This window comes from Mesorhizobium sp. GW821-FHT07A06, from assembly GCF_059419085.1.
This window is the reverse complement of record NZ_JBWKRC010000013.1, coordinates 36,355-93,433: the sequence shown is the minus strand read 5'-3', so window position 1 is coordinate 93,433 and position 57,079 is coordinate 36,355. Positions and strand designations below refer to the sequence as shown.

General features: G+C 62.6%; 51 protein-coding genes and 1 pseudogene (1 of these 52 cut by a window edge). 30 read left to right on the top strand and 22 right to left on the bottom strand.

What is annotated here, in order from left to right:
* Positions 1-1,365, top strand: partial view of a phosphogluconate dehydratase gene (gene edd, locus AC07SZ_RS29720; protein WP_494917054.1) — the 3' portion only. It extends 459 nt beyond the left edge of the window; only the last 1,365 of its 1,824 coding nucleotides appear in the window; the start codon falls outside the window, past its left edge; it ends in the stop codon at positions 1,363-1,365.
* 67 nt (positions 1,366-1,432) lie between these two features.
* Here the strand turns inward: edd and AC07SZ_RS29715 are convergent, their stop codons facing one another.
* The 4 genes from AC07SZ_RS29715 to AC07SZ_RS29700 all read right to left on the bottom strand — a co-directional run bounded on the left by AC07SZ_RS29715 (position 1,433) and on the right by AC07SZ_RS29700 (position 8,191).
* Positions 1,433-3,100, bottom strand: coding sequence for a vWA domain-containing protein (locus AC07SZ_RS29715; RefSeq protein WP_494917052.1), 1,668 nt, complete (start codon positions 3,098-3,100; stop codon positions 1,433-1,435).
* A gap of 389 nt (positions 3,101-3,489) precedes the next feature.
* A complete protein-coding gene (locus AC07SZ_RS29710) occupies positions 3,490-4,488 on the bottom strand; it encodes a GlxA family transcriptional regulator (protein WP_056566346.1) in 999 nt (332 codons plus the stop codon).
* A gap of 28 nt (positions 4,489-4,516) precedes the next feature.
* On the bottom strand, positions 4,517-5,416 hold the full coding sequence (gene folD, locus AC07SZ_RS29705; protein ID WP_140774826.1) for a bifunctional methylenetetrahydrofolate dehydrogenase/methenyltetrahydrofolate cyclohydrolase FolD: 900 nt from the start codon (positions 5,414-5,416) through the stop codon (positions 4,517-4,519).
* Between the two features lie 183 nt (positions 5,417-5,599).
* Positions 5,600-8,191, bottom strand: coding sequence for a GumC family protein (locus AC07SZ_RS29700; protein ID WP_494917050.1), 2,592 nt, complete (start codon positions 8,189-8,191; stop codon positions 5,600-5,602).
* A gap of 199 nt (positions 8,192-8,390) precedes the next feature.
* Between AC07SZ_RS29700 and AC07SZ_RS29695 the strand changes: the two genes are divergently transcribed.
* Positions 8,391-9,686, top strand: coding sequence for a lipopolysaccharide biosynthesis protein (locus tag AC07SZ_RS29695; RefSeq protein WP_494917049.1), 1,296 nt, complete (start codon positions 8,391-8,393; stop codon positions 9,684-9,686).
* 12 nt (positions 9,687-9,698) lie between these two features.
* Here AC07SZ_RS29695 and AC07SZ_RS29690 read toward each other — a convergent pair whose 3' ends face one another.
* From AC07SZ_RS29690 to AC07SZ_RS29680, 3 genes are read right to left on the bottom strand one after another with little or no spacing between them, the layout of a single operon-like run.
* A complete protein-coding gene (locus AC07SZ_RS29690; protein WP_494917048.1) occupies positions 9,699-10,622 on the bottom strand; it encodes a DUF6492 family protein in 924 nt (307 codons plus the stop codon).
* The gene (locus tag AC07SZ_RS29685) at positions 10,619-11,413 is read right to left on the bottom strand and encodes a WecB/TagA/CpsF family glycosyltransferase (protein WP_056566050.1); all 795 of its coding nucleotides are present in this window, start codon (positions 11,411-11,413) and stop codon (positions 10,619-10,621) included. The genes AC07SZ_RS29690 and AC07SZ_RS29685 overlap by 4 nt, the downstream gene beginning before the upstream one ends.
* Positions 11,410-12,582: a glycosyltransferase gene (locus AC07SZ_RS29680; protein ID WP_494917047.1), complete on the bottom strand. Its 1,173-nt coding sequence runs from the start codon at positions 12,580-12,582 to the stop codon at positions 11,410-11,412. The genes AC07SZ_RS29685 and AC07SZ_RS29680 overlap by 4 nt, the downstream gene beginning before the upstream one ends.
* Positions 12,583-12,753: 171 nt before the next feature.
* Between AC07SZ_RS29680 and AC07SZ_RS29675 the strand changes: the two genes are divergently transcribed.
* The 3 genes from AC07SZ_RS29675 to proC are packed head-to-tail and all read left to right on the top strand — an operon-like array spanning position 12,754 to position 15,925.
* Complete coding sequence (locus tag AC07SZ_RS29675) at positions 12,754-13,752, top strand: glycosyltransferase family 2 protein (RefSeq protein WP_056566045.1); 999 nt, start codon at positions 12,754-12,756, stop codon at positions 13,750-13,752.
* Complete coding sequence (locus AC07SZ_RS29670; RefSeq protein WP_056566042.1) at positions 13,721-15,049, top strand: O-antigen ligase family protein; 1,329 nt, start codon at positions 13,721-13,723, stop codon at positions 15,047-15,049. Before AC07SZ_RS29675 ends, AC07SZ_RS29670 begins: the two co-directional genes overlap by 32 nt.
* A 60-nt stretch (positions 15,050-15,109) precedes the next feature.
* The gene (gene proC, locus AC07SZ_RS29665; RefSeq protein WP_494917046.1) at positions 15,110-15,925 is read left to right on the top strand and encodes a pyrroline-5-carboxylate reductase; all 816 of its coding nucleotides are present in this window, start codon (positions 15,110-15,112) and stop codon (positions 15,923-15,925) included.
* Between the two features lie 2 nt (positions 15,926-15,927).
* On the opposite strand, the gene AC07SZ_RS29660 is transcribed toward proC, so the two are convergent.
* Entirely contained in the window at positions 15,928-17,244 is a 1,317-nt protein-coding gene (locus tag AC07SZ_RS29660) for an NAD(P)H-dependent oxidoreductase (protein WP_494917045.1), read from the bottom strand.
* A gap of 339 nt (positions 17,245-17,583) precedes the next feature.
* On the opposite strand from AC07SZ_RS29660, the gene AC07SZ_RS29655 reads away from it, so the two are divergent.
* The 3 genes from AC07SZ_RS29655 to AC07SZ_RS29645 all read left to right on the top strand — a co-directional run bounded on the left by AC07SZ_RS29655 (position 17,584) and on the right by AC07SZ_RS29645 (position 19,834).
* The gene (locus tag AC07SZ_RS29655) at positions 17,584-18,990 is read left to right on the top strand and encodes a PTS galactitol transporter subunit IIC (protein WP_056566034.1); all 1,407 of its coding nucleotides are present in this window, start codon (positions 17,584-17,586) and stop codon (positions 18,988-18,990) included.
* Positions 18,991-19,064: 74 nt separating this feature from the next.
* Complete coding sequence (locus tag AC07SZ_RS29650) at positions 19,065-19,526, top strand: PTS sugar transporter subunit IIA (protein WP_140774815.1); 462 nt, start codon at positions 19,065-19,067, stop codon at positions 19,524-19,526.
* Between the two features lie 20 nt (positions 19,527-19,546).
* Entirely contained in the window at positions 19,547-19,834 is a 288-nt protein-coding gene (locus AC07SZ_RS29645) for a PTS sugar transporter subunit IIB (RefSeq protein WP_140513359.1), read from the top strand.
* Positions 19,835-19,871: 37 nt separating this feature from the next.
* Here the strand turns inward: AC07SZ_RS29645 and AC07SZ_RS29640 are convergent, their stop codons facing one another.
* Together AC07SZ_RS29640 and AC07SZ_RS29635 are read right to left on the bottom strand one after the other, a co-directional pair.
* Positions 19,872-21,266, bottom strand: coding sequence for a multicopper oxidase family protein (locus AC07SZ_RS29640; protein WP_494917044.1), 1,395 nt, complete (start codon positions 21,264-21,266; stop codon positions 19,872-19,874).
* A gap of 231 nt (positions 21,267-21,497) precedes the next feature.
* Positions 21,498-22,316, bottom strand: coding sequence for an alpha/beta fold hydrolase (locus AC07SZ_RS29635; RefSeq protein ID WP_494917043.1), 819 nt, complete (start codon positions 22,314-22,316; stop codon positions 21,498-21,500).
* A 191-nt stretch (positions 22,317-22,507) separates the two neighbouring features.
* On the opposite strand from AC07SZ_RS29635, the gene AC07SZ_RS29630 reads away from it, so the two are divergent.
* Genes AC07SZ_RS29630 through AC07SZ_RS29610 form a run of 5 tightly spaced genes read left to right on the top strand, consistent with a single transcriptional unit; the run spans position 22,508 to position 27,129 of the window.
* Positions 22,508-23,761, top strand: coding sequence for an ABC transporter substrate-binding protein (locus AC07SZ_RS29630; RefSeq protein ID WP_056566019.1), 1,254 nt, complete (start codon positions 22,508-22,510; stop codon positions 23,759-23,761).
* 3 nt (positions 23,762-23,764) lie between these two features.
* Positions 23,765-24,502 carry an ABC transporter ATP-binding protein gene (locus AC07SZ_RS29625; protein ID WP_494917041.1) on the top strand — a complete coding sequence of 246 codons (738 nt, stop codon included), beginning with the start codon at positions 23,765-23,767 and terminating at the stop codon, positions 24,500-24,502.
* Positions 24,499-25,212, top strand: a complete 714-nt coding sequence (locus AC07SZ_RS29620; protein ID WP_056566014.1) for an ABC transporter ATP-binding protein — start codon at positions 24,499-24,501, stop codon at positions 25,210-25,212. The genes AC07SZ_RS29625 and AC07SZ_RS29620 overlap by 4 nt, the downstream gene beginning before the upstream one ends.
* Before the next feature lie 10 nt (positions 25,213-25,222).
* Positions 25,223-26,098 (top strand): branched-chain amino acid ABC transporter permease, encoded by an 876-nt coding sequence (locus tag AC07SZ_RS29615; protein ID WP_056566011.1) that lies wholly within the window; start codon positions 25,223-25,225, stop codon positions 26,096-26,098.
* Positions 26,095-27,129, top strand: coding sequence for a branched-chain amino acid ABC transporter permease (locus AC07SZ_RS29610; protein WP_056566008.1), 1,035 nt, complete (start codon positions 26,095-26,097; stop codon positions 27,127-27,129). Before AC07SZ_RS29615 ends, AC07SZ_RS29610 begins: the two co-directional genes overlap by 4 nt.
* 22 nt (positions 27,130-27,151) lie before the next feature.
* On the opposite strand, the gene AC07SZ_RS29605 is transcribed toward AC07SZ_RS29610, so the two are convergent.
* The 10 genes from AC07SZ_RS29605 to AC07SZ_RS29560 form a co-directional block, all read right to left on the bottom strand.
* Positions 27,152-28,468, bottom strand: coding sequence for a M20 family metallopeptidase (locus tag AC07SZ_RS29605; protein WP_494917039.1), 1,317 nt, complete (start codon positions 28,466-28,468; stop codon positions 27,152-27,154).
* A 40-nt stretch (positions 28,469-28,508) separates the two neighbouring features.
* Positions 28,509-29,414, bottom strand: a complete 906-nt coding sequence (locus AC07SZ_RS29600) for a MurR/RpiR family transcriptional regulator (protein WP_494917037.1) — start codon at positions 29,412-29,414, stop codon at positions 28,509-28,511.
* A 170-nt stretch (positions 29,415-29,584) separates the two neighbouring features.
* Entirely contained in the window at positions 29,585-31,234 is a 1,650-nt protein-coding gene (locus AC07SZ_RS29595) for a peptidoglycan L,D-endopeptidase MepK (protein WP_494917036.1), read from the bottom strand.
* 223 nt (positions 31,235-31,457) lie between these two features.
* Complete coding sequence (locus AC07SZ_RS29590; RefSeq protein WP_056565999.1) at positions 31,458-32,600, bottom strand: hypothetical protein; 1,143 nt, start codon at positions 32,598-32,600, stop codon at positions 31,458-31,460.
* A 221-nt stretch (positions 32,601-32,821) separates the two neighbouring features.
* On the bottom strand, positions 32,822-33,487 hold the full coding sequence (locus tag AC07SZ_RS29585; protein ID WP_056565997.1) for a methyltransferase family protein: 666 nt from the start codon (positions 33,485-33,487) through the stop codon (positions 32,822-32,824).
* Between the two features lie 292 nt (positions 33,488-33,779).
* Positions 33,780-34,307 (bottom strand): prepilin peptidase, encoded by a 528-nt coding sequence (locus AC07SZ_RS29580; protein ID WP_056565994.1) that lies wholly within the window; start codon positions 34,305-34,307, stop codon positions 33,780-33,782.
* 1 nt (position 34,308) lies between these two features.
* Positions 34,309-34,863 (bottom strand): tetratricopeptide repeat protein, encoded by a 555-nt coding sequence (locus AC07SZ_RS29575; RefSeq protein WP_056565991.1) that lies wholly within the window; start codon positions 34,861-34,863, stop codon positions 34,309-34,311.
* 52 nt (positions 34,864-34,915) lie between these two features.
* On the bottom strand, positions 34,916-35,863 hold the full coding sequence (locus tag AC07SZ_RS29570; protein WP_081295157.1) for a type II secretion system F family protein: 948 nt from the start codon (positions 35,861-35,863) through the stop codon (positions 34,916-34,918).
* Between the two features lie 19 nt (positions 35,864-35,882).
* Positions 35,883-36,854, bottom strand: a complete 972-nt coding sequence (locus AC07SZ_RS29565) for a type II secretion system F family protein (protein ID WP_494917034.1) — start codon at positions 36,852-36,854, stop codon at positions 35,883-35,885.
* Positions 36,854-38,242, bottom strand: a complete 1,389-nt coding sequence (locus AC07SZ_RS29560; RefSeq protein ID WP_056565985.1) for a TadA family conjugal transfer-associated ATPase — start codon at positions 38,240-38,242, stop codon at positions 36,854-36,856. The genes AC07SZ_RS29565 and AC07SZ_RS29560 overlap by 1 nt, the downstream gene beginning before the upstream one ends.
* A 530-nt stretch (positions 38,243-38,772) precedes the next feature.
* Here AC07SZ_RS29560 and AC07SZ_RS29555 point away from each other — a divergent pair.
* The 12 genes from AC07SZ_RS29555 to AC07SZ_RS29500 all read left to right on the top strand — a co-directional run bounded on the left by AC07SZ_RS29555 (position 38,773) and on the right by AC07SZ_RS29500 (position 47,677).
* Positions 38,773-38,955, top strand: coding sequence for a Flp family type IVb pilin (locus AC07SZ_RS29555; RefSeq protein WP_056565982.1), 183 nt, complete (start codon positions 38,773-38,775; stop codon positions 38,953-38,955).
* A gap of 120 nt (positions 38,956-39,075) precedes the next feature.
* Complete coding sequence (locus tag AC07SZ_RS29550) at positions 39,076-39,255, top strand: Flp family type IVb pilin (protein WP_244493938.1); 180 nt, start codon at positions 39,076-39,078, stop codon at positions 39,253-39,255.
* A gap of 183 nt (positions 39,256-39,438) precedes the next feature.
* Positions 39,439-39,618, top strand: coding sequence for a Flp family type IVb pilin (locus tag AC07SZ_RS29545; protein WP_056565978.1), 180 nt, complete (start codon positions 39,439-39,441; stop codon positions 39,616-39,618).
* 101 nt (positions 39,619-39,719) lie between these two features.
* The gene (gene cpaB / locus AC07SZ_RS29540) at positions 39,720-40,775 is read left to right on the top strand and encodes a Flp pilus assembly protein CpaB (protein ID WP_494917033.1); all 1,056 of its coding nucleotides are present in this window, start codon (positions 39,720-39,722) and stop codon (positions 40,773-40,775) included.
* A gap of 52 nt (positions 40,776-40,827) precedes the next feature.
* Complete coding sequence (locus AC07SZ_RS29535; protein WP_494917031.1) at positions 40,828-42,273, top strand: type II and III secretion system protein family protein; 1,446 nt, start codon at positions 40,828-40,830, stop codon at positions 42,271-42,273.
* Between the two features lie 4 nt (positions 42,274-42,277).
* Positions 42,278-42,556, top strand: coding sequence for a hypothetical protein (locus AC07SZ_RS29530; RefSeq protein ID WP_244493937.1), 279 nt, complete (start codon positions 42,278-42,280; stop codon positions 42,554-42,556).
* A gap of 73 nt (positions 42,557-42,629) precedes the next feature.
* A complete protein-coding gene (locus tag AC07SZ_RS29525; RefSeq protein WP_494917029.1) occupies positions 42,630-44,183 on the top strand; it encodes a TadE/TadG family type IV pilus assembly protein in 1,554 nt (517 codons plus the stop codon).
* Entirely contained in the window at positions 44,183-44,734 is a 552-nt protein-coding gene (locus tag AC07SZ_RS29520; RefSeq protein ID WP_494917027.1) for a TadE/TadG family type IV pilus assembly protein, read from the top strand. The genes AC07SZ_RS29525 and AC07SZ_RS29520 overlap by 1 nt, the downstream gene beginning before the upstream one ends.
* Position 44,735: 1 nt before the next feature.
* On the top strand, positions 44,736-45,374 hold the full coding sequence (locus AC07SZ_RS29515; RefSeq protein ID WP_494917025.1) for a TadE/TadG family type IV pilus assembly protein: 639 nt from the start codon (positions 44,736-44,738) through the stop codon (positions 45,372-45,374).
* Positions 45,371-46,534: a CpaE/TadZ family protein gene (locus AC07SZ_RS29510; protein ID WP_494917023.1), complete on the top strand. Its 1,164-nt coding sequence runs from the start codon at positions 45,371-45,373 to the stop codon at positions 46,532-46,534. Before AC07SZ_RS29515 ends, AC07SZ_RS29510 begins: the two co-directional genes overlap by 4 nt.
* Positions 46,518-47,108, top strand: coding sequence for a L,D-transpeptidase (locus tag AC07SZ_RS29505; RefSeq protein ID WP_494917021.1), 591 nt, complete (start codon positions 46,518-46,520; stop codon positions 47,106-47,108). The genes AC07SZ_RS29510 and AC07SZ_RS29505 overlap by 17 nt, the downstream gene beginning before the upstream one ends.
* Positions 47,105-47,677 carry a hypothetical protein gene (locus AC07SZ_RS29500; RefSeq protein WP_172374499.1) on the top strand — a complete coding sequence of 191 codons (573 nt, stop codon included), beginning with the start codon at positions 47,105-47,107 and terminating at the stop codon, positions 47,675-47,677. The genes AC07SZ_RS29505 and AC07SZ_RS29500 overlap by 4 nt, the downstream gene beginning before the upstream one ends.
* Positions 47,678-47,767: 90 nt before the next feature.
* On the opposite strand, the gene AC07SZ_RS29495 is transcribed toward AC07SZ_RS29500, so the two are convergent.
* Positions 47,768-48,301 (bottom strand): hypothetical protein, encoded by a 534-nt coding sequence (locus tag AC07SZ_RS29495; RefSeq protein WP_056565949.1) that lies wholly within the window; start codon positions 48,299-48,301, stop codon positions 47,768-47,770.
* 442 nt (positions 48,302-48,743) lie between these two features.
* On the opposite strand from AC07SZ_RS29495, the gene AC07SZ_RS29490 reads away from it, so the two are divergent.
* Genes AC07SZ_RS29490 through AC07SZ_RS29475 form a run of 4 tightly spaced genes read left to right on the top strand, consistent with a single transcriptional unit; the run spans position 48,744 to position 54,331 of the window.
* On the top strand, positions 48,744-50,192 hold the full coding sequence (locus tag AC07SZ_RS29490; protein WP_081295156.1) for a TolC family protein: 1,449 nt from the start codon (positions 48,744-48,746) through the stop codon (positions 50,190-50,192).
* 40 nt (positions 50,193-50,232) lie between these two features.
* On the top strand, positions 50,233-52,365 hold the full coding sequence (locus AC07SZ_RS29485; protein ID WP_494917019.1) for a type I secretion system permease/ATPase: 2,133 nt from the start codon (positions 50,233-50,235) through the stop codon (positions 52,363-52,365).
* Positions 52,366-52,410: 45 nt separating this feature from the next.
* The gene (locus tag AC07SZ_RS29480) at positions 52,411-53,700 is read left to right on the top strand and encodes an HlyD family type I secretion periplasmic adaptor subunit (RefSeq protein ID WP_494917017.1); all 1,290 of its coding nucleotides are present in this window, start codon (positions 52,411-52,413) and stop codon (positions 53,698-53,700) included.
* Positions 53,690-54,331, top strand: a complete 642-nt coding sequence (locus AC07SZ_RS29475) for a ribbon-helix-helix domain-containing protein (protein ID WP_056565941.1) — start codon at positions 53,690-53,692, stop codon at positions 54,329-54,331. The genes AC07SZ_RS29480 and AC07SZ_RS29475 overlap by 11 nt, the downstream gene beginning before the upstream one ends.
* 144 nt (positions 54,332-54,475) lie before the next feature.
* Here the strand turns inward: AC07SZ_RS29475 and AC07SZ_RS29470 are convergent, their stop codons facing one another.
* Complete coding sequence (locus tag AC07SZ_RS29470; RefSeq protein WP_056565938.1) at positions 54,476-55,420, bottom strand: transglutaminase-like cysteine peptidase; 945 nt, start codon at positions 55,418-55,420, stop codon at positions 54,476-54,478.
* Between the two features lie 322 nt (positions 55,421-55,742).
* Here AC07SZ_RS29470 and AC07SZ_RS29465 point away from each other — a divergent pair.
* Positions 55,743-57,079: pseudogene (locus AC07SZ_RS29465) on the top strand (hypothetical protein); the annotation flags it as partial.

Genomic DNA, 57,079 nt, shown 5'->3' with positions numbered 1-57,079 from the left:
GGCGTCTGCGACAAGATCGTACCGGGCCTGGTGATCGCGGCGCTGACCTTCGGCCATCTGCCGGCTGTGTTCATCCCGGCCGGGCCGATGACGACAGGCCTGCCCAACGATGAAAAGGCCAAGGTCCGCCAGCTCTATGCCGAGGGCAAGGCGGGACGCGCCGAACTTCTGGCAGCCGAGTCCAAATCCTACCACGGGCCGGGCACCTGCACCTTCTATGGCACGGCCAATTCCAACCAGATGCTGATGGAGATCATGGGCCTGCACACGCCGGGCGCCTCCTTCGTCAATCCCGGCACGCCCTTGCGCGAGGCCCTGACCCGCGAGGCTACGAAGCGGGCATTGGCGATCACCGCGCTCGGCAATGCCTATACGCCGGTCGGGCGGATGATCGACGAGCGCTCGATCGTCAACGGCGTCGTCGGCCTGCACGCAACCGGCGGCTCGACCAACCACACGATCCACTTGATCGCGATGGCGGCGGCGGCCGGCATCGCACTGACCTGGCAGGACATTTCCGACCTCTCGGAAGCGGTGCCGCTCTTGGCGCGCGTCTATCCGAACGGGCTTGCCGACGTGAACCATTTCCACGCCGCCGGCGGGCTCGGCTTCCTGATTCGCGAGTTGCTCGACGAAGGCGTCCTGCACGAGGACGTGCAGACGGTGTGGGGCGAAGGCCTGCGGCCCTACGCTGTCGAGGCAAAGCTCGGCGCCGATGGCTCCGTGGTGCGCGAGGCGTCGCCGCGTATCAGCGGCGACGAAAAGGTGCTGGCGCCATTCGGCAAGGCCTTCCAGCCGACCGGCGGCCTGAAGGTGCTGGCTGGCAATCTCGGCCACGCTGTCATCAAGACTTCCGCCGTCAAGCCGGAACGACGTGTCATCGAGGCGCCGGCCAAGGTGTTTGACAGCCAGCAGGGCCTGAACGACGCGTTCAAGGCCGGCACACTTACCGGCGATTTCATCGCCGTGATCCGCTTCCAGGGTCCGAAAGCCAATGGCATGCCGGAATTGCACAAATTGACCACCGTGCTCGGCATCCTGCAGGATCGCGGCCAGCGCGTCGCACTGGTCACCGACGGACGCATGTCGGGCGCCTCAGGCAAGGTGCCGGCGGCGATCCATGTGACACCGGAAGCGGTCGAGGACGGGCCGATCGCCAGGCTCCATGACGGCGACATCATCCGGCTGGACGCCGACGCCGGCACGCTCGAAGTGCTGGTGCCGGGGACCGAGTTCGCGCTGCGCCGTACCGCCGAAGCCGATCTCATCGGCAACGAGTTCGGCTTTGGCCGCGAGCTTTTCGCCGGCTTCCGCCAGTTGGTGGGCCGTGCCGACCACGGCGCCAGCGCCTTCGGAACCGCCTGATCGTCTTCTGGTTTTTCAACAAAAAGGGGCGGCCTTGAGCCGCCCTTTTTGCTTGTTCAGCTGGCTGCTACTCGACCTTGAGCTCACTCCGCTCGCCGGCCTTGACCGTAAAGGGTGTTTCCTTGTCGGCCTTGTCGGTGGTGAAATTGGTTACGAGCACGTAGTCGCCCGCCCCCAGCGTGGTCTGCATCTTCTCTCCATAGGCGTAGGTCACCTGCTTGCGCTCGCCCTGGATGTTCTTCTTGGCCTCAAAGATCTTGAAGCCATCCGCGCCGGGCGCGTCGACGGCCAGAACGCCCGCGTTCAGCGTCACGTTGACATCGGTCATCTGCCCGACCGTCACGCTGAAGGGCTGTTCTGTGGACACGGCCTGCACATCGACGCCGATCACATAGTCGCCCGGAGGCAGGTCGAACTGGCTATCGGGCCCGTAGGCGTAGGTCACCTGATCGCGGGTACCGTCGAGCTTCTTGGCGGCCTTGTAAACCTTCCAACCCACATCGGTTTCGGCTTTCTCTCCGCCCTGCGTGTAGAAAGCGTTGGCCTTGGCCTTGCCGACACCGACGATGATGTCCTTGTCGACGACCTGGCCGGCGACTAACTGCATGGTCTCGCTCGCCTCGCCGGCTCCCAGCTTCACCGTGACCTTGGTCTCGCCGGCCGGAACGACGTACTTGACCTCGCCGTAATTGCTGTCCGACGTGCCGCCGGGATAGGCGATGCTGATCTGCGCATTGCGGTCGACATCGGCCCCAGGGGCCGGCCGCGCATGGATGGATATCTCCGCGGCATTCAGGTCAAGCGCCACCTCCGTCGCCTTGTCGGCCGTCAGCGAGACCTTCTGCTCGGCCTTGGCGGCGCCGCTGGTGGCGACGACGACGTAATTGCCGGCAGCAAGATGGAACTTGACGACGTTGTAGCCGGAGTCGACATGGTCGCCGCCGCTTCCCTTGGCGTCATCCTTGAAGATTTCGAAGTAGACGTCGGTCTTTGGTGCCTGACCACCTTCCTTCAGCAACGCTGTCGGGATCAGATTGTAGTCGACCTCGACTGCTTTCGGTTCAGGCGCGGGAGCCGGGGCTGGTGCTGGAGCCGGCGCGGGGGCTGGTTCGGGAGCCGCGACGGTCTCCACCAGCGCTTCCTGCAGCGCCTTCTCGTCGGAGGCCTGGATGTACTTGCCGCCGGTGTTGTCGGCGAGGCAGGCGATCTGCTTGCCTTCATCGGCGGTCAGGCCGAAGCCGACGACGTCGGCGGTGAAGTCGACGCCGGACGCCTCAAGTTCCTTGCCAAGCGCACACGGGTCGCCGCCGCAGGTTTCGAGCCCATCGGTGATGAGGACGACGGTCGCCTTGTCCTCGGTGTATTTCAGCGCTTCGGCCGCCTGCTTGACGGCCGCCGTCAGCGGCGTTTTGCCGAGGAATTTCAGACTGTCGGCGGCGTCCGTGATGGCGCTTGCCGAGCCCGCCTGGGGGGGCACGATCAGCTGGATGTCATCGCAGCTGCCTTTTTCGCGATGGCCATAGGCCATGAAGCCGATTTCGTCGTCGACGGGAACCGATTTGAGCACGGTCCTCAGCGATTCCCTGGCGATTTCGAGCTTGGGCTTGCCGTCGATCTGCGCCCACATCGACCCGGAAGCATCGAGAATGATGATGACCTTGTTGGCGGCAAAGCCGAACGTCGTCATCGACAAAAGGAGGATCGCCGCAGCGATGCTCCGTGCAAGTCCCGCCATCAAAATCTCCTGAGTAGCCGCCCCGCCTGCGGCCCAAAACTATTTGAGCGCGCGTCGCGACACAAGACCGGACGCGGCCATGTTGCTCAGGCGCCAACCGGCGGAGCCGGCCTGAAACTTTCGTGCTCGACGATGGCGCGGTATCGGACATCAGACCGCAATCTCTAGAGGGCGCGGAGCGCAGATTCGGCTCGGCCTTGGCCAGTTGCTGCAGGATCATCACGGCGTCGTCGATGCGACCGGCATTAAACAGGATGAGCGCCCTGTTGGCGATGATGGCGCGGGTTTCCGGATTCAACTGCCGCGCCTTGCCTGTCTGGGCCAATGGCGTGGCGGTCTCGCCTGTCAACCCGGCGAAAGGTGGGGAGTCGGGGCTGCCTCCAGGCGGCTCAGTAGGTGGTGCGGCGCTCTTCGGAAGGCGGACGGCCAAACTGCAGCCGGTAGCTCTGGGCAAAATAGGAATGCGAGGTGAAGCCGGTGGCGATCGCCACGTCGAGGATCGGCATGTTGGTCTGGCGCAGCAATTCGCGCGCCCGCTCCAGCCGCAACCGCATATAATAGCGGCCGGGCGTGACATTGAGGTGGCGCAGGAAAAGACGCTCCACCTGGCGCACCGATAGACCCGCCGACTTGGCGAGTTGCACCGCTGACAAGGGTTCATCGAGATGGTCGGCCATCAGTTCGACGATCCGCCTCAACTTCTCCGACTTGCCGGTCAGGTCGCGCTCCGGACCGACGCGCTGGCGGTCGCCGGCCGAGCGGATGCGCTCGTGCTGGAACTGGTTGGCGACGCCATTGGCGAGGTTCGAGCCGAAATCGCCACGCACGATCTCCAGCATCAGGTCGATCGAGGTGGTGCCGCCGGCGCAGGTGTAGCGCTTGCGGTCGATCTCGAAGACATTGCCGGTGCAGTTGATGTCGGGGAAGCGCTCCATGAAGCCGGCGCGGTTCTCCCAATGGATCGTGCATCTGTAGCCGTCGAGCTGTCCGGCCTCCGCCAGCAGGTAGGAACCAACCGACAGCGCGCCGAGCGCGTTGCCGCGCCGGCCCCAGCTGCGCAGGGCCGCCAGCACCTTGCTCTTACCTGGAAATTCCGTCGTCAGGCCAACCGAGACGAAGAGGATATCGACCGGCGGCAGGTCGGCGACGCCGTAGTCGATCTTGAGCGGCAGGCCATTTGAGGCCATCACCGGATCGCCGTCGGCCGACACTGTGGTCCAGCCATAGAAATCGCGGCCGAGCAGACGGTTCGCCGAACGGAACGTGTCTATCGCGGCGGCCAGCGAGAACATCGAGAACTTGTCGACCAGCAGAAAGGCGAACTGCCGGCCACCTTGAACGGGATCACTCGTGACCGGCCGTTCCTGGGAAACAGAGGGGTTCGGCAAAGCTGCGGCTTTCAGGTTCAACCCGGGCTCAGAAGGAGGGCCGTTTCAATCCGGCCGCAAGGTATGCGGAAGCTAACGTATTGGCCATCAGCATGGCAATGGTCATCGGCCCGACACCGCCGGGCACCGGGGTGATTGCGCCAGCCTCCCTGGCCGCCTCTGCATAGGCGACGTCGCCGACGAGACGCGACTTGCCCTCGCCTTTCTCGGGCGCGGGAATGCGGTTGATGCCGACATCGATGACGGTGGCGCCGGGCTTCACCCAATCCCCCTTGATCATTTCCGGCCTGCCGACGGCGGCGACAAGAATGTCCGCCGTGCGGGCCAGCGCCGGCAGGTCCTTCGTGCGGCTGTGGGCGATGGTGACTGTGCAGTTGGCGGCAAGCAGCAGATTGGCCATCGGCTTGCCGACGATGTTGGAGCGGCCGACGACGACGGCGTTGAGGCCTGACAGATCCTTGCCGCGCACGCGCTCGATCAGAAGCATCGAGCCGGCGGGCGTGCAGGGAACAAAGGCCGTGTCGAGTTCGCCGGTGCCGAGCTTGCCGACATTGATGAAATGGAACCCGTCAACATCCTTCTGAGGCGCGATGGCCTGGATGATCTTGCCTGCGTCGATATGGGCAGGCAGCGGCAGCTGAACCAGTATCCCGTTGATGGCCGGATCGGCGTTGAGCTCGGCGATGATCTTGAGCAGAGCCTGCTCAGAGGTCTCGGCCGGCAGCGTGTGCTGCAGCGAATGAAAGCCGCATTCCTTGGCAGTGCGGGATTTGGAGGCGACATAGACCTGGCTCGCCGGATCCTCGCCGACGATGACCACGGCCAGACCGGGCTTGGCCTTTCCCTTGGCGACCAGTTCGGCAGTCAGGGTCTTGACCGTCCGCACCACATCCTCGGCGACGCTTTTTCCGTCAATCACTTCGGCCATGAACCATCCTCAACACTGTTTCGTCCAACGCCGCTTTCGGGAACACAACACAGCGGCGCCGGCAACATGCAGCGCGGCATTGTCACGAAAATCCCACCACGCAATCCCGCCAAAACGCCGTCCGATGCCGTTTACGCGAAACCGAGCCGCTTTTGTTCGGCCTCGACGACGTATCTTTGTGGCTCAGAAGTAGCGGCGGCGGGCGCGGCTCTCGGTGAGTTCGCGGACCGCCTCGCGAAATTCGCGCAGGCTGGCGCGGATTTCCTCGATCGGCGCGTGCTCTGCGCTTTCCTCGGCCTGCGGAGGCTCCCCCGGTGGCTGAGCCGGATAGGCCGGTGGCTGCGGCTGAACGGGCTGCGATGGATGCGGCATTTGCCCGGCATAGGGCGCCATGGCCTGGGCGTAGGGATTGCTGGCCGGCGACTGCGCCTGCCACGGCTGCATTTGCGGATAGCCGGCCTGCTGTGCATGGGGATAGGGCGGCGGCGGATAGAGCGGGTGCAGCGGCATTATCGGCGACCGCGACGGCGGCCCCATCGGCTGGGAATAGGCGGCATCGAAGCCTGACGGGAAAGGCGGCCGCGCATAGTCCGATATCCCTGGCCGGGGCATGAAAGCGGCATCCGGGTTTTGGAAGCCCGAAGGCATGGCAGCATCCGCCGGCCGCGCGTTCTCACCAAAGGCGGCGAACTCGCTGGCATCATCCACCTCCGCGGAGGGCTTGCGGGACACGGCATCGCGCAGCTTCGCCATGAACGCACCGATACGGCCGGGCCTTTTGACGGGAGCGGCTCCGGCCTGTGCCAAGGGCGGTGGTGATGCAGGCGGTGGCGATGCAGGTGCCGGCGGTGGCGGCGCTGGGGGCACCGGCGCTGCCGGCATTGGCGGCGCGGGCGGCGGTGCCGTCCGCAATGCCTGGTCCTCGAGAGGCGGCTTGCGGTCGCGGCGCGACCGCGATGTCGCGGTCTCGCGCAGGCTTTCATAGGCGCCGCGCATCGCGCCGAGACCAATTCCAGAGGCAAAACCCAGGACCAGGCCGGCAAGCGCCATCAGGGCCCGCGACGGGCCTTTCGCTTCAAGCGGCGCGAAAGCCTTGGAGATGACGTTCATATTGGCGGTGTTGATGTCCTTCTGCTCGCCGGTCTCCTTGGCGCGCAGAAGATACTGTTCATAGACGGAGCGCTTGGCGCTGGCCTCGCGCTCCAGTTCACGCATCGACACCAGGTCATTGTTGACGTCGCCGCTGCGCACCTTGAGCTGGGCAAGGCGGGAAGAGAGATCCTGTTCGAGCTGGACGGCCCGTTTCAGGTCGACCTGCAGCGAGGAAGCGATGCGGCGCAATTCACCGGCGATGCGGTCGCGCGCGCCGGCGATCTGCGCGTTGAGCGCCTGGAGTTCGGGATGACGCGGGCCGAGCCGGATGGCGGCGCGGTCGGCCTCCTGCTTGAGCGTCGCATATTGCGAGCGCAGGTCGCTCATCGAGTTGGAGTTGATCTCCTCCGGCAAGGTGCCGGAAAGAACCGAATTGACGTCGATCGAGCGCGCTGAAGCCGCCCTTGCATTGAGCTCCAGCGTGCGGGCGCGGGCGATGGACAGCTGCTCGTTGAGCTTCAGCATCTCGTCGTCGCTGATCAGATGACCCTGTGCGTCAACGAGGTCATGCGAAGCCCTGAAATCCTCGACCTTGCGCTCGGCCGCCTCGACGCCCTTGCGCAGTTCATCGAGCCTTGCCGTCAGTTCGTCGGTCGCGCGGCCGGCCGTATCGGACTGGATCTGGCCGAATGTCTGCAGAAACACATCCGTCATCGTGTTGGCGATGAGAGCCGATTTCTCGCCATTCTGCGTGGTCGCGCTGACGGTGATGACGAAGGTCTTGCCGCCACGCTCGACCGAAAGGCTTTCGGCCAGATTGCCGACGGCGAGCGCACGCCGGCGAACCTCGTCGGCACCGCTCGCGCCATCCTGGCGCGACAGAACCGAGCGAATGAGAGACCTGATGCCGAGCCCGCCGGCACCCTGGCCATTGAACTCCGGATCGTTGGTCAGATTGAGCTTGTCGACGACCTTGTTGAGAACCGTGCCCGAGGTCAGCACCCTGACCTGGTTCTCGACAATGGCAAGGGTGGCGTCGGAGGCAACGACATTCTGGGTGAGGTCGCGATCGGTGAGCTTGAGGTCGCGCGGATCGACGATCAGTTCGGCGGTGGCTTCATATTTCTTCGGCGTCGACAACGCGATCGCTATACCGAGGCCGGCACCGATCAGCGTGGTCGTGATGATCAGCAGCTTTGACCTGGCAATGCCGCGCACCACCTGCATCGGATCGATCAGCGGTTTCCAATGCTGGTCGTCCCCACGATCGCCGAAAGAGCCATCCGTTTCGCCAGATCGGCGGGATACGGATGTGTCATAAGATCGAGCGCTGCCGGAAGGTTTTTCAGGTGCCATCCGTGCGCCCTGCACCGCCGGCGGCAGATCGCCGCTGCCGGCGTCCTCCCGCGAGCGCCAGGCATCGTCCTGTGCGGCCGCTTCCGGCTGCTCGTCCGGCCGGAACGGCTCAACTTCGACGGCGGCCGCGGATGGCGTTGGGTTCGTCCGCGCCTCACGCCGTGAACGGGCAAGGCGATGGCGCGTGGCGGCATCTTCGCGCCATGACGGGTCCGCCCGATCCCCTATCGAGACCAGGGACGCGTCGCCCTCACCGCGCATGGCCTGGCCGAGCGCCAGCAATGAACGCTCGCGCCTCCAGTCTTCACGGTTTTCCCTGTCGACCATTGTCTTGGAGCTTTACCCTTTGGCCACTTGGCAGCGGCGGTCGGCTATTCGTTAAGCCACGCTAAACAAGCATAGGAAACAAAAGGTTAATTTCGGCAGGCCCGCGTGCAAGCTTTTCATAACCTCAAGTGCCGGATTTTCCGGGCATTCGGGCCTCAGAACGGCACGTTAAGCTTTCCCGCCTATGGCTTCCCGGTACATGACCGAAGCTCGCGGCATACCGCAAAGGCGTACTCTCGCCCGGATCGGCACTTTCGTGGCCGAGCGACGGGGGCTGGTCCGCGACTATTTCTCGGCGATCAGCGGCGCCGGCGGGCGACTGGTGTTTTCGCTGGCCTATTTCATCGCGCTCGCCAACACCTTGTCGATCTCCGAGTTCGGCATGTTCGCCACCGCTTCGGCGGCCGGCGTGATGCTGTCGCGGATCCTGGCCTTCGGTTTCATCTCGGCGCTCTATCGCACCGCCACCATCCGCCCCAACCTGATCGGCACCTTCACCGCCGGCTTCCTGCTGCTCGGCATCGTCTCGCTGCCGCTGCTGGCCGCGGCCTCGTTCGGCGTCTACCTGATCTTCTTCGCCGGCACCGTGCCTCTGTCGGTGTTCTCGGCGATCGTGTTCGCCGAAGCGCTGTTGTGGCGGCCGGTGGAGGTGGCCCTGATCGTCAACAACGGGCTGGGCAAGTTCGGCCGTGCCGCCGTGCTGGCAATCCTGGCGACGGCGCTGCGGGCGCTTGGCGCGGTGCTGTTCATGATCTCGGCGCAGCACAGCATCTGGGCGTGGTCGTGGTTCTATATCGGCGCCAATACCGCCTCGCTGCTACTGGCCTTCGGCTGGTTCTATCCGCGCCAAAGACTGCGGCTGCGCATCGCGCTTTATCTGCGGCGGCTTGCCGATTCCATCTATGTCGCCGGCGCCGAAGTGCTGTTTTATCTGCAATCGGAATTCGACAAGCTGCTGGTGCTGGCGATCGGCGGCCCGCATCTGGCCGGTATCTATGCCATCATCATGCGGCTGGTCGACCTGACCGCGATCCCGATCCGCACCTTCTCCATGATGCTGGTGCAGCGCATGATGCGCGCGCCGGACCTGTTGTCGCGGCTGACGGTCAAGAGCGGCATCGAAGGGGGCGTCTTCCTCGTTTCGACGCTGGCGCTGCTGGCGCTTGGCATCGTGCTGCACTTCTTCCCCAACGCGCTTGGCAGGAATGTCTCCGAGGCCGCGCCGCTGGTGGCGCTGGCGATCTGCGTTCCGGGGCTGCGCAATCTGGTCGAATACCAGGCCGAACTCCTCTTCGCGCGCGGCCAGACGCTGGTACGGGCGCTCAATCTGGGCCTGCTCGCCGCACTGAAGGCGCTGCTTTTGACCTATGTGCTGACCACCATCTCCGATACGTCGAAGCTGGTGCTGTCGCTCAATGTCGTCTTCCTGTTGCTCTATCTCGCGTCGATGCTGCTGACCTATTCGGCAATGCGCAAACCGGCGAAGGCAATCTGAATTCGGGTGAGGCTAATCGAGCCCGATCAGGCGGCGGATGCGGCCGATATCGGTGCCGATGAAGGATTGCATGCCGATCGCCACCTGATCCGGCGCCATGCCGGCAACGAAGCGGCGGAACTCGTCGTCCGACAACGCTTCGCCCGTCCAGTGGACGCGGCAGAATTCTTCCGAACCGTGGAAGTGGCCGGCGCCGTCCAGCAGATCGTCGACATAGCGGCCATAGATCATGCATTCGGAGAATCTGCGCGCCGAGCCGACGACCTCGACCCAGTCGCGGCCATGGACCTTCTCGATCTGACCGCACATGGCAATCACGGCGTCGCGACGCCAGGCAATCAGGGTCGAGATGTAATCGTGGGCCGATATGCGGGACGGGTCGATGCCAAGTGCCGAACCCGCATTGCGTGACCAGATGCGATGCTCGTCATGACCCTCATCCGCCAGCACGCCGTCGCGGCGAAACAGGCGCGCCTTGCCGTCGCGCCAGAAGGCGGCACAGTCGAAAGGCTTGAGGAAAGCGACGTCGGAATCGCAGAAGACCAATACGTCTTCACTAGCATGGGCCGAAATGGCGATACGGCGCAGTTGCTGCACGTGCCAGCCGCGCAGCGGCTGCGTCTTCAGGCTGAGCCAGACACGCCGGCGGAACAGGCTGAGCGGGTCGTCCAAAGCGCGCAGCCAGCGCGGCAGCAGGTCGCGCTCATCGACGACAGTGCGCCGGCTTGTTTCCAGCCGGCGGAAAAGCGCAACGTCTCGATGCTCGACCAGGATGTAGTGGTGCGTGGCACCCGAGACATGCCGGTCGAGGGTCTCGCACAACAGGCGGCAGCGTTCGAAATCCGGCGCATAGCTTGCCGTCACCACCGCCGCCGTCGGCGTTTTCGGCAACAGGCCCGGGCCGGCAAGGGCGTCTGGAACGAACCGTTTGTTCAACGGAATTCTCCCGCCGTCTCGGCTCCGCGCGACCATCTCTGCTTGATGACCCGCCACAAGAACACCGGATTGCCGACCACATAGCGGCGCCAGAGGCGGCCCGGCTCGACCGCCAGCCGGAACAGCCATTCCAGGCGCAGGCGGCGCATCCACAGCGGCGCGCGCGGCACCGAGCCGCTGAGGAAATCGAGCAGCGCACCGACAGCGACCGGCATGGTGCAATGGCGCTCGTCGATATGACGCGCTATCCACAGTTCCTGTCTTGGCACGCCCATGGCGACCAACAGCATGTCGGGCCGCAGCGCCGCGATCCGGCCGATGATCTCCGGTTCCTGCTCAGCGGAGAAATAGCCGTCATGAACGACCACGAAATTGTGCTGCACGGCAAGGGCGGCCAGCTTGACCGACGCCGCCTCGGCATTGACACGCGTCGCGCCGAGCAGCCCGACGGTCAGCGGCCGCGTCGAGGCCTGCAGGAAGGCTGGCACGAAATCGGTGCCGTTGAGATTGTCCGGAAACGGCGAGCCATAGAGAAGCTTGGCGGCGAGATCGACGCCAATGCCGTCCGGCAGGATGAGGAAATCATCGAGCGCCTCGGCGAAGACCGGGTCGGTATAGGCGATATTGGCATTGTGGGCGTTGAGGAAACTGACCTTGGTGAAGCGCCGCTCGGCGATCAGCCGGTTCAGCAGGGCGATCGCATCGTCCCAGCGGATGGCGAGCACCGAAATGCCGAGGACCGTCTTCAGGCTGTCGAGGCCGAATGCGGCGCGGGCGGTGTGCATGTTCATGCAAACACCTCCCGCCTGACTGCCCCCAGCTTTTCCAGGCCGAGTTGGATGGCGGTATCGAGCGCCTTGACCTGCCGGCGATGGAATGCGCTGCCGTCGACGTCCCGGATGTCGGCCGCGGCAGCCTCCAGCGACCTGGCGAAAGCGACTGGATCGTCGGTGACGACGCAATTGTCGGGACGATGGTCGATGCCGCGCAGCGAGCGGCCGGTGGCGACCGACGGCAGACCGAGTTCGAAGGTTTCGATGGTCTTCAGTTGTACGCCGCTGCCGGCGGTGCTGATCAGCGGGATGACAGCCGCGCCGCTTACGAACGCCCTTGCATCCGGGACACGGCCGACAAACTCGACACCAGGATGCACCGAGGTCACACCGGAAGGCATGTGGCCGGCGATGCGGATGCGGAAATCCGGCCGCAGATGCGGCACCACCTTGGCCAGGAACCAGTCGAGGCCGATGCGGTTCGGCTGCCAGGTCCAGGTGCCGATCAAGGCGGCGTCGCACTCGATCCGGCGCGGGCCTTTCAGCGCGGGCGCGCTGGCGCCGGTCACCAGCGGCAGCACCGCCGAGCGGTTATCGGTGGCGACGCCGAGTGCAGCGCGGTCTTCCTCGGCCAGCGTGAAGACGAAGCGCGCGCGGCGGCAGAGACGCTCTTCGACGATCTTGAGCAGCCTTGCCTCGCGGCGAAACAACAGGCGCTGGAAAAGGCCGCCGGCGGCGACCGCATTCTCCCGCGCCGAGAGATGCTCGACATTGTGGGCGACGAAGAGCGAAGGCCGGTCTTCCAGAAGCTTTTCGAAGGCACCGGCGAACTGCACGGAGTTCAGCACATAGCCATCGAACGGACCGGCCCGTTCGATGGCGGCCCGAACATCGCGGTCGGACACCGCGCGCAACTTGACCGATGAGAAGGTCAGGCCTGACAGCATCGCCTTGCCGACCCAGTTGAGCTTTTTCAGTGCCGAGGCGCTTTCCGTGCGAACGTCGACCGCACCCAGCACCACGGTGTTTTCAGGATCGGAAGCGGCTTTCCCGGGCCAAATGAAGCCGATGACCGTGACGCGCGCGCCAGCCCGCCGCAAGGCGGCGATGATCGCGGCATTGGCGATCTCGTAGCCCGAGGCGAGAGCACCGTCGGGCACGATCGATGTGACGAACAGCAGATGCATCTCACCTATCCTGTGGTGTAGCCGGTAGCAAAACGCGGTGAACCCTTGATTAAGCGAGCACAATCGACGCCCGAAAGCCCCTGCCCGACGGGCTTCTCCATGCAAGGTGATTAACGAAACCTTATCACCGTGGTGCTACCAGAACGCGACTCACCATGTGGCTGGACACGGATGATCCCTTTGCCATCGGATGGTTCGGTATCGATCGCTGGACGGTCTCCCCGGCTTGACGTGGAGGCTGTCGAAGCGGTGGTCACCTTGCCGACCTTCAAGCGGCCCGAACAGGTGCTGGAGACGCTGGCTTCGCTCCGCGCCCAGCGGACCGGCAGGCGCTTTGCGGTCATCGTCATGGAGAATGAAGCCGAGGCGCGTGACGGCGCCAAGGCGGTGCTGCCGCTGTTCGAGAGCGGCGAGATACCGGGCATGGTCATCATCGCGCATGAGCGCGGCAATTGCAGTGCCTACAATGCGGGCTGGCAGACGGCGATCCTGCACTTCCCGAACTTCAGGCACCTGCTGGTCATAGACGATGACGAGATCGCCGATCCGCATTGGCTGGAACGCATGTGCCTGGCCGCCGAGACGCTCGGCGCCGATATTGTCGGCGGCCCGCAGGTGCCTGTCTTCGCCGACCCCGCCCACGCGAAATGGGCCGAACATCCTGTCTTCGCGCCACCTTACCGGGAGACGGGACGCGTGGCGGCGCTCTATTCGTCGGGCAATCTCCTGGTCGGTCGCAACGTGCTGATCGCCATGGGGCCGCCCTTCCTCGATCTCAGGTTCAACTTCATGGGCGGCGGCGATTCCGACTTCCTCAGCCGATCGGCGCAAAGGGGCTTCGTGCTCGGCTGGTGCGCCGAGGCAAAGGTGCGCGAAACCGTTCCGGCACGGCGTATCGAAGCCGACTGGATCCGGGCCCGCAGCCTGCGCAACGGCGTGATCTCGACATTGGTCGAGAAGAAGAAGCGCGCCGGCACGCCGCTGGCCGGCGTCAAGGTATTCGCGAAGAGCCTGGCACTGCTTGCCGCTTCGCCGTTTCGCGGCCTGATCCGGCTGGCGCGGACCGGATCGCCGGCGATCGCCGTCTACCCCATCCATGTGGCGCTCGGCCGCGTGCTGGCCGAATTTGGATATGCCAATGAGCAGTATCGCCAGCCCGAGAAAAACTGAGCGCGCCCCGCTCAGCGACGCGTTCACGCGCGACGGCGTCGCGACCGCGGTCGCCGCGCTCCTGTTCACCGTCATCATGGTATCCTTCCGGCCGTTCCAGCCGGCCGGCGCCGAACTCACCGGCGAGGGCGGCGACATCGTCAACCAGCTCGGCTTTGGTTCGCTCGGCGCCATTTCGATCTTCTCGTTGATGGCTTTCGCCGATCCCCGCATCGTGCGCTCGCTGCTCAGCCCGTCCTGGATACTGATGCTGGGTTTCTTCTTCCTGTCGGTGGTGCTGGCGACCGACCCGCCCTCGGCCATGCGCGCGGCTTCCTTCACCATGATCGGCATCCTGACCATGGCAACGATCCTGGCGCTGCCGCGTGATGCCGAATCCTTCTCCAAAGTCATCATCTTCACCGCCGTCGTGGTCATGGGCCTTTCCTATCTCGGCCTGATCGTCTTTCCGCATGAAGCGCTGCACACGGCCGACTCGCAGGAGCCGGAACATGCCGGCCTGTGGCGCGGCGTTTTCACCCACAAGAACATCGCCGGCCCGATCATGGCCTGCTTCAGTTTCGCCGGCCTTTACCTCTACCGGCGCGGACAGCGCTGGTGGGGCGCGGGCATCTTCTGCGCTGCGATGATCTTCATGCTGCACACCGGCTCCAAGACGACCGCCGGGCTGGTGCCGTTCTCGATCCTGATCGTGGTGCTGCCGAGCCTGATGGGCATGCGGCTCGGTACGCCGATCCTGTTTGCGCTGGCGATCATCGCGACGGCGGTCGGCACGCTGGGCATTGTCTTCCTGCCGCCGGTGAAACATCTGGCGGCGATCTATTTCCCCGACATGACCTATACCGGCCGCACGACGCTGTGGGAGTTCGCCGGCTCGATGCTGGCGAAGAAGCCGTGGACCGGCTACGGCTATGAGAGCTTCTGGGGCACGCCGCTGCTGCTCAACCAAGATCAGCCCTTCGATCGTCCCTGGGACATCAGAACGATTGTGCACGGCCATGACGGCTATCTCGATATCGCCGTGCTGATGGGCGTTCCGGCGCTTTGCGTGGCGGTCTACACCTTTCTCATCGCGCCGCTGCGTGACTACATGCGCATTCCGCTGCGCAAGGAAAACATCTATCTCGGCGACTTCTTCATGATGGTGGTGCTGTTCACCGCGCTGAACGCCTTCCTGGAAAGCTTCTTTTTCCATCGCGGCGATCCGGTCTGGCTGTTCTTCGTGCTTGGCGTGCTTGGCCTGAGGCAAGTGTCGCTGCGTCCGATCGCGGTGCGCAAGCCTGCCCGCCCAGTCTGACAGGGCTTTCCGGACGCGGCGCGAACGTTTATGTGAGGCCTTTCCTCGGAGGGCTTTCAGATGACGATCAGGCTTGTTCTCGCCGGCTGCGGCAATATGGGTTACGCCATGCTCGCGGGCTGGCTGAAATCCGGCAAGCTTGCGCCGTCGGCGGTTTTCGTCGTCGAACCCAACGCCGATCTTCGCCAACGCGCCGCCGCACTCGGTTGCGGCACGGCTGGAGATGCCGGCGCTCTTGCAGCCGACGCAGTGCCTGATCTGGTCGTCATCGCGGTGAAGCCGCAAGTGATCCGCGACGTCACCGCCGACTACAAGCGCCTTGGCGACGGGCGCACCACGTTCGTCAGCATCGCCGCCGGCACGCCAGTGGCGACCTTCGAAGGAATCCTGGGAAACCGCGCGCCGATCGTGCGCTGCATGCCCAACACGCCTGCTTCGATCGGCAAGGGCATGATGGTGGTGTTCTCCAATCAACTGGTTTCCGACGACACCAAGCGTTTCGTCGCCGACCTGCTGTCGGCCAGCGGCGAAGTCGCGACCATCGACGACGAGGGCCTGATGGATGCCGTGACCGCCGTGTCGGGATCGGGGCCGGCCTATATCTTCCACTTCATCGAAGCGCTTACGGTGGCCGCGGAGAAGGCGGGCCTGCCGCCGGCAACCGCCAAGCTGCTCGCGATGCAGACAGTCTATGGCGCTGCCTCGCTTGCCGCCGAAAGCCAGGAGGAGCCAGGCGTGCTGCGCCAGCAGGTGACCAGCCCGAACGGCACGACGGCGGCCGCCCTTGGCGTGCTGATGGGCGACGACCGGCTGACCAATCTGCTCACCGAAGCGGTTGAGGCGGCGCGGCTGCGGTCAATCGAGCTGGGGAAGTAAACTCAGGTCGCCCCGTACAGCATCTCGTCCTGCAGCCGGCGCAAGGCGAACAGCCTTGTCGTCGGGTCGGGCACGGCGTTGTCGGCGGTCAGCAGTTCGCCTTTCCTGACCGGCTTCAGCACCCTGCCACCCTCGAGCAGGCCGACCGGCAGGGCGCGCTGGGCACGAGCATCCTCGACCGTCATCGTCCAGGAGCGATAGCAGGTCTCGCCGATCGCATCGAAAATCTCGCCGGCGGCCAAATCCCGCTTGGCGACGGCGCAGACTTCGGCGACGGGCCTTGGCAACGGCACCATGTCGGGCTTGCCGAAAAGCATGATGCGGGCGGCGGTCAGCGGCACTTCCAGTGACGTCAGATGATAGGGCCTGAACAGGCTGTAATAGGGACCGTGGCCGATATGCAAATCGTCCATGCGCTCGATGATGCGCGGATGGGTCGCCTCGACGATGACGAAGACGCCGGGCGCGACGCCCTTGCCGATGGTGTAGTCGACGACGCCCTTCTTCGTGAGCAGCCCGCCGTCCTCGCGCGGGATCAGCACCTTGACGAGGTCGTCGCGGTCGGCTTTCGGGCCATGCATGCCGGGTACATCGGGCACCAGGCCGGTGGCGTTGGCGATTGCGCACATCTCGACCATGGTCTTGGAACCGTCGACGAACTCGACCAGCATGCGCGGGTTCATGTTGCGGCGGATCGCTTCCTCGCGATAGTCGTCGGGCACGGCGTCACGAGTGAGCGGGTTGTTCTTGCCCTTGCCGGCCGAGACGATGGTCAGGCCGAGCGCGGAAGCAAACTCGATCAGTTCCATGCAACTCGACGGCTCGTCGCCGGCGCCGACCGAATAGACCACGCCAAGCCGGTCGGCCTGCTGCTTGAGGTAACAGCCGATGGTGACGTCGGCCTCGACATTCATCATCACCAGATGCTTGCCATGCTCCATCGCCATCAGGTCGAAATCGGCGGCGACACCCGGCTTGCCGGTGGCGTCGATGACGACGTCGATGAGCGGATTGGTGACCAGCATCTCGTTGGATGTGATGGCGATCCTGCCACTCTCGATGGCGCCGGTGACTTTCGACGCGGAGTCGGCTTCGACCGCCATCGCTTCATCGCCATAGGCGATGCGAATGGCCTCGCGCGCGGTGTGCGGACGCCGCGTGGAGACGGCGCAGACCGAAATGCCCGGCATCAGCATGCCTTGCGTGACCAGATCGGTACCCATTTCGCCCGAACCGATGACGCCGATGCGCACCGGGCGGCCCTCGGCGGCACGCTGGGCGAGATCGCGGGCAAGGCCGGTCAAGGCGACATTGGTCATGCAGATGTCCACAGCTTCTTGATTTGCGGCCGCATTAGCAGGGACCGGTCCCGTGTGCCAACGAAACCGCTCGCAAGCCGCGATTCCCAGCCCAAAATGCCCGAAAAAGGCGCCCTCACCCGACCGATTGGCCCAAAGGGTTGCCAATTGACATTGTTGTGAACAGTCTAAATAAAACATTCGTTTGCTGACAAAGGCAAATGTTCATCGGACCGATGGGTCGACGGGCGTTCGCCGCGAGGCAATTTGGGGAGTGCCTTTGCGCCAAGCTGGCGGCAAAGGCGTGGCTGAGATCAAGGAGCATCGCGAGGCGTAGGCTCGGGCTCCAGGGGAGGAAGAATGGATACAGTTCTCGCTGGCCTGAAGGGGGCCATCGACACGCTCGGTGCGACAATCCTGCTGCCGATCGTCATTTTCATCATAGCCGTGGTCTTGGGGGCCAAGGTCAGCAAGGCCTTCCGTGCCGCCGTCACCATCGGCGTCGCCTTCATCGGTATCAACCTTGTGCTTGGGCTGATGTTCACGTCGATCGGCGACGTCGCCAAGGCCATCGTCACCAACACCGGCATCCATCGCGACATCATCGATGTCGGCTGGCCCTCGGCGGCGGCGATCGCCTTCGGCTCGTCGGTCGGCCTGTGGGTCATTCCGGTCGGCATCCTGGTCAATATCGTGCTGTTGCTGACGCGCATGACGCGCACGCTCAATGTCGACGTCTGGAATTTCTGGCACTTCGCCTTCGTCGGCTCGCTCGTCGTCGCCGCCACCAACAATCTGGCCTACGGCATCGCGATCGCGGCCTTGGTCGCAGCGCTGTCGCTGCTGTTCGCCGACTGGTCGGCGCGCGCGGTGCAGCAATTCTACGGCGTGCCCGGCATTTCGGTGCCGCATCTCGCCTCGGCGCAGATCCTGCCGATCGCCATCATCCTGAACTGGATCATGGACCGCATTCCCGGCATCAACCGCATCAACATCAACACCGAGACCATCGAGCGCCGCTTCGGCGTGTTCGGGGAACCGGTCGTGCTCGGCCTGATCATCGGCCTCGTGCTCGGCGCCATCGCCTTCTACAATGCGGGCGATCTCGGCACGGTGCTGGCCAAAGTGCTGGGCACCGGCATGACACTGGCGGCTGTCATGCTGCTCCTGCCGCGCATGGTGAAGATCCTGATGGAAGGCCTGCTTCCGGTTTCCGACGCGGCGCAGGAGTTCGTGCGCAAGCGCACTGGCGACCGCGAGCTGCTCGTCGGCCTCGATTCGGCGATCCTCATCGGCCATCCGGCCGCGATCTCGTCGTCGCTGATCCTGGTGCCGATCGCGATCATCCTGTCGGTGATCCTGCCGGGCAACCGCGTCATCCTGTTCGCCGACCTCGCGGTCATCCCGTTCATCGTCGCCATGACCGCGCCTCTGGTCAAAGGCAATGTGTTCCGCATGGTGGTGATCGGCACGGTGACGCTGGCCATCGGCTTCTATGTCGCCAACGCGCTGGCGCCGCTGTTCACCAGTGCGGCCGTCGCATCGGGCTTCAAGCTGCCGGCGGATGCGCTGCAGATCACCTCGGTGGTCGACGGCTTCCTGTGGGTTCCCTACGTGATCATCGAGGCGATCCAGGGGCTTGGGCTGGTCGGCATCATTCTGATCGCCGTCGTCATCGCCGCGCTGTTCATCCTCTACCGCCGCAACCCGCTCGGCTGGGAACGGGCAGCGGGCGCCGAGGACGAGCCGGCCGAAGGCACCGCTTAAGCGCCATCGCGCCTTGAACTTGAAACCGTCGTGCGCCCTCCTCGGGCGCACGACTTTTATAGACGGAGCAGAACATGTCCGACAGCCTCATGCAGCTTCTGGATCCCGAAGCGATCGTGCTCGGATCGGATGCCTCGACCAACGAGGAGATCATCCGCGTCCTGGCCGGACGGCTCGAGAGCCTTGGCTATGTCAAAAGCTCCTATGCCGACGCGGTCGTGCGCCGCGAAATGACCATCCCGACGGGGCTGCCGCTGGAGCGCGCCGACAATGTCGCGGTGCCGCATACCGATCCCGAACATGTACTGAAGCCCGGCATCGCGATGGGCACGCTGAGAAAGCCGGTAACGTTCGCCAACATGGAAGATCCCGACGAGAAGCTGCCGGTCGGCTTTGTCTTCCTGCTTGCCATCAATGACAAGGACAAGCAGATTGAAGCGCTGCAGTCCGTCATGGCCACCATCCAGAATCCAGAGGCATTGGACGGCTTGAGGTCCGCCAGGACGCTTGACGACGTACGTGCCGTGCTCGGCTGATAACCAGGGAGAAGCAAGCGATGTCCAGACAAAAAACTATTCTCTTTGCCTGCGGCACGGGCATCGCGACATCGACGGCGGTCAATGTCGCGGTCACCGAGGCCATGAAGCAGCGCGGCCTGACCTTCAACGCGCAACAGGCGAAAGCCACCGAAGTGCCGGGGCTGGCCGACAGCGTCGACTTCATTGTCGCCACCACCCCGATCTCGGCTTCGGTGACCAAGCCGGTCATCAAGGGCCTCGCCTTCCTCACCGGCATCGGCAAGGACAAGGTGCTCGACGAGATCGAGGCGCAACTGCGCAAGTAGATCACCGACGACGCGGCTCCGGCAACGGCGCGCGGCGTCAGGCCACCCTGACGTAGCTCGTCATGCCCGATTTCTGGTGCTCGATGATGTGGCAGTGCAGCAGCCAGTCGCCCGGATTGTCGGCGACAAAGCCGAGCTGAACCTTCTCGTTGGGCTGGATGAGATAGGTGTCGGAAATCAGCGGCTGCACTTGCCGTGTCGAGGACGACAGCACCTTGAAGCTCATGCCGTGCAGATGCATCGGATGCGACTGCGGCGTCAGGTTCTCCATGTCGATGACATAGCTCTTGCCGAGCTTCAGTTCGGCCAGGGGCGCGGTCGGGTCCGGCGTATCGCCCGGCCACGGCACCTTGTTGATGGCCCAGAAACCATAGCCGAGCGAACCGCATATGCCATCGCTCGGGATGTTTTCGGCCGTGGCGCTGAGCGCCAGCGAAATATGCTGGGCGGCGGTGAGGTCCACCTCAGCCACCGGATTGACCTCCAGCGGCGCAACATCACCAATGGCGCGCTTCAGCGAGCGGCCGACCGCGCGCAAGGTGGCGAGCACCTTGGGCTTGGTGCCCCTGACGTCTCGCAGGCTGACGACCGCGCCCTCATCATCCGGCATGCGGATGGCTAGCTCCATGCGCTGGCCCGGCCCCAGCAGCAAGGCATCGGGCGAAAAACGCCGCGGCACCGGATTGCCGTCGAGCGCCATCACGATCGCCTCGGCGCCGTCGACCCGAAAGGCGTAGATGCGGGTAACATCTGATATCGCCACCCGCAGACGCACGAGCCCGCCAGCCGGCGCGTCATATTGCGGCTGATCGAGCCAGTTGGCGGTGCGCACCGTGCCGTAGGTGCCGGTCCTGGCGGCATCGCGCGGCCGGAACTGGTCGATGAACTGGCCGTCGTCGCCAAGACGCCAATCGCGCAGATTGAGGACGAATTCGGCGTCGAATTTCGGGTCGTTCGGATTCTCGACCACGATCACGCCGGTCAGGCCGTGGCCCATCTGCTCCAGCGTGTTGCAATGCGGGTGATACCAGAATGTGCCGGCATCGGGCGGGGCGAAGGCGTAGTCGAAATGATCGCCGGTATAGACATAGGGCTGCACCAGGAAGGGCACGCCATCCATCTTGTTCGGCAGGCGAATGCCGTGCCAATGGATTGTCGTCGGATCGTCGATGGCGTTGACCAGGCGAGCGGCGAAGGGTTCGCCCTTCTTCATCCTCAGTACCGGCGGCATTCCGGCGCTGCCATAGGTCAGCACATTGTTGGTCGGGCCGACGTCCATCAGGCTGGCCTGGATTTTCGCCGTCTGCAGCACCACCGGTTCAGGACTGGCCGCGGCCCAGCTGCCAAACCTGCCGATGGCCGAGAGTCCGACCCCACCGGCGCCAGCAACCGCTGCCGTTTTCAGAAGCCCGCGGCGTGTGAATACGGTCATTTAACGGTCCAACTGCTGAGGTGCCGGGCATACAGTGCCGCCTTCGACCACAGGCGAGCCACTGGCGCAATGCCGATACTTTGCATATTGGCGATTGTTTGCGCCATGCCTTCGCAACCGAAGACGGTTTTACGTGCATGCGCCTATTGAAGGCACCGGCAAGATCGGAGCCATTGCCTCGCAGTATTCTGCCTGCCGACAGCTGTCGGTCGCGAAGGCCGTCCCGCGAAGTTACCCCTTGTCGACGCTCGCCAGGAAGCGGGCGAAGATTGGATCGAAGCGGTCGGGCGAATCCCAGAACGGCGCATGGCCCGAATTGTCGAGCAGATGCGCCTTGCCTTCCCACAGGTTGGAAATCTTCACGGCCGCGACGAAATCGGTGTTGACGAACGGTTCGTCGATGCCATTCAGAACGGCGATCGGCGGCGTCTTGCCGGCGACGATCTCGCGCTGGTTGCGGCCGGTGCCGGCCGCGAATTTCTCGAACATCAGGCGCCGTGCGCGACCGTCTGTGCGTGCGACAGTGTCGAGGAGAAATGGTTCGAACGGCTCACCGCAGGTGCTGCGCGCATAGGCCTCGACATCGGCGGGAGTGAAACTTTCCTGCCCGGCAAGGTGCATGTGCGGGCTCGGCTTGAAGCCGTTGCCGACCTCCGAGGGCGCCACGGGCGGGGTGCCGGTAATCATCAGCCCGAGCAGGCCGGGAAAGCGATCGATCATCTCCAATCCGATATGGCCGCCAAGCGACCAGCCGAAGACGATGGCGTTGCCGATACCGAGCAGCCCCAGCACTTCGGTCATCGCATCGGCATAACCCTCCATGCTGTAGGACCGGTCCGGATCGATCGCATCACCCGATGCCCCGTGGCCCGGCAGATCGGGGGCGATGATGTGGTAGCGCTCGCCCAGAGGGCTCTCGAGCTGGTTGCGGAAAACAGCTCCAGAAGAGGAGTTGCCGTGGATTAGCAACACGGCGGTGCCTTTGCCACCGGTCTCGCGAACGGCGATCTTGCCGTGGCTGGTTTCAAGGGTCTTCTGAGAGATCGTCATGGTCCGCTCCGTCTGGAATTGCCTTGTTTTAGTGCAGATGCGCAGCAAAGCGCCACAGCTTCCATACCTTTTGCGGGAACCGTCTTCCCGGTCAGGTTGCGTTGAAAAATCCTTTTCAAATAAGAACAATTATGCGTAGATTGTCAATTATCCAACTCCCGATGAACGGGAGGAAAACAGGGAACCGCACGATGAAATCCAAATCCGCAGGCAACAGAATCCGCCATATGCTGATGAGCAGCGCGCTGATCGGCGTGTTTGCCACGGCGAGCGCGCCCGCTTTCGCCGACGTCGTCAAGATAGGCCTGCTCGCACCCATCACCGGGCCCGCCGCGGCGGACGGCCAGGAATTCCAGCGCGGCGTGCAGATGGCGATCGACGAGGCAAACGCGGCCGGCGGCGTTGCCGGCAACACGTTCGAACTGGTGGTCGGCGACGTCAAGGATCAATCAGCCGGCAATGTCACCAGCGCGGTCGAACGCCTGCTCGGCGATCCCGGCGTGCAGTTCATGCTCACCGGTTACGCCAGCTTGACGAATTTCGAGATCGACAACATGGCCGAGGCAGAGATGCCCTACATGCTCGCGGCCACCTCGCAGCAGACCAAGGACATCATCGCGCCGAACCCTGACAAATACATGTGCTGCTGGTCGCTGACGCCATCCTTCGACGCCTACAACACCGACGTCACCCTGTTCGTCGAGAAGCTCGCGGCCGACGGCAAGATCACCTTGCCGACCAAGAAGGTCGCCATCATCTCCTCGGACAACGCCTACTCCAAGACCATCTCCGAAGGCATGAAGAAGACCTTCAAGGAGAAGGGCTGGACCATCACGGTCGACGAGATCGTTCCGTTCGGCGAAGTGACCGACTGGCGCTCGATCCTCGCCAAGGTGCGCGAGAATGTCCCGGACGTCGTCATCAACACCGACTATCTGCCGGGCAATTCGGCATCCTTCCTGAACCAGTTCCTCGAGCAGCCGACCAAGAGCCTGGTCTTCCTGCAATATGCGCCGAGCGTTCCGGAATTCGTCGAACTGACCGGCAAGAAGTCGAACGGTGTCATCTACAATCTCCTGGGCGGAGCGCTGACGACGCCGAAGAACCCGCGCGCCGACGAGGTGGCGGCCAAGTTCAAGGCGAAATACGGTGTCGAGAGCGGGACCTATGGCGTCGGCCTCTACGAAATGACCAATGTCTATTTCGACGCGGTCAAGAAGGTCGGTGGCGCATCGGACCACGCCGCGATCATGAAAGCGCTGTCGGAGACCGACAAGCAGGTCGCCGAGGGCCGGTTGAAATTCGATCCCGCAACCCACCTTGCCACGCAGGGCGACGACTATATCCCAATCACCTTCTTCCAGATCTGGGACGGCCAGCGCACACTGATCTCGCCGGAGAAATACGCAACCGGCGCCTTCAAGCCGCAGCCCTGGATGCAGTGAGGCATGGCCCTGCTTGAACTGGACGACGTGTCGAAGGCCTTCGGTTCGCTGAAGGCCGTCGATGGCGTGTCGTTCAAGGTCGAGGCCGGCGAGATTTTCGGCATCGCCGGCCCGAACGGCAGCGGCAAGAGCACGCTGTTCAACATCATCACCGGCATCCCGTTCGGACCTGACCGGGGCCGCATCCGCTTCGACGGGACCGCCATCAACGGCAAACCAGGGCACGCCATCGCGCGCCTCGGCCTCGCCCGCACCTTTCAGCGCGAGACCTCCTTCGACGGGCTGACCGTTTTCGAGAACGCCTTGATCGGCGCAAGCTACGGCAAGCAGGAAAAGGCGGCCGCGGCCGCCCGCGAAGCTGCCGCCGAAGCGCTGGAGTTCGTCGGACTGGGGTCCTCGTCGTTCGGGAGGCTGGCGGGCGAACTGTCCGTCTTCGAGCGCAAATGCCTGATGCTTGCGACCGCGATCGCCATGCGGCCGCGCATGCTGTTGCTCGACGAGCCGGCGTCGAGCCTGACCAAGCCCGAGATCGAGACATCGATCGGCCTGATCCGCCGCACCGCCGAACGCGGCATCACCATCCTCCTGATCGAGCATGTGCTGACCTTCCTGATGAGCCTGTCGCAACACCTGCTGGTGCTCAACAACGGCCGCGTGCTCGCCGCCGGCGAACCGGGGAGCGTGATCGCCGACCAGCGCGTCATCGAAGCCTATCTCGGAACCAGGAGGGCGGTGGCGTGAATCCCATTCTCACCGTCGAGGGCGTGACCGCAGGCTATGGCCGCGTCACCGTGCTGCACGACATTTCGCTGGAGGCAGGCCGCTTCGGCAATGTCGGCCTGTTCGGGCCCAACGGCCATGGCAAGACGACGCTGCTGCGCGCCATCTCCGGGCTGCTGCAGCCGAAAAGCGGCCGCATCCTGTTCGACGGGCAGGACATCGCCGGCCGTAGCGCCCGCGCCATCGTCGGCACCGGGCTGATCCATGTGCCGCAAGGCAACCGGCTGTTTCCCGACCTCTCCATCGCCGACTGCATGGCGCTGGGCGCCTATTCGTCGCGTGCCCGCCCGCATGAGGCGGAGAACCGCGAGAAGGTGGTCAAGCTGTTCCCCAAACTGGCCGAACGCTGGCGCCAGCGCGTGCGCACGCTGTCGGGCGGCGAGCGCCAGATGGTGTCGATCGGCACGGCGCTGATGAGCCACCCGCGCCTGCTGATCCTCGACGAGCCGACGCTGGGCCTCGCACCCAAGATCAAGGACGAGCTCTGCGCTTCCGTCATGGACATTTCGCGCGGCGGCGTGCCGCTGATCGTCGTCGAGCAGGACATCGAATTCCTGCTCGAGCTGACGCAGCAACTCTACCTCGTCAATCATGGCGCGGTGGCGACCGAGATCAAGCCGGGCGAAAGCCTCGACCACGGCGAGATCATGTCGATGTATTTTGGCCATTAGGATTTCGAACATGAGCGCATTGGCGGAAATCCTGTTCGGCGGCCTGTTCCAGGGCTCGCTCTACGCCATGATGGCGGTCGGTCTGGCCCTGGTCTGGACGACGATCGGCGTGTTCAATTTCAGCCATGGCGTGTTCATGATGCTCGGTGCCTATGTCGCCTGGCAACTGGTTGAACTCGGCCTGCCGGCGGCGGTGGCCTTTCCGGTCGCCGTCGTCGTCATGGCCGGCGTCGGCTGGATCCTGCAGGCGAGCGTCGTGCGGCCGCTGATCGGCCGGCCCAACATCGTGCTGGTCGTCGTCATCACCACGCTTGCCGCCGGCTCGCTGATCGAGAACGGCGCCTTGACCATCTGGGGGCCGCGTTCGAAGCAGATCCCGGCACTGATCGACGGCAACGCCACCATAGGCGGCGTCGGCGTGTCGCTGCACCAGATCGCCATCATCGTCATCACGCCGTTGATCCTGGCGGCGCTATGGATGTTCCTTAACCGCACACGGCTCGGACTGGCGCTGCGCGCCGTGGCGCAGAACGAGGATGCCAGCCATCTGGTCGGGCTGAATGTCACCGCGCTCTACGGACTGGCCTTCGCCATCGCCGCTTCGCTGGCGGGGCTCGCCGGCATCTTCATGGGCGGCTATCGCTTCATGTCGCCTGTCATGGGCAGCGACCCGCTGCTCAAGGCGCTGATCGTCGTCGTCTTCGGCGGCATATCCAGCATATCGGGACCAATCTTCGCCGCCTATCTGATCGGCTTCTTCGAGGCCGCCTGCAGCTACTATTTCGGCCTCTACTGGACGCCGGCATTGCTGTTCGGCGTGCTTATCCTGACCCTGATGGTGCGCCCCGAGGGCATCTTCGCCAGCCGCTCGCGAGGCCTCGCATGACCGACACGACCTCGACGATGGCACCAATCCGCACGGCAGCGGGAACCCCGATCGCGCCGGGCCGCACGCCGTGGAAGCATGAGGCCGTCGGCTTCGTGCTCGGCTTCGCGCTTCTCGCGCTGCTGCCGCTGGTCTTCGGCGACACCTATGCCCGCCACATCCTGATCATGGCCTTCATCTATGCCATCGTCGCCTCGAACTGGGACCTCAGCCTCGGCTATGGCGGCGTCTTCAATTTCGGCCATCTGGCGCTGTTCGGCATCGGCGTCTATGCCTACAGCCTGCTGACCAAGCTGGCCGGGCTCGACCCCTGGATCGCGCTGTTTGCCAGCGGCATCATCGCCACGCTGGCGGCGATCCTGGTAACCATCCCGATCCTGCGGCTGAAAGGCATCTACATCATCCTGGTGACCTTCGGCTTCGCGCAACTGGTGATGCAGGTGATCCTCAGCCAGTCCGACATCACCGGCGGCACGCAAGGCATCGTGCGCATTCCAGGACTCTACTGGTTCGACCACAACATGGTCCGCGACGGCAAATCAGCCTATTTCTACATCGCCCTGGCGCTGCTGGTGGCAAGCACTTTGTTCCTGCGCGTGTTCGTGCGCTCGCGTGCCGGCGCCAGCATCGTGGCGTTGCGCGACAACGAGGAATACGCCATCAGCCGCGGCATCTCGATCGTGCGCCAGCGCATGCTGACGCTGGCCGCCAGCGCCTTCTTCACCGGCATTGCCGGCGCCTTCTATGCCGCTTACCAGCGCAATGCCTCGATCGACGTCTTCGGCATGAGTCTGGCGACCATCATCCTGTCGATGGTGCTGCTGGGCGGCACCAGCACCATCTATGGCGCCATCATCGCCTCCTTCGTGCTGACCGTCTTTGCCGAGTGGATGGCCGATTTCGGGGCATGGCGCCCGATGATCACGGCGGTGCTGATCATCGGTGTGATGCTGGCCTATCCGAGCGGGCTGGCCGGCATGATCAAGGCCGCATGGGGCGCTGTGGCCGGGCGGATCAAACGCCCGGCCTGACGGCCGGAAACAGCAGCGCTGCTCAGCGCACGCCGCACCAGTCGATCACCGAAGCGGCAATCACCTTGGCGGTCTCGACCACCGATTCCACCTCGACATATTCGTTGGCGCCATGGAAACCGTCGCCCGACGGGCCGAAGATGACGCCATCGACACCCGCGCCGGCATAGTGCGCGGCATCGCACACGGCGACGAAGCCGCGTGCCTGCGGCGCCTTGCCGACCGCGGCCTTGCGCTTCATCAGCGACGTCACCAGCGGATGGTCGACGGGCGTATTCATCGGCGGGAAATGAAGACCGCCGAGCTCCCACTGAATGGTCGGCGGATTGTCGCGCAGCCAGGCGTCGGTCTGGGCGAAATGATGGACGAACGCCTCGAAGTCGCTGCGATAGTCGGCCGAATTCTCGTCCGGCAGGAACTTCATGTCGAGATCGAGCACGGCGACATCGGGGATGATGGCCGGGTTGGTCATCACCGTCGGCAGGCCATGCTCGCCAAGACCCGTGCCGCCATGCACGACGCCGATATTGATGGTGTTCATGCCGAGCGGCAGCAGCGGGTGCGACTTTGCCCGCGTCCGGTCCAGCTCATACTGGCGGACGGCCGCAATGAAGCGCGCCGCGATCTCGATCGCGTTGACGCCCGGCGTCAGCCGGTCCTTGTCGTGGCGCTGCGGATAGATCTCGTTGTAGCGCAGCGCCGAATGCGCGTTACGGCCACGGATCGTCACCCGCGCCCATTCAAGACCGCCCTCGACCGGCAGGACATCGCCCCAGGTCGGCTCCGCGACAAGCACCGCCTTGGCGAGCTTGCCCTTCTTCACCGCGTCTATCGCGCCGAAGCCGCCGGCCTCCTCGTCAACGACGGAATGGATCGCCAATCGGCCTTGCAGCGTGATGCCAGCCTTTTTGATCGCATGCGCGGCGGCGACGCAGGCCGCGACGCCGCCCTTCATGTCGACCGCACCGCGACCATAGAGCCTGCCATTGGTGATCTGGCCGACGAACGGGTCAACGGACCAGTCCTTCATCTCGCCCACCGGAACCACATCGATATGCCCGCACAGAATCAGGCTGCGGTCTTCGTTTCCAGCCCACTCGCCAACCAGATTGGGCCGGCCGGGCAAGGCATCCCATTGTTCGGTGCGGAAGCCATCCCGCTTGAGGATCGGTTCGAGCAGCGCCTGGACATCCGCCTCGCGGTTGATCGCCGGGTTGGCTTCGAATTTGGGATTGACCGAGGGGATGCGGACCATGTCGCGGGTCAGCCCGATCAGCCAGTCGCGGTCGGCCTCGATCTCGGCCTGCACGGCATCGATGATGGTCTGGGTGTCGGGCATCGTCGTTCCTTCCTCGCATCGCCGCGCTGTCGCTTCGACGCTATTTCCTGGGGGTTCTGGGTTTGGCGGTTTCGTTCTCCGGTGCCGACAGAGCGGCATCGAGGGTGACGGCATTGGCGCTGCGGATCTTCTCGATATCCTCGATGCGCTTGCGCACCCCGGCGCCATGGCCTTCCAGCGCATGGGCGAAGACCGTTTCCATCTGCGCGACGGCGGTGGCCAGCGTGTCGAAGGGCGAGTTGGCGTCGATCGCCGCGACCATGGTCAGGTCGGCGATCTCGGCGATCGGCGACAGCCAGACGTCGGTGAACAGCAACACGGAGACGCCGCGTTCATGCGCCTGTTGCGCGAAGCTCACCACGTCCGACTGGTAGCGCCGATAGTCGAACACGACGAGGAGGTCGCGCCTGCCAAGGTCGATCAGGAGATCGAAATCGGCAGGGCTGAGCGAACCGATGTCGCGCACGCCCGAGCGGAATTGCAGGAGGTAGCCGGCAAGCATGGAGGCGATATGCCGGCTGAAGCGGCCGCCCAGCAGCACGACCTGGCCCTTGGTTTCGAGCAGCAAATTGACCGCGCGCGTATAGGCCTGCAGCGGCACCGCCGTGCGTGTGCGCTCCAGGCTGTCGGAAACCGAGTGGAAATAGGCCAGTGCCGTGCCTTCGCTGGAACCGCCCGGGCGCTTGGCCTCCATCATCAGCAGCGGCGAGTGCAGCCTGGATTCGACCTCGGTGAGCAGACGCGCCTGGAAATCGGCAAAGCCGACATAGCCGAGCTTGGTCATCAGCCGTGTCACGCTGGGGTCGCTGACCCCGGCGCGCCGTGCCAGACGGGTCGCTGTTCCAAGCCCCGACATAGGATAATCGGCTAGCAGGACCTGGACGATCTTTTCTTCCGCCGACGTGAACGCCAAGGTCGTGTTGGCCAGTTCTTCGCGGATCGACATGGTCATCGCCTCTCGCTGACGGGAAGACGATTACCTTACAATTTCATGTGAGATTGTCAAATTTGGAAAATATCTTACAAAACCGTCAGCGCGGTTTCGGCAGGGGTGACGGCCCGAGCATCCGTGTTGCACGACATCTGTCCACGCCGGCCGAACGGCCGCGTTCGCCCCTATTTGAAGCTGGCGATGGGCAGGAACTTGACCGCCGAGCCGGTGAAGCGGCGGTGATCGGACGTCTGTCCACGCGGCTGGAATCCGTCGAGATAGACCTGCTCCGGCGCCGTGCGGATGAAATTGGCGGCGATGACAGGTGCCGCCGTCGGCCCGGCGGCTATGCCAAGGCGTGCCGCAAGCGGCCGGCCGGTTGACGCGGCTGGCACAATCATGGCGGTGGCTTCGGGATCGAGACGCGGCTGGACACGATCGGCCTTCGGGCTCGTCCTGACGCGATCCTCGGGTTTCGATGCAGGGACCGCAACCTGTCGAACTGGCAGTCCATGCCCATCGTCGGGATGATGCATGGCCAGCAAGGCAGCGACGGCATCAGCGGATTTGGCTGCTTCCGGCTGAGGCGCCGGGCTTGTCCGGCTCTGCGGCCGCCATGTCGGCACGGGGATGTTGAGCGCCACCATGACCGGCGCAACGGCCGCCGGAGCGGCATCCGTCTTGCCCAAGGGCATTTCGGCATTGGCTGCCGCCGGCTTGACGCCCGCCAATTCGGCACGTGCCGAGGACGCGCTGGCTACCGCGAACGGTGCGGGTTGCGGCGTCGGAATGCTGGCCGTCGCGGTGGCACGCGGGGCGAAGGCCGGCAGCGGTACCGAGTCCGGCGCCATCGCCATGACGATTGCTTCCGGTGTCTTGCTGTTTTGCTCAGCGAGCGGTTCCTCGGCCGTACCGGCGGAAGCCACCTGGATGTCCGCGCGCCGGGCATCCTGCGGCGGCACGATGGCGATGCCTTGTCCCGCGGTCTTGGGTTCGACGGACCTGGCCGGTTTGCGTGGCGCAGGCACCGCCTCCGCGACATCCTCCGCCTCGTCCGCGCCGCGCCCGCCCAGAAGCGTTGCCAGCAGGCCTCGCGCCGGCCTGCGTTGACCGCCGTCGGCGCTTGCCAGCTCGATATTGGGCGTGCCGGCGGACTTGCGCGACTTGTAGGCGGCGAGCGCCTGGTCATAGCCGGGCAGCGGCCGGCCGTCGCTTGGCACATGCAGCGTGTTGCCGTTCGGGAAGACCCTGGCGAGTTCCTGCCGGCTGATGCCCGGCCAATGCCGCACATTGCCGACATCCATGTGAATGAAAGGCGAACCGGAGGTCGGGTAGTAGCCCACGCCGCCGCCCTGCATCTTGAGGCCGATGTCGCGCAGCTTCTTCAGCGGCACGTCCGGCAGGAAGAAATCCATCGCGCGGCCAACCATGTGCTGGCTTTCCCGGGCAACGCCCTTCGAGCGGCTGCGCAGCATGGCGTTCGTCGCCGGTGAGCGATAGGCGCTGACCACATGGATGTAGGATGTCGAGCCGCTGGCGCGATAGGCCTGCCAGACAAGGTCGAGCAGGCGCGGATCCATCCTGGTCGGCTCGTTGCGGCGCCAGTCGCGCAACATGAAATTGATCTTCTTCAATCCCGCCTGATCATAGCGCCCGTTGCGCTTGAAGACGATCTCGGCCTTCTCGCCGGTATGAAGATGTTGAATCCTCAAGGCGCGCGTCTCGGCGGACGCGCTGGTGACGCACAGGCAAAGGAATGCGACCACGATGGCCGGCAGCCATGTCCAACGATGGGAGGCGCCGGGCGCGTTCTGTTCGCTTTCAATCACGTTCATGGCTTGCACATTGATTCTGTTTCGGGCGATTTGACGTCTTTCGCCAGCCGCCGAGCCTTCTTTCTAAACCTCGACCTGACAAGCAGGGTTGAACAGGCGGACGGGCAGCCGTCGCACAAACTCGTCCTGTCGATGAACAGCATCTTGGTTAACGAATCGTGTCCGTACCGGGAATGGGCCTTTCCGCACTGGCCGCTGCCCGGACTGAATTCAATCGATGGCTTCAGCGAAACAGATATTTCGAGACTTCCGGATTGCCGCGCCGCCACATCACATTGTCCAGGAAGTAATGGTGCACGTTGATGAATATCCAGGCGATGAAGAGGAACAGCGACGAGCCGAGCACCGCCTTGTCATAAGGAACGATGGCGGACAGCGCCATCGGCACCAGCCAGAAGCCGAGCGCGCCTAGAATTGCGCCAAAGACGATGAAGGCCAGGACGCGCAGCCTGTAGAGCGGCCCAAGAATGGACAGGGCCTTCAATCCCGGCTTCGCGACGGCATCCGCGCGGTCGCGCTCGACATTGGTCTGGTAGCGCCAGACCACCGCCAGGTATTGCAAGGAATGGAGCGCCGGCACGACGAGCAGCCAGAGCGGGTTCAGCGTCACGAACAGGATCCAGGCATAGAGCGACACGACGTAGGCAACGACGCCGTTATAAGGCAGCGCCCCACCATGCCTGCGCCAGCGATTGATGAACATCACGGCGGTGGCGGCCGACGAGGCGGCGGCAATCGACATGGCGATGGTGATGAGCCATGGCGGGACCGCGAAGGTGTAGTACTCCAGACCCCAGAATTGCCTCTCGGTGATCACCACATTCGTCTGAAGCCAGGCGAACAGCCACACGGCATAGCCGTTGAAAAGCAACACCTTCTTGTCCTGATCGCTGAAGAATTTGCGCTTCAGCACGGCATCCACCATCAGCATGCCGTAGCCTTGCTTGACATAATGCCAGCCGACGAAAAAGCCCATCGCGTTGGTCGCATAGCCCAGAAGACGGACGTTGCCCGTCAGCGAGCCATAGGCAAAGAAGGCGATCATGGCGAGCGGGACGACAATGCCCGCGAGAACATAGCGGATCTGGAGATTGCGGCCGTACCCCTCACCACGCACCTTGCGGGCGAAGTTGCGATAGAAGATCTGGTACGAATGGCCGAAATGCGGCTGGTTTATGAGGTGCGAGAGCAGGAACATCGTCAGCGTAACGGCGGCTTCGTAGCGCAAAGGCAGAAAATACAGGACCGGCAGGATCAGAAGCGCGCTTCCGCCAAGCATGAAGAAGTCGATGAACGGGCCAAAGAGATATTTTTGCGGCGTGGCAGCGACCGAAGCCGGGGCATCCGCCGAAAGGTGAAGTGCCATGGTACCTTCCCCTGTGGATGGTTCATCTAGCCATCGACCTGGTCGCTCGGCAAGGTGTCGACGCAACTCATGATCATGATCCCGTCGAGTGTCCTGGTGCGAAAACCCATTTCATCGACATGATCGCCGACGCTTCTATCGGCTTGCCTCTATCGTCCTCGTGTGCGCTGTCTCAACGAGAGATGCCATCTGACTTCACTTAAAGGGAAGTGGAGCGGCCATCACTGGCCAGGTGCAGGCACTTCCACATGACGGAAACGCGGAAAAAGCATTGGGACGCGCCGGGCATATGCATCATATTCGGGAAACGTCTGCCGAAGGATGCCTTCCTCGTTTCGTGCACGTCGATACTGCGCAAAAAACTGGACCGCGCCTAGCGCCACCATCAAAACCGAAAGATGCGAAAGGATCATTCCAAGAATGAATGTCGCCTCGCAGATGTAGAGCGGATGGCGAACAATGGAATATGGGCCAGAGGTAACCAGTTGGCGGGCCGTAGCCATGATGGAAAACGAGCGACCGAGCCAGTAGAGGCAAAACACAGAACTGACCATGCCTATGAAAATCAAGCACAACGCCGCCACCTGCACGGCCGCGCTTTCCAGCGCCGGGGTCAGAAACATTGCAATGATGATCAGGAAAGTTCCGGCTACGGAAGTGACCCTTGGTTCGATTCCCCGGGCGGTTCCTTTCGGTGGCAGACGACCGACCGTCAGGAAAACCTGCAAGCCGGAAAATACCGTCGCCAAGGCTTGGTTGACGATGGCCAGCGAATTTATCGATCCGCTCTGGTGGAAATAGTAGAACAGAGGAATCGCACTGAGAACTGTCAAGACCGTCATGACACTAACGATCGCGATACGACCAAGAAAATCTTCTTTCAACATTTTGCTCCCCCTGCGAAGCGGCACTGAAGCATTACTTGCGTGCGCCGACAAGAAAATCGTTTCCTAAGCGTTAACGGCCAAGCTAGCCGCCAGTCGACATGTATGTCGAAATCATCAAAGCCACCTGACTAGTCTAGAAAGCCAGCGCATGCTGATTAATTGTCCTGAAACCATTGCCTTGTGTGGCGGACACGAAGTGGTTCTCTCGTCCCGCTATGACATTGGAGATGGAGCGATGGCCGTTGGTCTTATTCTTTCTGGGATTTTTTGAAAGTAGCCCAGCGCCCGCCGGTTACCCCATCAATAGAGATCCTGGGGTCATAAAGCCGTATCCGAGTTGCAAGGCAATCATGCAGATGGAAGCAACTGAGATCGGTACGCCAAACGGGACGACACCCTTGCGATCAAGGTGTTGAACGTAAAGGCGGAAGGCCCCTTGCGGCAGCAAGAAGGGATTTTTCACGACCATGGCCGTGGCGAGGGCGAAAAGCAGAAGCAACACAGAAAACCCGACGAGATCATTTCCGCCGACCAGAAACGGCACGACTGCCATCAGCTTGACATCGCCCGCGCCGACCTTTCGCAACAGCCAAAACGGGAAGAGCGCCACGAACAGAACAAGCGCGGCGATCGTGCTCGCCCCTATGTCCCACCACGATCCGGACTGGAGCGACAGCAGCAAGAGCGATCCGCCTCCCAAGCAGAGCAGCAGTAGCACGTCACGGTTGGCTATCTTCTGTGTCGTGAAGTCCAGCCACGCAATCCTCGCCAGCAAGGGGATGGCGAGTGCTTTCAGCAGGAACACCTCGATAAGCAACATGCTAGCGCTCGATGTTCTGTACGCTCGACGACAGCAGCTTCAGATTGTTGGCCACGGTCGGATCGTTGGGCGCCAGTTCGTAGGCCTTGAGGAAGTTGCTGCGTGCATCCTGCAGCTTGCCGCGCAGCAGGTAGGAATAGCCGACATTGTTGTAATATTCCGGCGTAGCACCAGCCAGCTTGAAAGCCCTGCCATAGGCCCGGTCGGCGAGGTCGAAACGGTGGATGCGATCGCAGGAAGCGGCCAAACCCATCCAGGCGTTACCATCATTGGGGGCCAGTTGCGTCGCCTTGAAGAACAGCGCGCCGGCATTGCCGTAGTTTTCCGCGCGGAACTGGTTCTTGGCTTCTGCCACGGCCTGGTCCGAGGCGTAGTATTCCACGTCGCTGACGGTCTTCAACCCATCGAAGGCATCGCCAAACGACGTGACGTCGCCTTTCGACGGCTCGTTGGTGCGCACGACACCACCAGTTGTGTCCGCCCCGTTCGTTTGACAGCCGGCGAGCGTCATCATCGACAGAATGGCTGCGGCTGCGAGGCGCATTGGCCTTGTCATTTTTGCCCCCAAGAGTCCACGACTCTATTTTAGAACCAAAGCATATACCTATTCAGAAGAAAATGCCCTTCATGCGAATGATGAGAGGCAGCATGATAACCATCATCACCACCGGGAAGATGCAGAGCCCCAATGGAATCATCATCTTGACCGGCAAGGCATTGGCGCGTTCCTCGGCCTGAAGAATCCGCTGGCTGCGCATCTCGTCGCTGTAGACGCGCAAGGCATCCGTCAGGCTGGTGCCCAGTTCTTCCGACTGCCGGAACAAAACCGCCAGCGCCCGCGCCTCTTCGAGGCCGATACGGTCCGAAAGCTCATGCAGCGCTTCTCGCAACGGCTTACCGGCACGCAATTGCAGATTCATGATCGATAGCTGAATGCCGAGCCATTTGTGGGTGCCGGCCAATTCAGTGCCGACGCGCTCAACCGCCGCCTCCAGGCTCATGCCCGCATCGGCGCAAGTGATCATCATGTCCATGAAGTCGGGAAAGCCGCGGCGGTATATCTGCTTCTGCCCATTCTCGAAGCGGTCGAGCAGGATGCTTGGCACCACGATGCAGGCGAGACCGAAGAGAGAAGCACCGGCAAAAGCGAGAAACCCGGGCAATTGGGGCGGCAACAGCCGGGACAGGAGAGCGTAACTGGCCAGAAAACCGACACAGACCGCACCGAGCCGCGACAGCGTGTAGATTATCGGCGCACTTGCTTGATGGAATCCGGCTCGAAACAATTTCGCTTCCAGCGCATTCGGCTGACCGCGCTCCTTCTCCAGCGCGCGGAAGTAGGCATCCACCGGCCGCTGCGCCGAAATCCTGGCCAATTGTTCCTGACCCAAAAGTGAGCGGCGATTGGTTATGCCCTCGGACAACAGGCTGCGGGCAACCAGCCTTCTGGTCTGGAGGACTGGCGTTATGACGAACGCGACCACCAGAAAAAACGCCGCCGCCGCCCCAAAGACGGCAAGAGAGAGCAGCACGGGCGAATTTCCAATATTGGTCACGAAGTCTATGTCCCGTCCCTCAGAGATCCAAATTGACCATCCGATACATGATGAAATCGCCCAGCAGCGCCCATGATCCAAAGATCAGAAAAACCGGCAGAATGAGCGGACTGTCCCACACGTCGCCATAAAAGGTCGGTGCGATGAAATAGAGGATGCAGAACATGAAGACTGGAAACAGCGAAATGATCCACGCCGACACTCGGCCCTCGGCCGAAAGCGCCCTTATCTTCAGCCGCATCTTGCGCCGTTCGCGCAGCACGGATGACAGGTTGGACAGGATCTCGGTGAGGTTGCCGCCGGTCTTGGATTGGATCGAGAGCGACACGGACAGAAGGTGAAGCCCCTCGAAACCCACCCTCTCCGACAGCTTTCGGACCGCCTGTTCGAGACTGAGGCCGAATGTGATTTCATCGGACACGATGCCGAATTCGGTTCCCAGCGGATCCGGCATTTCGCGAGCGACCAGCCCGATCGCCACGGTGGTCGGGTGGCCGGCGCGTAGCGAGCGTACGATCATGTCGAGCGCATCTGGCAGTTGCGTGGCGAATTTCTGGATACGCTTGTTCCGGGCGCGCCGCAGAACCAGAATCGGCAGCGCGAATCCGACAAGCAGAAAAACAATGACCGCGACCGTAACGGAAAAATCCAGAAGCAAAGCCATCACAAGTGCCAGCGAGAGGCCCGCGAACAGGAACACTGCCGCGAAAGCCAGTGGGTTACCGGTGATGCCGGACTGGGTGTAGAGCCGGTTCAGCCCTATCGCACCGAAGCTGAAATCGCCGGACCCTGTCAGGCCGCGCTCTTGCAGCAGTCCCTGCAAGCTCTGTTCCGCGGTCGTTTCTTCTCCAAGCCGCTTGAGCCGCCGGTTGATCGCGCCCGCACGCGCTCGTCTTCCGGCGAAGGACAGATAGAAGGATTCGCCGGCAAGGATAACCGACGCCGCCGCCAGCACGTAAATGAAGTAGAGCAAAGCCTGCCCTGTCAGCATCAGAGTGGAACCTGCGGGTTGAAGGCGTCCTTGGCGAACTGATGGCCGAGCGTCGCCGCTTCCTGGGCAAAGCGCGGCCGAACACCGGTGGCGCGGAATTCGCCCACGATGCTGCCATCGGCGCCCATATCGCGCCGGACGAAATGGTAGATTTCCTGAAGCTGGACGATATTGCCCTCCATGCCAGTGATTTCCGAGATCGAAGTCACGCGCCGGCCGCCGTCGGAGAGACGTTGCGTCTGCACGATGATGTCGATGGCCGACGCGATCTGCGCCCGGATTGAGTCATGGCTCATCGGCATGCCGGCCATGCCGACCATCTGCTCGAGCCGCGAGATGGCGTCGCGCGGTGTGTTGGCATGGATGGTGGTCATCGAGCCTTCGTGACCGGTGTTCATCGCCTGCAGCATGTCGAAGGCTTCCTCGCCGCGCACCTCGCCGACGATGATGCGATCGGGCCGCATGCGAAGCGCGTTTTTCAGCAGTTCGCGCTGGCGGACTTCGCCCTTGCCTTCGACATTGGGCGGCCGCGTCTCGAGCCGGCCGACATGCGGCTGCTGCAACTGCAACTCCGCCGCATCCTCGATGGTGATCAAGCGTTCCCTGGACGGGATGTAGGCTGACAGGGCGTTGAGCAAGGTCGTCTTGCCACTGCCTGTGCCGCCGGAAACCAGGATCGACTTGCGCGCCTGCACGGCGATGCGCAGCAGCTCGATCATCGGCTGACGGATTGAATTGAGCGCCATCAATCGTTCGAGCGAATATGGATTCTTGGAAAATTTGCGGATCGACACCAGCGGCCCGTCGACCGAGACCGGCCGCACCGCAATATTGACGCGAGACCCGTCTTCCAGGCGGGCATCGACCATCGGCGCCGATTCATCGACGCGCCTGCCGATCGCCGAAACGATCTTGCCGATGACGCGCAGCAGATGCGCCTCGTCGCGAAACCGGATCGCGGTTTCCTCGATTACACCGCGCCGTTCGATGAAGACGCGATCGTGGGTGTTGATCAGGATGTCGGAAATCGAATCATCCTTCAGCAGCGGCTCGATCGGTCCCAGCCCCAGCATTTCATCGGCGGTGTCGCTGGTCAGTTGGTCGAGTTCGCGTGCGTTCAGCGGCACGCTTCTGTTTCGGACGAACTCGCGAACGATCGGGCGGATCTCATCCAGGATCTCATCCTTCGAGGCATTTTCAAGAGTGGCGAGGTTGAACCGATCGATAAGGTGGCGATGGAGCTCGACCTTGAGCGTCAGAAAATCGTCGCCATGCGATTCGATATCAGCGGCCGGCGAAAGGGACGGAGTGACAGGCAGCACCGCCGCCGACTCGGCCTTTGTCGCCACCTGCTGTTCGCCTGCCCCCCTGATGAATCGCCCCAGCATAATTGCTTATATTCCTCTCAGACGCATATTAGTGGAAACTAAACGTTAACCACCGCCGGCACAAGCGCCAGGATGGCCTGCGTACAGCCAATACTTTCAACATAGTTAAAGTCGTTGGCCCGGTAATCCTTTGTTTATTTGATATGGTTCGCGGCCTGCAATCGTTCGATTCGCACCCCTTCCGTGCACGGCCATCCCTCGACCCCGGAACCACCACGATGCCTCACTTAAACCCTTAGATATAAAGGAATATGCAGTACTGCTAATTTATCCATAATCGTGCCGCATGCAGGACGGAATTGTGAACGAATGGTTAAGAACGGTTGAAAAATGATACGAATCAATCCCTTGCCAAGATGTTGAGCCGCTTTTTTCTTGGCGAATCAGGTATATGAAAGTTAAGGGACCCTTAATCCCGTTTGACTCTGCTTTTTGGCGCGACCTAGGATCAACGTGACGGGGGATGCTGGGTATGGAGTACATCCTTGGCTCTGTCTCGTCGGGTTCAACCTCCAAAAGGAGAAATTGGCATGAAGAAACTCATGACGATGACCCGGCAGTTCCGCGACGATGAAAACGGCGCTGCCATGGTCGAATACACGATCCTGCTCGGCATCATCACGGTGGCCGTGATCGCAACGATCATCGGGGTAGGCGGCTGGGTCAACACGAAGTGGACGGCCCTGAACGCGAATCTTACAACGGCGTCATAACTATCTAGCAGGCCCAACAGAAAGGTTTGGGCCTGCCGTCTTACCAAGATGGCGAGTGGCTTGAGCGGAGTTATCCTCAGGTTGTCTCGTCGTATTCAACCTCCAAAGGGAGAAATTGACGTGAAGAAGCTCATGACGATGACCCGGCAGTTCCGCGACGATGAAAACGGTGCTGCCATGGTCGAATACACTATCCTGCTTGGCATCATCACGGTGGCCGTCATCGCAACGATCATCGGGGTAGGCACATGGGTCAATGGTAAATGGACAGCGCTCAATAGCGCACTCCCCGCGTCTTGATGTTCGAGCAGGCCCAAGCCGCGTGGACTTGGGCCTGCTCCTTCGACTGAAAGATCGATCGACCTCTCGATGCGATCTTCGGTTGGCAGGCAGGCAAAGACGGTCGATTTGGGATGGCGAGAGATGCTTTGGTGGAAATCCTCGGCTCGTCAGTTCAAATCTTCAATTCAACGGAGAATTGGCGTGAACAAGCTCATTATAATGACCCGGCAGTTCCGCGACGATGAAAACGGCGCTGCCATGGTCGAATACACCATCCTGCTTGGCATCATCACGGTGGCCGTGATCGCAACGATCATCGGGGTAGGCACGTGGGTGGGTGGCCAGTGGAACACACTTAACACGGCGCTCGCTGGCTCGTGACGCTTCGGGTTGGCCCTGGCGTGGACGCCTGGGCCTACCCTCTTTTCAACCAAAGACAGGCGACCTTGGGCGGCACGTAGTCGATAGAGTGGGTTGGGGTTATGCGCGCAAACACCGTCATCATGATCGTCCTTGCCGGCGTGTTCGGCGTGCTGGCCGTGGTGCTCGCCAATATCTGGCTGGCCAACCAGCGCAGCGCCATGGCGCGGACGGAGGATGTTCAGCGCGACACGGTTGTCGTGGCCGCCGTGGCGCTGAAGTTCGGCGACACGCTGTCCGCCGACAAATTGCGTGAGGTCGCATGGCCGTCGGGCGCGATTCCGGCTGGCGCATTCAAGACCACGGAAGAACTCCTGACGAAGGACGTTCCGGCCGGCGGAGCCCCCAAGCAGGCATTGCAGGCGATCGGCGTCAACGAACCCGTGCTCGCCAGCAAGATCACGGGTCCGGGCCAGCGCGCCACGCTTTCGGCGGTTCTCGGCGAGGGCATGAAGGCCGTTTCCATCCGCGTCAACGACGTGCTCGGCGTCGCCGGATTCGTCTTTCCGGGCGACCGTGTCGACGTGTTGCTGACGCGAACCGTGCGCGGCAATGATGGCGCGGACCAGAGTTTTGTCGACGTGCTTCTGCAGAGCATGAAGGTGCTCGCCGTCGACCAGGTCGCGGATGCGAGCAAGGACAGCCCGACTGTCGTCAAATCGGTGACACTCGAGGCCAGCACCAAGGATGCGCAGAAGCTGACGCTGGCGGCAGGCGCCGGACAATTGTCGCTGGCCCTTCGCCAGGCCGCGGCCAGCAAGGGCGAGACCACCGAACGTGTGACGCTTTCCGACCTGACCGGCGAAACACCGGCCGACGTCGCCGCAAGGCAGGCGGAGCTCAGCAAGAAGGCCGCGGCGGAAGCGGAGGCCGCGGCTGAGCGCAAGCGCGCGGACGACAAGATCGCCGGCCTTGCGCAGGCGGTGGAGCGGGTCGGCAGCCAGATCGACCAGTTGAGCAAGGTGAAGCCGGCTCCGGCCGTGGCGTCGGCGCCGGAAGTCCACGAAGTCGTCAAGGAAGTCGTCAAGTACGTGCAGCCGGAACCGCCGGCGCGCGCGACGGTGGGCGTCTTCCGAGGTGTGAAGCTCGAAACATATGACGTGCCGCGGCAGCCATAAAGGCGCCGCGACCAGTTTGGCGCCGCCGCCAGCGGCGATTGGGGAGACCGGGATGCAAGGGTTTTGGGTGAGGATGGGGGCGGCCGCGTTGTCGGCTCTGGCTGCACTGTCGCTATCGAGCCTTGCGGCCGATGCGGCCGACCGCTTCATCGACGTGTCGAACCCCAGCGTCCATCGTGTTTTCCTGCCGATGTCGCAATCGGTGACTTTGCAGGTGAATGCCAATCTGGGCGATATCGTCGTCGGCGACGAGAAGATCGCCGATGCGCAGCCGATGACCGACCGCACGCTCTATGTGATCGGCAAGGGCGCCGGCACCACCACGGTCAATCTGTTCTCCACCGACAAGCGCTCGCTCGGCGTCATCCAGGTCGAAGTCGGCGTCGATGTCTCCGACATGGCGCAAGCGATCCGCCAGGTGGCGCCCAAGTCGCGCATCGAGATCGGCTCGGTCAACGGCAGGGTCAGGCTTGCCGGTCACGTCAAGGACGGCGCCACGCTGGCGGCGATCATGGAAGTCGCACAGCAATATGGTCCCGACGCCATCATCAACTCGGTCATCGTCGACGACAGCCAGCAGGTCAATCTGGAAGTGCGCGTGCTGGAAGCCAAGCGCAACACCGGCCGCGACCTCGGGGTGTCGCTCAAGAGCACGAACGGCAGCGGCACGACCAAAGTCGGAACGGGTATTGCCGCGGTTGATGAAAACAAGGAGGTGCTCGGCTCAGGAGCTCTGCTAAGCAACCTCCTGTCCAACTCCACCCCCTTCGGAGCGCTGCTCACCCGCGTCATCGACAGCAATATCAAGGTCGATTTGTACATCGAGGCGCTTGAGGCCAAGGGGGTGGTGCGCACACTCGCGAACCCCAATCTCACCACGCTTTCCGGCGAGCAGGCCAGCTTCAACGCCGGCGGTGAAGTGCCTATTCGCAGTCTCGACAAGGATGGCCAGATCAACATCGTCTACAAGCAATTCGGCGTCAATCTTCTGTTCACACCGGTCGTACTCGACGACGGCAAGATCCACATGAACCTGGCGCCGGAAGTCAGCGACCTGAACGGCTTCACCACCGCCGGCGACCCGATCTTCACCAACCGCAAACTGTCCACCGTCGTCGAATTGCGCGACGGCCAGAGCTTCGCGGTCGGCGGGCTTTTGTCCAGCAAGACCACCAAGCTGCAGAACCAGGTGCCGTGGCTTGGCCAGGTCCCGGTCATCGGGACGCTGTTCCGCAATTCGAGCAGCCAGAAGGAAGAAACCGAACTGGTGGTCATCGTCACGCCGCACATCGTGCGGCCGGTGAAGCCCGGCGAGCAGCTGGCGACGCCGTTCGACAAGACGCGGCCGGCCAATGATCCGGAATTCTTCGTCCTTGGTCAGCTCGAGGTGAACAAGGACATGATCCGAAAATATGAGACCGGCGACGGCGTCACCGGCCCCTATGGGCACATGCTCGACTTCAAATCGAAGGACAAGATGCTCTATGTCAAGAAATAGGATCTTGATCCCCATCCTGTGCGCCAGCGCATTGTCAGGCTGCGCCGCGGACTATCTGAATCACTACGATTCAGTGACTTTGGCGGCCGGCGACACGCAGAGATACAACTCGCTGGCGCAGACGGTCGATCCATTCAATCCGGCGTCCAGGAATACGCACATCGAAGGCGACGGTGCGCGCGCGGCCGCCGTGGCGCACAGCTACAAATTTCCACCGCCGCCGCCGCCGCCACCGGCCATCACGGTCAATGTCGGCGGGGCGGGTGTGACTACGGGGCAGTGAACAGAAGGACGCGGTTTCAGCGCGCCGGGCCATACGAGGGGTCCTGGCGTCAGGGGAGCAAGGGGCAAGGGCCATGCTGCGGACCATTCGCGCATTCTGGCGCGACCAGAGGGGAATAGCGCTGATCCTCGTCAGCATTACGCTGCCGGCAATCATCGGCTTTTCGCTGCTGGCGATCGACATGAGCCGGGTCAATAACATGCACAATGATTTGCAGAAGGGCGCCGATGCCATGGCAATCGCCGCGGCGGCCGAGCTTGATGGCAAGTCGGACAGCATCACCAGAGCAGACTACGCACTCGGCACTCTCGTCAGAAACCAATATAATTTCACGACCACGCCCGGGCCGCAGGACTTGTCGGTCGCCGGCATTACCAGGCGCTATCTCAAATCCCTGCCCGCCACCGACAACCTGCCAATTGCCGCTGCAAATGTCATCACCGATGAAGTTGGCGATGCATCGAAGGCACGATATGTTGAGGTAAGAGCGACCCCCGTCGGCTTCGCCGCGATATTCCCGGCCTCTTTTCTTTCCGGCAATTCCGCCGACAATTCGTTCACGGTCGGCGCCGTTGCGGTGGCGGGCTTCACTTCCGGTGTCTGCGACTTCACGCCGATGTTCATCTGCAATCCGTACGAGATGGTGAATGGGACGAATTCGGCAGGCGGATATACGCTCGAGCAGGCGGTTGCCGACCGGACAATCCGGCGCCGTCTCATTCAAATGCGTACAGTGGGCAACGGCGCGGCCTGGGGGCCGGGCAATTTCGGCTTCCTGCAACCGCCGCCGGGTGTCGGCAACGGCGCGCAGGCACTGGCGCAGACGATCGCGACGTCAAAGCCTATAGGCTGCTATTCGGCCCAAGGCGTAAGCACGAAGACCGGCCAGAACGCAGGCCCGGTCCAGGACGCCTTCAATGTCCGCTTCGGGATCGATGGCGGCGGAAAATTCAACAGTGCCGAGTACGGCCCGGCGGAAAATGTCCGCAAGGGGGCGGTGAAATCCAACGGAAACGGCAACCAGTGTCCTTCCTACAATCAGCTGACGTTCGGCGCGCCCAACACCATGGGGCTGCCGGAGGACCAAACGTACCCTTATTTGAACGGGCGCATGGGGGACGGATTCTTTCAGCCTTCGCTGATCACCTATTTGCAGACAAACTATCCCAACGTGCCGCAGTCAACCTATCCTCAGTCGTGGTTTACGTCCGCTGGCGAGCCGACACGCTACGAAGTCTATCAATACGAACGTAATCACCTGGCGAACGGCACACTTCCGTCGACCCCACCACCAGCCCTCAATCAGTCGATGGTCGGCGTACAGTCGCCCGGCGGCGAGGTCGGAACGCCACCAAGCGCTTGCCAGGCGCCAGTCACGTCGGTCGACCGCCGGCTGATATATGGCGCAATCCTCAACTGCAATGCGCTGACGGCGGCGGGAAATGACCTGAGCGGCAACAGCACCAATCTCCCCGTCGAGGCATTTGCCAGCTTCTTTATCACCGAGCCGGTCGGGTCAGTCTCAACCGGCGCATCGGTCAATGTCGAGTTGGTCGACGTAACGGGGCGCGCCGGGCAAGGAACGCTCGACAATTTCCTCCGTGACGAAGCGCAGCTCTACCGGTGATGGCAATGTCGAGAGCGCTATCCCGTTATCTGAGACGCTTTGGCCTCGACGAGCGCGGCGCGGTGCTTGTCGAGATGACGCTGATCACCCCGCTGATGCTGATCTTGTCGGCCGGCGTGTTCGAATTCGGCAACCTCATCCATGACAAGCTGCTGATGGAGGCCGGGCTTACGGACGGCGCCCGCTATGCAGCGCGCTGTAACAGCCAATTGTATATCAACGCCGGGCAGACGATCGATTGCGCCGACTATGCCGCGAACATCGCGGTATTCGGCAAGCCTATAGTGACGGTGGCGGACAGCCCGCGCATCGCCGGTTGGCAGAAAGCGGGGGGGACATCCAACAATGCGACGGTGACCATCGCCGCCTCAGCATCCTGCCACGATGCCGTGCAAGGCGGCGTCACGGTGTATCGCTCCACCACGGCAAAAGTCTGCATCGTCCGAGCGGACGGCAGCTACCCCTATACCGGCGTCGGCATGCTGTCTTTCATAGGCATCGGGCCGATCACGCTTCATGGTTTCCACGAGGAGCGGTTGATCCGGTTCTGAAATGATCAGGCGTTTTGCAACATCGGAAGACGGCGCGGCGATGGTGGAAATGACCATCGTGTCGACTCTGCTTTTCGCCCTTGTCCTTGGCTTTGTCGATTTCGGCAATGCCTTCTATCAATGGAATGCAGCGACCAAGGCGGTGCAAGTCGGCGCACGGCTGGCCTCGATCTCGGATCCGATCGCGCCTGAGATCGCCACTGCCGGGGTTGCGACTACGCCAGGCGCCCCCGTCCCGGCAGGCAATTTCGATTACACATGCAACGGCGCTACGTCCGTGTGCAGCTGTACTGGCTCCGGGTGCGTGTCTGGAACCTTTACCGCCGCGAACTTCAATCGGATTTTTCGCGGCGACGCGACCGGCACGGGCAATTGCCCGGTGTTAGCGGCAGGACAACGGCCAGGTATGTGCCATTTTTTCCCAGCGCTGAGACCAGCTAACGTGGTTGTCAGATATACTGCCACCGGCCTGGGCTACCAGACCCGCTTGGGCGGACCGGTGCCGACGATCACTGTCAACCTGCAAAACGTAACCTTTCAGTTCTTCTTCCTGAAAGGACTGATGGGTTTCACCAACATCAACATGCCCTCCATGCTGAGCACGGTCACGGGCGAAGATCTGAAGAGCACCTGGCCATGAATGCCATCAACACCAAGGTTACACCGACCAAGCGAAAGCAGGTGGCGTTGTTTTCGTCCGATCCGGCTTTCAAGCGCGAGGTGGCGACGCGGCTCGATGCCCTGGCGATCTATGATGTCAGGATCTCCGAGACGGATGATTTTCTGAAAGGTCCGCCCGCCGATACGCGCCCCGGCATCGTCATCCTCGATCTGGGCAATGGCGCCCTGCTCGGCAGGTCAGGCATTGTCGAGGCACGCGCGCTGTGGGCGTCGGTGCCGCTGATCGCGGTTTCCGATGAGCTGACGTCGGAACAGACGCGCGTGCTGGTGCGCATGAATGCTTCGGACTGGCTGCACAAGCCGCTCGACGGCAAGGAACTGCTCAACGCGGTGACCTTCCATGATACCGGCAACCAGGGAACCAAAAGCCGCATCATCACCTTCATCAGCGCCAGCGGTGGCGCCGGCGCCACGACGCTCGCTTTGTCGGCGGCCGAATTCCTGGCCTCGAAATCGACCGAGCGCGCGGCTTCGACCTGCCTGGTCGATCTCGATTTCCAGAGCGCCAATTGCGGCGCCTACCTCAATCTGTTCAACCAGTTCGACCTGGCGGGCATCATCGGCCAGCCGGAAAGGCTCGATGTCGAGCTGATGGATGTCATCAAGCTGTCGCGCCCGTCGGGTCTCACCCTCTACGCGTTCGAGAGGCCGCAGCTGCCGTTCGAGCCGCAAGGCAGCGATTTCGTCTTCCGGCTGCTCGACCTCGTCGCCTACCGCTTCGACGACATCGTCATCGACCTGCCCAATCTCGAAACGCCGTGGCACAATTCGGTGCTTTCGACGAGCGACGAGATCTTCATCGTCTTCGAACTCAACGTCGCCTCGCTGCGGCAAGGCAAGCGGCTCTACAAGAAGATCCGCGAGCTGCGCGGCAATGCGGTCAGCATCACGCTCGTCGCCAACAAGCACAAGCGCAAATGGTTCGGGAACCATTTCTCGCGCAGTGAACTCGAGAAGATCTTCAAGGCGCCGCACATCAAATCGGTGGCCCTGGACAACGCCCTTCTGGCCGATGCCTTGAACCGGGCGATCCTGCCTTCCGAAGTGGATGGCCGGGCGCGCTTCAACAAGGATCTGAAGAAGATGTTCAAAGAGCGGCTCGATGACGCTGCCCGGTAGACATGACGCCGCCGTGAGGCTGATCGGCGCCGGCGTGCTCGGCCTGGCGCTGGCGCTGTCGGCCCAGGACTTCGCCCAGGCGCGATCGGGGCTTTCGGATCGGCCACCGCTGCCGGCGATGGGCCCCAGCCTGCGCAAGGCGGTTGCCTTCGCAACCACGGAGCAGCCGGGAACGATCGTCATCCGCAAGAACGAGAAGGCGCTTTATCTGGTGACCCGTCAGGGCCAGGCGCTGCGCTACCAGATCAGCGTCGGACGCGACGGATTCGGCTGGACCGGCGTCGTGAAGGTCGGCGCGAAAACGGAATGGCCGCAGTGGCGCCCGCCCAGGGAAATGCGCGCCCGCCAGCCGGAACTGCCGGAGCTGGTGCCTTCAGGCCCCTATAACCCGCTCGGCGCACGGGCGCTCTATCTGCTTCGGGACGGGCACGACACGCTCTATCGCATCCATGGCACCAACGATCCCTCGGGCGTGGGGTTCGACGGCACGTCTGGATGCTTTCGCCTTACCAACACGGATGTGATCGATCTTTTCAAGCGGGTGCCTATAGGCACCAAGGTGGTGGTTCAATGACGACGATCAGTGACCCGCACGTGCCGACCGTGGCCGCCGAGCCCATCGAACCGCAACTGCTCGACAAGGATGCGAGCCGGTCGCGGCTGGCCGTCGTGGTCGGCGTCGGGTTGACACTGTTCGCGGTGCTGAACGCGACCGCCGCCATCTACCTCTATCGCGGCATCACGGACCTGCGCGCCGTGGAGGGACGTCTGGAGGAGCTTGGCGCGTTCGAGCAGCGGATCGTTGCCCGGCTCGACACGGTCAACAACGGTTTTCAGAGCCGATTTGAAAGGCTGGACAGCCAGTTGCAGGGCAGTTTCAACGAAGTCAACGGCAACATATCCCGGCTGGAACAAAACGCTCCGCCAGCGCGTGACGATGGCAGCGCGGGCGCGGCGGAACCCGCCGTCGTCACCACCAGCACCGTGGCCGATGCATCCTCCAACAATATCGCGGCCGAACCCGCCGCTGTCGATACGCCGCGGCCAGCCAAGCGCAAGAGCACCGCGCCCCCTGCCCCTAACCCCTCCTACCAGCGAACCGAAACGCCGGACGGAAAGGTCTATTATCGCAAGATCAATTGAGGCGGCTCCGGATTTGGCGAAGCCGCCGGATCCGGGAAGCTGCTGATGTCCGGATCATTTGGCACTCTCTCGAACGCCCCCGTGCGCCGGCTAGATATCGCGTCGCAAAGTCATGAGACGCAGGGCGGGAGACTCTCCACGCAGCCGCGTTTCGCGGAGGAACGCGACATGGCAGTACGCACAGGCCGCGAAGCCCAGAACAAGCACGAGACTGTTCTGCCAGGTAAAATCGACCATCAGTGCGACTTGGAGGCCGTTCGACAGCGGGAATGCCGCGACAGTGCTCGCCGTCTCCGAATGACTGCTGGAAGCGATCATCAGTCCGGCAAAGAGCAGGGCGACGTGGTTGGCGAGGAAGAAGGCGGCCGGCCGCCTCATACGGCAAGCGCCCCAGCACGCCGCCGCCGCCGCAACCAGGATGACGGCATCCAGGACCATCGATCCGCCCAGTCCAAGATGGACCTGTTGCCAGAACATCGCCGTGGGGTGCAGTTCAAGCCAGATCCGCCACATGGCAGGGCTGGCGGCATAGCGTCCGAGCAGCAGGGTCGCTATTCGCTCGCTTGCCAGAAGCATCAGGATCAAAGCCGGAAAAGCGAAGAGTAATATCGGCCTGCGCTTCATTTTATCCTCGACAATCTGGCGTCAGCATAGACTGCAGAGATTGAGTGAAGCTTAACGCAGGGCGCGACTGCTTGCTTGGGGGCTCATCCCGGCGGCCAGCAATTCAGCATCGGTCCATTCGTCCCGCCACGGCGTGATCTTGGCTGAAACGTCATCAAATTTCCGCGACGGCCTTTTCAGTTCATGCGGGCCTAAGAGTCTCCCGCGTGGACCACGCCGTGCCTTTCGGCTTTCCGCTCCTGGAGACGGTCAGGCACACCCAACGGGCCAGTTGTTGTGCCATTTTTGCTACATTTCACAACCTTATGGTGAGAATTCTCCTTTTGTTGGCTTCTAATTTAATATTCACTCACATATCGCGTGAAATTGTTGGATAATCAGGCGAGCTGAGGCTTGGTTTTAGCGCTGGAAAAAAGCGTTGGGAAACGTTGGGGCGGATTAGATGAACACGACAAGCATGTCGACCATGGGCAGGCGCCTTGGTCTTTTGATGGCGGCTACGATGTTGGCCTGCGGAAGCGCGAGTGCACTCACGCTCAAGGAAGCAGTGGCGGTTGCCGTCGAATCCAATCCCGAAATCGGCCAGGCCATAGAAAATCGCGAAGCAATCGAGTTCGAATTGCGTCAGGCCAAGGGGCTCTATCTTCCCAGCGTCGACCTGGAAGCGTCGGCAGGTGCTCGCCGTCTCGACAATTCCTCCCGACGCGTGCTCTCCATACAGGACGACGCGCTTTATCCGGCGGAAACCGATCTGACGGTTTCGCAAACGCTCTATGACAGCGGTGCGAGACGGGCCGAACTGAACCGCCAGGCCTCGCGCGTCGACGGCGCGTCGTTTCGTGTTTTGGAGCGGTCCGAATTCATCGGCCTCTCGGTTGTCCAGGACTACCTCGAATACATGCTTCAGGCCTCGATCGTTTCAGAGGCAAAGAAGAATCTCGGCTTTCATCAAGCAATGCTGCACGACATCCAGGAAGGCATTGCCGGCGGCGGGTTGAACGAAGCCGACCGGCAGCAGGCCGAAGAGCGGCTGTTCGCAGCCAAGGCCCGCATGCAGGAAGCCTCGGAGGAGCTTGAGGCCTCGAGGATACGCTTCTTCAAGACTGTCGGGAAACCGTTGACCAATGCGTCGAGGCCGGCCGATGTTTCCGGCGCACTGCCAAGGTCGCTGGACGATGCGATCGGCCTTGCGCGGGAGAGCAATCCGCGCGTCCATATGGCCAACAGCGACATCGCCGCCGCAGCCTCCCTGGTCGACGCGGCCCGCGCGAAGTACGGCCCCTCGATCGTCGCCGAAGGCGTCGCCCGGGCCGGGTATGACATCGACGGCGACAATGGTGACACATCCGACCTGCAGGCACGCCTGGTGCTGCGGTGGAACCTGTACCGGGGCGGCATCGACAAGGCCAACGAGCAGGAGCAGATCCGTCGCACCAGCGAGCAGCGCCTCGCGATGCATCAGGTGCTGCGGGAAATCGAGGAAGCCGTTCGCACCTCCTGGGATCGCCGCTTCCGGCAAGCCGACCTGGCAAAGACCCTGAAGCTGCAGGCCGCCTCCAACGAGAAGCTGGTTGCGTCCTATCGCGAGCAATTCAAGGTCGGGCAGCGCTCGCTGCTCGATGTGCTGGATGCACAGAATACGCGGTTCAACACGGCGACGCTGGCCGACACCGCCTCCTATGCCTCGCTCTTTGCCCAATATCGGCTTCTGGCGGCGACCGGACAGTTGTTGAAGACGATGGATATCCGCCCGCCAAAGCAGGCCGCGGCCTACGCGCGGACCGAGTTCGCCGCACCGGAAACGGCCGACACGGAAACCTACGCGCGCACCCCTTCGGAACAGAAGAACGATCTGCCGTTCGATATCCTGGCGCCGGTCAGGAAAAAGTAAGCGGATGTAAGGGGCGATCGAAAGTCCCCGTGGGCGGATCGTGAACCAGCAACCCAATATCCTCTCCCCGAAGGAGGCGTTCAAAGCCTGCTTCTCGGCCATTGCCGGGTATCTCGGCAGACCGAGCGCGCACACGGTGCTGTTCGCCGGCGTGCCGCTGTCGGACACGCGTATCGACATCGATGCCATCCGGCATCTTGCCGAGCGCATCGGCCTTGAGATCACCGAATTCAGCCATCGCGACTTTCTTCGGGGGCGTCTCGATCTTCCCGCCATTGTGTTTCGCGCCGGCCAATTGCCGGTTGCCCTGCTGGCCGAAACAGAGGACGGCGCGTTCACCACCGCTCCCCAGGAAGACGGCCGCGTAACCATCACCAGATCAGAGCTGGCCGCCAGCTACATCAGTGGCGGCGTTTCCTTCTCGATAACCTATGCAAACGCTGCCGAAGGGATGAGCGTCGGTTCCGCGCCGAAGATCGAGCGGCGACACTGGCTGACGGGAACGATGGGCCCGTTCTGGCGCACTTATTCGAAGGTCATCCTGTCGGCAGTATTCATCAACCTGCTGGCCATCGCCTCGCCGATATTCACCATGAATGTCTACGACAGAATCCTGCCGAACAAGGCGATATCGACGCTCTGGGTTCTGTCGCTCGGCATCGCCGCGGTCATCCTGTTCGACCTGCTTTTGAAGACCGCCAGGGCGTCCCTCATCGACTATGCCGGGCGCAAGGCGGATCTGCGCATCTCATACATGCTGTTCGAGAAAGTGCTGAACTCATCCCTGTCGGCACGACCGGGCTCGACGGGTGAATATGCAAATCGGGTGACGCAGTATGAGTTCGTGCGCGAATTCTTCACGTCGAACACCATCAGCGTTTTCATCGACACGGCCTTCGTGTTCGTCTTCCTCCTGGTCATCTATGCGATAGGCGGCTGGCTGGTCATCATACCGGCGCTGGCCTTCGTGGCTTCCGTGATCGTCGGACTGGTCACGCAGCGGAGCATCGGCAAGCGCGTCGCGGCCTCCATGAACGAGGCCTCGCAACGGCAGGCCCTGCTGGTCGAATCCATCTCCACGCTGGAGACGATCAAGTCGCTGCGGGCCGAGGCGTATCTGTTGCGAAAATGGGGAGAGCATTCCAAGAACGCGTCGAACACGTCCGAAAAGATCAAGCAACTGTCGGCGGCCGCGGGCAATATAACGCAGGCCATCCAGCAGATGGTCACCGTCGCGCTGATCGTTGCCGGCGCCTACGCCTTCTCTGAAGGGCACGTCTCCACCGGAGCCATCATCGGCACCGTGATGCTGGCCAGCCGGGCGGTGTCTCCCCTTGGCCAGATCGCCATCACCTTGTCCAGACTTCGCCAGGCCATGCTCTCCTTGCGCATGGTCAACTCGATCATGGAGCAGCCGGAGGATCGCCCGGACACGGTGGGTTTCGTCAACCGGCCCATTCGCAATGGAGCCATGGTGTTCAGGAATGTCGGCTTTGTCTATCCAGGCTCCGAAAATGAAGTCCTGACCGGCCTGAATTTCTCGGTAAGGCCAGGCGAGCGGATCGGCATCATCGGCCGCATAGGCTCGGGAAAGACAACCATGGGCCGGCTGATCGGCAGGCTCTTCCTGCCGACATCAGGCGAGCTGCTGCTGGACGGGATCGACATCCGCCAGTATCACCCATCGGAGGTTCGCGCCGCGGTCGGCATCGTCGCGCAAGCCAACGATCTGTTTTCGGGCACCATCAAGGAGAACCTCCTGATGGCATGTCCGGAGGCGACCGATGAGCAGATTGTCGAAGCGGCCAAGGCCGCCGGCGTCGACGATTTCGTCTCCCGTCACCCGCGTGGCTACGACATGAATGTCGGCGAGCGCGGCACCAATCTCTCGGGCGGCCAGAGGCAGACGATGGCGATCGCCAGGCTGTTGCTGACCAAACCCAAGATCGTCTTCCTGGACGAGCCGTCGGGGTCGATGGATCTGGCCTCCGAGCGGCAACTGATCAAGCAGCTCAAAGTGGCTTTCGACCGGAACACGACGCTGATCGTTTCGACGCACCGCTTCAGCATGCTCGAGCTGGCCGACCGGCTTGTCGTCATCGAGCAAGGCAGGATCGTTGCCGACGGACCAAAGGACCAAGTGATACAGGCGCTGCAGAAAACAAACGCCTGAAAAACAAAATTATTTAACGTATTCAATGCGTTGGGGCCATATGACATGCTTGCAAGGGAAGATCGGCCGCCGCTCTTCGCGTCGGCGTCCTTATTGATCGTAGGGGCACTCTTTGTGTCTTCCGTCGCCTGGGCGTCCTTTGCCGAGGTCGATGAGATCGCACGCGGCGAAGGCAAGATCATACCGGCATCCAAAACCCAGATCATCCAGGCCAGCGAGCCGGGCGTCGTCCAGGAAATTGCCGTGACTATCGGGCAGGTCGTCAAGAAGAACGACCTCCTCATCCGCCTCGACAATACGTTCAACACCTCCAGTCTTGGCGAGCAGCAGGCCAAGGCGCGGGCTCTGGAGACACGCATCGCGCGGCTCAAGTTTGAACAGGCCGGTAATCTCGAAGGCTCATTTCCGTGCCCTTCCGAAATTCAGAAGGTGGCGCCGGAAATCTGCGACAACGAGCAGAAACTGCTCGGCGCGCGCCGCGACAATTTCCAGGTCAAGCTCTCGGTTCTCAAGTCGCGCCTCGATCAGCGCGAGAATGAATTGGACGAAGCCAACGCCAATCTCGAGCGCCTCACCAAGAACCTCGAAGTCAGCGACCGGGAAACCGCGCTGGTCGAATCCATGGTCAAGAAGGGGCTGATGGCGAGGACCGAGCAGATCCGCGTCGAGCGCGAGCAGACCGAACTGCATGGGCAGCTGAACCTCGCCGGTGAAACCATCAAGAAGGCCAAGGCGGCCATCACCGAGGCCCAGCTTCAAGTCAACGAGCTCGGCCTGCAGTTGCAACAGGAGGCGCTGAGCGACCTGACGCAGGCGCTGGCCGACCTTTCGGTTGTCGATGAAACCATACGCGGGGCCACCGACAAGGTGGCGCGCACGGACATTCGCTCCCCTGTCGACGGGATCGTGAACACGCTTGATGTCAACACGCTTGGTGCCTTCGTGCAGCCCGGCGCGGTCGTGGCCGGCATCGTGCCGACTTCCGAGACGCTGCTGGTCGAAGCGCGGGTTTCACCCCGGGATGTCGCCTTCATCAGGCCGGACCAGGACGCGCTGATCAAGATAACCGCTTATGATTTCTCGATCTTCGGCGGCATCGAAGGCAAGGTCTCCAACATCACCGCCGACAGCCTGGTCGACCAGAAGACGGGCGAGCCTTATTACCAGGTGCGCGTGGCAACGGAGAGGTCGACACTGACCCGGGATGGCAAGACCTATTCGATCATCCCCGGCATGATCTGCTCGGTCGACATCAAGACCGGACGCAAAACCATCCTCACCTATCTGCTGAAGCCGATCAACAAGGCCCGTGAGGAGGCAATGAGTGAGCGATAGCGCCACCTCCCCTCTCGCCGGTCGCGAGCGGCTGCTTCCACCCATGGCGACAGAGGATTTCGGGCTTGAATTCCGGGTTGTTGCGCGTGGCGGTACGCGACGCGGCATTCGTCTGGAGCGGGCTTTCTGGACCTCGCTGAAGCAGATGGCCGAAAGCCGCAAATGCACCATCGGCATGCTCATCGACGAGATCGCGGAAAGCCATACCAACACAGGAAACCTGACATCGGCAATTCGTGTGGCCTGCATGCGCGGATTGGCCGACGAAAACCAGACCTTGCGAAGGCTCGCCTCGATCAAGACGATCAGCGCCATTCTGGTCAGCTGCCCGTCACCGGCTTTCGCACTGTCTTCGTCGAAGAAGATCCTGACCTTCAACGCGCCGTTCCAGCAACTGGTCCGGCGTCAATTGCCGGTGGCGCCGAATGAAGATTCGCGCAACGACCTGAAGCTCGCCCTGGACCTCAATGTCGCCGACATATTCGCACGGCTCGACGCCAATGGCGAAACGCCGGTCGCCACCGGTTTCGTCATCGGGGCGGGCGACCGCCGCTACCGTGGGCAGTTGAACGCGGTGCGGGCGCCGGTGCTCGAGCCGGAGTTGCTGATGGCCTTCGTTTTCGGCGGCTGAAGCATGTCGTCCGAAAATGTCCCGTCCCGGGAAGGCGACAGGCGCGAAAACAGGAGCTGAAGCGCCTCGCACGGATCCATTGCGACCCGGCGCACTTCACGGCGAAGACGCACCGAACCGGGCGCTTCGCCTTTCTCAGAGCGCTTACGGCTGCAGGCCTTCGCCAGGTGCGACCGTCGCAAGGCCGCCTTTGATATCGGCGACTTGGGCCGCGCCGGCCCTGGCGCCGTGGATCCACGCGCGGTCGGTGCTGAACGAGTACAACGGCACATAGTCGGGGAGATCGCTGTCGCGCGAGACAACGTTGCTCAGGCTGTCCAGGATGAACACACCGCTGCCGGTGCTGACAGACAGCACGGCATGGAAGAAACCGCGCTTGCGGTCCTGCAGCACAACGAGCGACATGCTCTGCGCCGGAATGCCTGCGCGCAACAGCGCCGCCATCTTGAGAATGGCGAAATCCTCGCAGTCACCTGCCCGCCGCTCGAGAGTTTCCGAAGGCTTGGCCCAGTAGTCGAGCTTGCCGTAAACCACGCTGTCCTTCTTGTAGGCGATTGCGTGGTTTACGCTTGAGTTGATGAAGGACAGCTTGTCGATGAACCGCTTGTCCTTGGCAACATTGACGATGGCGGTGAAGATGCTGTTCTTGCCGTCGCACGCGCTGCCCGTGGAACAGTCGACGATGGCCTTGTAGACCGGTGCCCAACGCGCGGAAACCGGGAAATTGTGCATTGACAGCGCAACCGATCCAAACACGCCGGGAATTATCGACGCCGTCTGGATGGGATCGATCCCGACATTGCCCTGCATCGCCGAAGAGCCGCTTTCCCGATCGATGGAGGCAGGCCCGTAGCTGCCGAAAACCGAACCGATCCTGTAGGCCGAGGCGGGCTGCCAGGGCTGCGGCCGCAGCAGCGAAATACCACCGAGGGTGGGAGGCGTTTCGACCCTTGCCAACAGCGAATCGACCGGACCGACGCTGCTCGGGAACGCGCTCGCGGACGATGGCTGCGGCAGGCCCGTGATTCCGATTGCCAGCAGCAGCGCCTTGAGCCCGATTGCCCCCAGGGCAGATTTTTCTTTTTTCATAACGCCCACCTTTGACTGTGGACGCTACCAATTCCGCCTCAAGTTATTGCAAATGAAGGTGGATAAGTTTCCTGTACTTGATAAGTCTCATTTTGTTTAAAATTTTACGCAAATTATACTTGTGTTTACCAAGCAACCGGAGCCGACCCGCGAAAGACGTATCTAATGCCAGTCCATGTATATCAGGTTATATGTTTCAAGTTTACCACGCGTAAAAAATCCTGAAGACCGCATATCCGAATATATGAAACAGATTGCAGGATAGTTGCAAAGTGGAAGGCGCCACTGTCTCTTTCCGGGAAATGCCGGAGGGGTTTTGGCTATGACGAACAGTAACGATTTGGACACCGTCTCGAATTCCTGGGACGAGCACTCTGAACACAATGGCTTGCCGTCGCAGGCGCAGATTCAGGTCGCGGAAGCAGCCACGGCGCAAAAGGCGGCTCCGGCAGCCGCCGAACCGGTTCCGGTCGACGTCGGCAACGGCACGCCCGTCAAACCGGAAGCACCCGCGGAGGCCAAGGCCCCGGCGGCGGCGCACGAATATGTGGCCGACACCAGCAACGTGGTGAAACTGCCAGCCAACGTCTCGATCGACAACATCAAGGTCGACGGCCACAATCTCGTGCTCGAACAGGCCGACGGTTCGGTGATCGTCATCAAGGACGGCGCCCTCAACGTGCCGACCTTCATCATAGGCGACGTCGAGGTGCCGCGCGTTGCCTTGATCGCGGCGTTGGAAGCAAGCCATGTCGATGTCGCCTTTGGCGCCGACGGGTCGATGTCGGCGGGCCCGGGAGGGTCGACATCGAGCGCAGGCGGAGACTTCTCGGTTCCCCCAGGCGGTATCGGCGACGGGTTCGGCCTGTCGGCACTGTTGCCGCCGACGGACCTGGCGTTCGGCCAGCCGGACAACCGCGAGCTGTTCCCGTCTCTTCTCAAGCCCGATTCCACACCGTCGATCGGCGGCCTGACGCCCGAGCTCGGTGGCGGAGACACCATCGTGTACGAAAAGGGCCTGACCTCGGCTCCCGACACCAGTGAGATCAATACCGGCACGTTCACCATCTCCTCCCCCGACGGCGTCGGCTCGCTGACGATCGCCGGCCAGGTGATTTCGGGTGCCGCGCTTGCCAACAGCGCATCCACTTCGGTCAGCATCACCACGCCGCTCGGCAATACGCTGACCATCACCGGCTACGATGCCAGCACCGGCCAGGTGAGCTACAGCTACACGCTTGTCCACAGCGAGCCCCATCCCGGCGCCGGCATCGATTCCATCTACGACAACATGACCGTGACCGTGACCGACACCGACGGCGACACCTCCGCTCCCGCCACGCTGTCGGTCCAGATCGTCGACGACGTGCCGACCGCCAATGCCGACATCGGCAACGTGCTGTCGGGCAGCCATGCCGCGATCAACGGCGACGTGTTCGTCAACGACGTGTTCGGCGCCGACGGCAAGGATGCCGCGGGCGGCGTAGTCGGTGTGGCCAAAGGCACGACCGCGGGCGGCGCCGACGCCAATGTCGGCAACCAGGTCCACGGCGACTACGGCATGCTGACGCTCAATGCCGATGGAACCTACACCTATCTGCGCGACGCCGGCTCGCCCGGCGGCGTCAACGACGTCTTTACCTACACCATCAAGGACGG

What these genes read in the sequence shown, in the direction of transcription:
- AC07SZ_RS29625 (WP_494917041.1), top strand. Translation starts at nt 23,765, where the DNA reads ATGGCCCTGCTTGAACTGGACGACGTGTCGAAGGCCTTCGGTTCGCTG.
- proC (WP_494917046.1), top strand. Translation starts at nt 15,110, where the DNA reads ATGACGATCAGGCTTGTTCTCGCCGGCTGCGGCAATATGGGTTACGCC.
- AC07SZ_RS29645 (WP_140513359.1), top strand. Translation starts at nt 19,547, where the DNA reads ATGTCCAGACAAAAAACTATTCTCTTTGCCTGCGGCACGGGCATCGCG.
- AC07SZ_RS29520 (WP_494917027.1), top strand. Translation starts at nt 44,183, where the DNA reads ATGGCAATGTCGAGAGCGCTATCCCGTTATCTGAGACGCTTTGGCCTC.
- AC07SZ_RS29565 (WP_494917034.1), bottom strand. Translation starts at nt 36,854, where the DNA reads ATGCTGACAGGGCAGGCTTTGCTCTACTTCATTTACGTGCTGGCGGCG.
- AC07SZ_RS29650 (WP_140774815.1), top strand. Translation starts at nt 19,065, where the DNA reads ATGTCCGACAGCCTCATGCAGCTTCTGGATCCCGAAGCGATCGTGCTC.
- AC07SZ_RS29595 (WP_494917036.1), bottom strand. Translation starts at nt 31,234, where the DNA reads ATGAACGTGATTGAAAGCGAACAGAACGCGCCCGGCGCCTCCCATCGT.
- AC07SZ_RS29560 (WP_056565985.1), bottom strand. Translation starts at nt 38,242, where the DNA reads ATGCTGGGGCGATTCATCAGGGGGGCAGGCGAACAGCAGGTGGCGACA.
- AC07SZ_RS29575 (WP_056565991.1), bottom strand. Translation starts at nt 34,863, where the DNA reads ATGACAAGGCCAATGCGCCTCGCAGCCGCAGCCATTCTGTCGATGATG.
- AC07SZ_RS29685 (WP_056566050.1), bottom strand. Translation starts at nt 11,413, where the DNA reads ATGAACATGCACACCGCCCGCGCCGCATTCGGCCTCGACAGCCTGAAG.
- AC07SZ_RS29510 (WP_494917023.1), top strand. Translation starts at nt 45,371, where the DNA reads ATGAATGCCATCAACACCAAGGTTACACCGACCAAGCGAAAGCAGGTG.
- AC07SZ_RS29585 (WP_056565997.1), bottom strand. Translation starts at nt 33,487, where the DNA reads ATGTTGAAAGAAGATTTTCTTGGTCGTATCGCGATCGTTAGTGTCATG.
- AC07SZ_RS29525 (WP_494917029.1), top strand. Translation starts at nt 42,630, where the DNA reads ATGCTGCGGACCATTCGCGCATTCTGGCGCGACCAGAGGGGAATAGCG.
- AC07SZ_RS29600 (WP_494917037.1), bottom strand. Translation starts at nt 29,414, where the DNA reads ATGTCGATCCGCGAAGAACTGGCCAACACGACCTTGGCGTTCACGTCG.
- AC07SZ_RS29500 (WP_172374499.1), top strand. Translation starts at nt 47,105, where the DNA reads ATGACGACGATCAGTGACCCGCACGTGCCGACCGTGGCCGCCGAGCCC.
- AC07SZ_RS29535 (WP_494917031.1), top strand. Translation starts at nt 40,828, where the DNA reads ATGCAAGGGTTTTGGGTGAGGATGGGGGCGGCCGCGTTGTCGGCTCTG.
- AC07SZ_RS29610 (WP_056566008.1), top strand. Translation starts at nt 26,095, where the DNA reads ATGACCGACACGACCTCGACGATGGCACCAATCCGCACGGCAGCGGGA.
- AC07SZ_RS29700 (WP_494917050.1), bottom strand. Translation starts at nt 8,191, where the DNA reads ATGGTCGACAGGGAAAACCGTGAAGACTGGAGGCGCGAGCGTTCATTG.
- AC07SZ_RS29640 (WP_494917044.1), bottom strand. Translation starts at nt 21,266, where the DNA reads ATGACCGTATTCACACGCCGCGGGCTTCTGAAAACGGCAGCGGTTGCT.
- AC07SZ_RS29505 (WP_494917021.1), top strand. Translation starts at nt 46,518, where the DNA reads ATGACGCTGCCCGGTAGACATGACGCCGCCGTGAGGCTGATCGGCGCC.
- AC07SZ_RS29515 (WP_494917025.1), top strand. Translation starts at nt 44,736, where the DNA reads ATGATCAGGCGTTTTGCAACATCGGAAGACGGCGCGGCGATGGTGGAA.
- AC07SZ_RS29495 (WP_056565949.1), bottom strand. Translation starts at nt 48,301, where the DNA reads ATGAAGCGCAGGCCGATATTACTCTTCGCTTTTCCGGCTTTGATCCTG.
- AC07SZ_RS29480 (WP_494917017.1), top strand. Translation starts at nt 52,411, where the DNA reads ATGCTTGCAAGGGAAGATCGGCCGCCGCTCTTCGCGTCGGCGTCCTTA.
- AC07SZ_RS29630 (WP_056566019.1), top strand. Translation starts at nt 22,508, where the DNA reads ATGAAATCCAAATCCGCAGGCAACAGAATCCGCCATATGCTGATGAGC.
- AC07SZ_RS29605 (WP_494917039.1), bottom strand. Translation starts at nt 28,468, where the DNA reads ATGCCCGACACCCAGACCATCATCGATGCCGTGCAGGCCGAGATCGAG.
- folD (WP_140774826.1), bottom strand. Translation starts at nt 5,416, where the DNA reads ATGGCCGAAGTGATTGACGGAAAAAGCGTCGCCGAGGATGTGGTGCGG.
- AC07SZ_RS29675 (WP_056566045.1), top strand. Translation starts at nt 12,754, where the DNA reads ATGATCCCTTTGCCATCGGATGGTTCGGTATCGATCGCTGGACGGTCT.
- AC07SZ_RS29555 (WP_056565982.1), top strand. Translation starts at nt 38,773, where the DNA reads ATGAAGAAACTCATGACGATGACCCGGCAGTTCCGCGACGATGAAAAC.
- AC07SZ_RS29490 (WP_081295156.1), top strand. Translation starts at nt 48,744, where the DNA reads ATGAACACGACAAGCATGTCGACCATGGGCAGGCGCCTTGGTCTTTTG.
- AC07SZ_RS29660 (WP_494917045.1), bottom strand. Translation starts at nt 17,244, where the DNA reads ATGACCAATGTCGCCTTGACCGGCCTTGCCCGCGATCTCGCCCAGCGT.
- cpaB (WP_494917033.1), top strand. Translation starts at nt 39,720, where the DNA reads ATGCGCGCAAACACCGTCATCATGATCGTCCTTGCCGGCGTGTTCGGC.
- AC07SZ_RS29715 (WP_494917052.1), bottom strand. Translation starts at nt 3,100, where the DNA reads ATGGCGGGACTTGCACGGAGCATCGCTGCGGCGATCCTCCTTTTGTCG.
- AC07SZ_RS29580 (WP_056565994.1), bottom strand. Translation starts at nt 34,307, where the DNA reads ATGTTGCTTATCGAGGTGTTCCTGCTGAAAGCACTCGCCATCCCCTTG.
- AC07SZ_RS29470 (WP_056565938.1), bottom strand. Translation starts at nt 55,420, where the DNA reads ATGAAAAAAGAAAAATCTGCCCTGGGGGCAATCGGGCTCAAGGCGCTG.
- AC07SZ_RS29615 (WP_056566011.1), top strand. Translation starts at nt 25,223, where the DNA reads ATGAGCGCATTGGCGGAAATCCTGTTCGGCGGCCTGTTCCAGGGCTCG.
- AC07SZ_RS29695 (WP_494917049.1), top strand. Translation starts at nt 8,391, where the DNA reads ATGACCGAAGCTCGCGGCATACCGCAAAGGCGTACTCTCGCCCGGATC.
- AC07SZ_RS29670 (WP_056566042.1), top strand. Translation starts at nt 13,721, where the DNA reads ATGAGCAGTATCGCCAGCCCGAGAAAAACTGAGCGCGCCCCGCTCAGC.
- AC07SZ_RS29635 (WP_494917043.1), bottom strand. Translation starts at nt 22,316, where the DNA reads ATGACGATCTCTCAGAAGACCCTTGAAACCAGCCACGGCAAGATCGCC.
- AC07SZ_RS29655 (WP_056566034.1), top strand. Translation starts at nt 17,584, where the DNA reads ATGGATACAGTTCTCGCTGGCCTGAAGGGGGCCATCGACACGCTCGGT.
- AC07SZ_RS29680 (WP_494917047.1), bottom strand. Translation starts at nt 12,582, where the DNA reads ATGCATCTGCTGTTCGTCACATCGATCGTGCCCGACGGTGCTCTCGCC.
- AC07SZ_RS29590 (WP_056565999.1), bottom strand. Translation starts at nt 32,600, where the DNA reads ATGGCACTTCACCTTTCGGCGGATGCCCCGGCTTCGGTCGCTGCCACG.